This window comes from Staphylococcus ureilyticus (genome assembly GCF_002902235.1).
GTDB classification, from domain to species: Bacteria; Bacillota; Bacilli; order Staphylococcales; family Staphylococcaceae; genus Staphylococcus; species Staphylococcus ureilyticus.
In genome coordinates this window covers 1-50,503 of record NZ_PPRL01000015.1, presented here as the reverse complement: position 1 = coordinate 50,503, position 50,503 = coordinate 1, and the positions used below count along the sequence as shown (strand labels likewise).

Below are 50,503 nucleotides of genomic sequence, written 5' to 3'. Positions count from 1 at the left end.
GTGCATAGCCATAGTGTTTTTAGCACTTCTGATTTTTAATTTATTTTATTTTTATAACAACCTTGTTATATTGGATTATCGCCTTTGCTATAACTTTTTCAAATTTTTCTGAAATTTTTTGCTTTTTTTATTCTTGATTGTATTTTAAAACAGTCCGAAACATAAATCCTAGAAAAATAGCACACAGATGATTTAATTTATACATCTGCGTGCTTCTTTGTTATTCAATACTTGTGGCATATTGTTGGTTCGTTTGCTTAGGGCACAGATTTAATCTGTAGTCTTCAGCCTGTTCTGATACCTTCAGCGTCTCACCAAAAACACAATATATTTATATGTAATTTTACATTAAATTATTTTTAAAAATAAGCCCTATATCAACCCAAGTAGTGAATCAATGAGATAACCATAATTAAAATAATATAGAAAAAGGCAATTTCTATATTGTTTCAATAGAAATTGCCCTTTTTTCACTTGTCCAAGAACTTTATGTCCCAGCGTCTCATTCATTTCTTTTTGTAAATATAAATAAAACTAAACGCGGGCAAACAAAACATACTCTATTTGATTAAGTCATATATTTTATAAAGCAAAGGTCTGATTGGTTTAATAAAATCTCCAATGTACTCTTCTACATATGCATTAAAACCTGCTTTGAACTTTTGTACACCAGCATCTTCAGCATTTTCACTGAAATCTCCAGTTATGCCATAAAAGTTATAACGCTGGATATTGCGCGCCTTCGCAAACTTGATCATTTCCCATTGTAATCTATAGGCACCCATATATGTATTGTATTTAGGGTTAGAGCCGCTTGAAAGATAATAAACTTCATAGTCGTTGTAAATATAAAGCGCTGCTGCTAAATCCAATATAGTACCATCAGTTTTGATTAATGCTTCTGTTTCAGTTATTTTCCTTTTTTGTGCTTTTATTTGTTGTAATCCTTGATCATATTTATTTTTACTTTTTTTCGAGTTAGGATTGTTTTCTAAGCTTTCTTTCGTATTTTCTAGGTCCTTGTTCAATTTTTCTAATTGCTTATTTTGCTTTACTAATAATTCTGACAAATCGATATATGCTAATTTTAACATGCTATTATCATGATAAATATTTTGCATTTCTTCAAAATATTGCTGATCTCTAAACTTAAATCCATGTTTTTCTTCAGCCATTTTAAATAATTTAAAAAATCTACTTGTCTCCTCAATAGGCAGTGTACGTACGCGCACGTCCATTTCGTATGTTTTATTAATATTTCTGCGCGTTTGGTAATCCATTTCTTTAAGTAAGTCATCTTCTGTTTTATCTTTTAAATCCAAAACTGATAACCAACGAATTTGACTTATTTGAGAATATCCTACCGTATATCCTTGATGTTTATAACCTATATCTTCCATAGTCTTGATAAGTGGTTTATTGTTATAGCTTTCTAATATTTCGCCTTGCGCATTTCTTATATTTTCTAATATGTATGGATCGGTTAAAACATATAAGCACCGATGCTTTTTCAAATACTTCGTTAAACTTTTATAGAAAAATCTTACTAACTGATAATCAGAAAAGTCTAAAACAGGACCACGATGTGTATAAAAATATTTAAAAAATTTGAAGGAACGTGCTTCTGTTAAAAGACATGCTGCTATGACGTTATCTTCATTATCTTTAACACCTACAATATGCACATCATTTTTATGTTGGTTTCTGTAACGAAAATGGTTAGCACTTTGGGTATAATGTGCCGCATGGTTATGAATAAAGTTTTCAAATTCATCAATGTTTAAGTGAGTGAAATACATTGTAAACCTACTTTCTATTTGAATTTATAATGCATTGAACAATATATATCATAAAAAAAGCCAAGCACTTGAAAGGCTTGGTAAATGATTTAACGGAGGGAGAAGGATTCGAACCAACGCAAGCAAGATGCTTCTAATTAATATTAACTATTAATTTCCCTTAAGCCAGACTTGGGTATCCCTCCAAAATTTTATTCCTTTAATTATATTGTACTACTTCTTTATAATAATTAAAAGTATTGTCCGAAACATATTAAACATTTTTTCTCATTGTAGATACATATCTATAAAGTACAATCTTTTCAAAACAACGTAAAAAAGAACAAGTAACGCCTCTTACGTTACTTGTTCCATCTTTAATATCATACATTATCATTTTCAATAAGTGTTATCAGTTTTTCTAAAAAATGAATTGTATTATTTGTTTTAGTGTTAAAATGATCCGACATAAAATTTAATAGCCCTTCATTTTCAGTAGTTACCTGAATCTTATACTTTATCTCTTTTGATTGTATCAACATTTGTTTGTAATCTTGAACTTTGCTTTCTAAGATATTAATTACTTTTTGCTTATCTACGAATTTGAGATAAGCAATACCAACATACATTTCACTAATTTCTTTAGCGTTCTCGAATAACTTATATATCAATTTAGGCAAAGTTTGTTTACCTTTTTCAGTAATTTGAAATACTTGTTTATCTGGACGATTTTCTTCTTTAATTGTCTCCACTATTTCTACAAGGCCTTTTTTGGATAATGCTTCAAAATTATAATAAAGCTTACTTTCTGTTAGTCCGCTCATTTTATCAAAAGGTATAGGTTCTGATAGCTGTTTTTTTAATAAATAAGGGTAACTGTTTTTTTCCATTAATTTCCCTAATATAAATATTTGGATAGACATTATTAAAGGCTCCTTTTTTCTTAATACCTTTATTTTAACAGAACTAAAGAAGGTGTTAATAGTTTGCAAGCGTTTCGTTAGTATTTTTATAATTCTCAAAAACGATATCGGATTCTTTTTTATAAAGAACAGTAACGATAACTATATTAACGAACATAGCAACGACACCTACAGCTGCCATAGATAAAATATAAGGTGTTTGTGGTATGCTTCCAAAAATGTTTGCAAAGTGACCCTGAACTGAATAATACATTGGGGAAATATGACTCATCCAGTTATAAACTGTAGGCATCATATCACGACTCATTGTTGCCCCATTAGCAATTGTTTGTATGAGTAAAATAGGAATATTTAAAATCATACCTGCCTGTCCTATTAAGAATACGACGATTGCTGTAAAATTAAAGGAAACCCAATAATTCAATACTAATTGACCAAAAATACTTAAGAATTTATCAGCTTCTAAATCATTGACTAAATAAGCAATACCTAAAGAAATTACAGAAGAAGCTAATCCAATGATTAGAGCTGTTAGTTGCACATAGATAAACAACTTAGTTTTACTAGCTCTGTGTCTGTTTTCTTTAAATGCACTAACTAATTGCATCGCTCCAATCATTGCGCCTACATATCCAGCTAAAGTTAAAAACATAGGTAACATTTTAAAATTCATGCTTGATGGCATTTTATTTATATGATTAATGTCACCAGAATAAGAAGCGTTGATTTGCTTAATTAAACCGTCCATTTGTTCATCAGGTATTTTTGCTTGTTTTAATACACCTTCAGTTGTTTGATTAGAAAATTGCTTGCTAAGCTGACTATTAATTTCACTTCCAATTGAATCCATAGATTGGCTAATCATTGTTGGAGAAGCATCATTTACTTTAAAATCTAGCCCTGCTGTACCCTTTTCAGATTTTAAATTACTTGAAAAATCTCGAGGTATATGAATTACAAGATTCAATTCATTATGCTCCAACTGATTATTTGCTTTCGAATTAGAAATATCTTTTTTTATATGGTCGAACGGTAAACTGTTGTTCAATTGTTTTGATATTTGGTTACCATAATCTCCGTTGTCATCGTTAACGATTACAATAGGTAATTTATCAATATTACCTGGCATCGCTTTGTAACCAGGTAAAAAGATGGCCAACATCACTAATCCATAAAAAATCCCCATAAATATTGCGCCAATTGTCCCTTTTGATTTTAAAAAATCACTGAATTTCATCTTAATTATCCTTTCTAACACGCATATATAGTTTTATAAAAGTACTTTTAACAAAGTACTTTGTTTATACTACTCTCTTGAATTAAATAGGTCAATAATATAAACCTAAAGTTTTCATTATTTTTACAAAGCGTTATAAGGCGGCAACTTAATGACTGTTTTTATACATACAATTTATGCTCATATGGTTTTATGAATTGGGGAATTTTACTTAGTTGGCAGCATGTCTTTGTATTTTTAATATATTTGAAAAATATTTGCGCAACATAAAATAAAAAACCCCCGACTAAACTATTAGTCGAGGTTATTATTTAAAAAATATGAAAAGTCTCCAGTTAAATAAAATGAGCTATCTGTTTTATGATTTATTTTTTAATTTATATAAAATGTGTAAAACGCGTTACACTATACTGAAAAACTCAATCTTGGAATGAATGTTTCGTAGTGAATTTGGTCCATTGGCACTTCTAATTTTTGTAATTCTTGAATCATAGCTTTTAAGAATGAATTACCACCACATACATAAACTTCTGTTTCACCATCAAGGTATTGTTTTAATTGTTCAGCGTCTATAAATCCGTCTTGATTACGGAAATGTTTATCAAATTGTGCTACTGAAGATTGTGCTGTGATTGCTTCTAAATTTTCTTCGAATGCTACGTTTTGAGCATCTGATGTTGATTGAAGGAATGTTGAAGTTAAATCAGCATCAACCGCTTCTTTATACATTGAAACAAGAGGTGTCACGCCTACACCAGAGCCTATGAATAATTGTTTATGATCTTTGTTTGCCAATCCAAATCCACCGACTGGCGCAGATAAAAATAGAGTATCTCCCACTTTGACTTCATCATGTAGTACTGTAGATACTTCACCTTCATGTTCTTCCGTAACGTCTCTACGTACACCGAATGTTAAGAAATCTTTGTCACCATCTACAATGGAATAATGTCTTTTAGCTCTGTATGGCAATTTATCACTAGATATATCTACTGTAATATATTGTCCAGGTACAAATTGACTTAAATCAATGTCGTCTGATGTTACTGTGAAAGATTTAATGATTTCGGTTTCATCAGTAATATTGGTTACAGTAAATGGTTTAAAGCCATCCCAAGCCATTTTACTGTACACTTCTTTTTCTAAGCCAATAAATGCATCAGCAATTTCTCCATATGCTTTAATCCAAGTTTGGATAATAGGATCATCTTCTTTTAACCCAGTCACTTGTTGAATTGCCCAAATCAAATTTTCACCAACGATTGGATAATGCTCAGCTTTTACTTGTAAAGCACAATGTTTGTAAACCACAGGCATAATTGCGGGAACAATTGGTGATAAGTCATCTATATTTTCTGCCGCCGCTAATACTGCCATCGCTAATGCAGAAGATTGTAATCCTCTTTTTTGATTGGTCTGGTTAAACATATGCTTCAATTCAGGATGTTGCTCGAATAATCTTTTATAGAAAGTTGATGTTATTGTCTGTCCTTTATCTTTCAATAATGGTACCGTTTCTCTTATTGTTTTTATTTCTTCTTGATTTAACATAAACCCCTCCTAGTTATTCCTTCACTTCCATTATTGAACTACAGTATTTTGTTTACAAGTAAATGTGTTTAATTTCACATAAATTTCACATTCGATATTCATTAATTTGTAACTATTTTTTGATTAATGATTTTTAAAAAAGATAATATATTGAAAAATATCGCTCATTTTTATTCACTATATAATCTAAAATAAAATATATTATATTGATAATTCATTTTTGCAAACTTAAAAACCACATGCATCTGGTGGTATATCAGTTCGCATGTGGTTTTAGGTTTGTTATTTACTATTATTTACTTAATTCAAACGATGGGTAAAATTTCTTGTTTTAATTATATTTCTCGTTCAATTGGTGTATTAATCTTCTGAACTCAGTTTCAGATTTAAATTCAAAAGTGATGTAACCTTTTTTATTTTTGTTAGATATCGTTACAGCTGAACCATATTGTTCTTTTAGCTGTCGCTCTTGTTGTTGTATAAACTTAGGTTTTTTAGTTGTATGCGGCTTATCTTTAATAGATTTTTTATTTTCAGTGTTTTCATTTACATATTGTTCTAATGTACGTACACTCCAAGACTCCCGGTAGGCTTGCTTAGCTATGCTTTTCATCTTTTGCTTATCTTTTATCGCTAATAGCGTGCGTCCATGTGCGCCTGATAGTTTGTTATCTTTGACCATTTGAGTAATGTCCTTAGGCAATTGTAGTAAACGCAACATGTTGGCAATATATGGTCTAGATTTACTTAATCGCTGTGCCACTTCTTGCTGTGTTAGCGCTAACTCATCCATTAATTTACGATAACTTTCTGCTTCCTCAATCGCATTTAAGTCTTCGCGTTGTAAATTTTCAATCACAGCGAGTTCCATCATATCTTCATCAGATAGCACTTTAACGATGGCGGGTATTGTCGTTGATCCTGCTAGTTTTGATGCTCGAAAACGTCGCTCACCTACTACAATGTTATAACCAGATATTGTTTTTCGTAACACGATAGGCTGTAAAATACCATGTAGTTTTATCGACTCAGCCAAATCTTCCAAACGTTCTTGATCAAATGATTTCCTAGGTTGATAAGGATTAGGTTTAATGCTATTGAGTGCTATTTCTTTTACGTGCGCATTGTGATCTACTTTGAGTCGTTCATCTATAGCATCATTCATTGTTTACACCTACTTTCTTAAATAAAAATGACCTTTTTAGTTAAACATAGTATATCATCACTACAGCAATGAAAAATATCATTTTAAATTATCGGTTAAATCAAAATTTTCAGATAAGTTATTGACAAAAGTTATTTTAATGTGTAATCTAAGTGATAACAAATTTGAAATAGCAACACACAGTAATAAGGAAAGTAGAACTTACACTGCTGACACAGAGAGTCTTCACTTGCTGAAAGGAGACACAGAAAGAAAGTTTGAAAATGGCCTTTGAGTGTTGATGCCAATATGAGGTGTCAACGGGATCGCCCGTTATAGCGATACAGTATTAACATTTTGCTTAATGGCGTACTGGATTATTCCAAGCGTTGTATATGTCGTTAATACTCATTTCACTTTCAGTGGCAGTGAGTTTTTTTATTTGATCATATTACGGTAGCGCACGTTCAGTACAAGTAATGAATGCAATTTGGCGTACTGGATAAGGTTACTTTAGTGATAAAGTAACAAACAAAGGTGGTACCGCGAGCTAAGCTTTCGTCCTTTACATCCGATTGATTCGGGTTTAAAGGACGGAAGCTTTTTTTATTTTTAAAGGAGGTTATCTGTATTATGAAAAATACTGAGTTATCACAAATCGCACTGACACAAGATGCAACAGGAGCGATTGCAAATCCAATTTATTTATCAACAGCATATCAGCACCCTCATTTAGGAACATCGACGGGTTTTGATTATACAAGAACTAAAAACCCAACACGTTCAGCTTTTGAAGAATCATTTGCTAAGTTAGAACGTGGTACTGCTTCATTTGCTACTGCAAGTGGCATGGCAGCCATACAATTAATATGTAATTTATTTAAAGCTGGCGATGAAATACTCGTTTCATTCGACCTTTATGGTGGCACATTTAGACTATTTGATTTTTATGAGCAACAATACGGTGTACATTTCAAATATGTTGATTTCTTAAACTATGAAACTGTTAAAGAAAGCATTACAGAAAATACTAAAGCGCTATTTATAGAAACGATTTCAAATCCACAAATGCAAGAAGTAGACGTTGACCCATACTATATTTTAAGCAAAAAACATCGCTTACTAACGATTATAGACAACACTTTTTTAACACCATATCTCTCAACACCACTTGAAGATGGCGCAGATATTGTACTACATTCTGCTACGAAATACATAGGTGGGCATAATGATGTACTTGCTGGTGTCGTGACGGTTAAAGATGAAAATTTAGCTGAAAAATTAGGTGAATTTCATAACATGATTGGTGCAACTTTATCACCTTTTGATAGCTACTTACTACAACGTGGTTTAAAAACATTACATTTAAGAATGGACCGTTCAGAATATAATGCTCAATTATTAGCCAAACGATGTTGTAACTTAACAGGCATTGACCAGGTCTTATATTGCGGTCGAACGGGAATGATGAGTCTACGCTTAAATAAAAATTATAAAGCCGATAAATTTTTAGAAAACTTAAAAGTATGTATTTTTGCAGAAAGCTTAGGTGGAACAGAAACTTTTATCACATTTCCTTATACACAAACACACGTTGACATGCCAGATGAAGAAAAAGAAAAGCGAGGCATTGATGAACATTTACTGAGATTATCCATCGGCGTTGAAGATTACGCAGACATTGAACAAGACATTATACAAGCATTAGAAAAATCTAAAGAAAGTGTGATTATATGAGTTTATCTAAAGAAACAGAAGTAATATTTGATGCACAAAGAGGTGTTGATTACGATTCAGCTAATCCACCATTATATGCATCTTCGACATTTCATCAAAAAGTTTTAGGTGGTGACGCCAAATATGATTATGCGCGAAGTGGCAACCCTAATCGTGCTTTGTTAGAAGAAAAATTAGCAGCACTTGAAGGGGGCGATTACGCATTTGCTTATGCATCAGGTATTGCAGCCATTTCAGCTGTACTACTCACATTAAATGCAGGTGATCATGTCATTCTCCCAGATGATGTCTATGGTGGTACTTTTAGATTAACAGAACAAATTTTGACACGCTTTAATATTCAATTTACCACGGTAGACACAACACAGTTACAAGAAATTGAAGAAGCGATTCAATCAAATACAAAACTGGTTTATATTGAAACACCATCTAATCCATTATTTAAAATCACTGATATTAAAGGCGTCTCTCGTATCACACAACAACACGAACTATTACTCGCTGTTGACAATACATTTATGACACCACTTGGTCAGTCACCTTTAGTTTTAGGTGCAGATATCGTCGTACATAGTGCTACAAAATTCTTGGGTGGTCATAGTGATATCATTGCTGGCGCTGCTATCACAAATAATAAAGCAGTAGCAGACGCACTTTATCTATTGCAAAACGGTACAGGAACTGCATTGTCTGCACATGATTGCTGGACGTTAGCACAGCATTTAAAAACGTTGTCTGTACGTTTCAATCAATCTGTTGAGAATGCACAAAAAGTTTATGATTTCTTAACGCAGCGCGAAGAAATTGCAGAAGTCTATTACCCAGGAAATGACAAGTTACATTTATCTCAAGCAAAACATGGTGGTGCTGTTTTAGGCTTAAGACTTAAAGATGAATCAAAAGCGCAAGCTTTTGTAGATGCGCTCACGCTACCACTTGTATCTGTCAGTTTAGGTGGCGTTGAGACGATTTTATCCCACCCTGCTACTATGTCTCATGCTGCTGTACCAAAAGAAGTTCGTGAAGCACGCAATATTACATTTGGATTATTTAGATTAAGTGTAGGCTTAGAAAATGCTGACGAATTAATTGCTGATTTAAACTACGCACTGAAGGAGGCCTTCAATGAGTCAACTCATCAACAAACTGAAACAGAACATTTTAGTCGCTGATGGTGCAATGGGAACCATTCTATATTCTGATGGTTTAGATACTTGTCCAGAAGCATATAATTTAACCCATCCTGACAAAATAGAACGGATTCATCGCTCCTACATTGAATCTGGTGCAGATATTATTCAGACCAATACTTATGGTGCAAATTTTGAAAAATTAAAAGTATTTGGTTTAGAACACAAGGTTAAAGAAATACACAAAGCCGCAGTACAAATTGCCAAAAGAGCAGCTAATGATGAAACATTTATATTAGGTACTGTAGGTGGATTCAGAGGTGTAAAACAGGAAGATTTAGGTTTAGAAGCCATTCAATATCATACCGAGATCCAAGTAGATACTTTAGTTGAAGAAGGCGTCGACGGTTTACTTTTCGAAACCTATTATGATTTAGAAGAGCTGACCAACATTATTACAGCTACAAAACGCAAACATCATATTCCTATTATTGCTCAATTAACAGCATTAAACACAAATTACTTGAGAGATGGGACGGAAATTAATACAGCTTTACAACGCGTTGTCGACAGTGGTGCTGATATCGTTGGACTCAATTGTCACCATGGTCCTCACCACATGCAACAATCATTTTCACATATTGAATTACCTGACAATGCCTATTTATCTTGCTATCCCAATGCAAGTTTATTAGATATTGAAAATAGTCGATTTAAATACAGTGATAATGCCGAATACTTCGGTAAAGTGGCAGAGCAGTTGATCAAAGAAGGCGTTAGGATTATCGGGGGGTGTTGCGGGACTACACCAGAACATATTCAATACATTAAGTCCTCTGTAGCCAATCTCAAACCGGCATCCAGTAAAAATGTAATACCTATTAAAAAATATAATAGTCCTTCACATAACAATGTACAACAACAAAACTTAACAACGAAAGTCAAAGCACGTCCCACTATTATAGTAGAATTGGATACGCCAAAACACTTAGATACAGAAACATTTTTCAGAAATATCAAAAAACTTGATGATGCTCATATTGATGCGGTGACCCTAGCAGATAACTCTTTAGCTACTGTGCGTATCAGTAATGTCGCAGCAGCAAGTATCATCAAACAACAATATAATATTGAACCGCTCGTTCACATCACGTGTCGCGATCGTAACCTCATTGGACTACAATCACATTTATTAGGCCTATCCTTACTGAATGTAAATGAAATACTAGCCATTACAGGGGATCCATCAAAAATTGGTCATTTACCCGGCGCAACTAATGTTTACGATGTGAACTCCAAAGGTTTAACAGAAATTGCATTACGCTTTAACGAAGGTATTAACACAGATGGTGATGCGCTGAAGACGAAAACGAACTTCAACATCGCAGGTGCTTTTGATCCAAATGTTCGAAAACTCGAAGGGTCAGTCAAACGTGCTGAGAAAAAGATAGAGAGTGGCACACACTACTTTATCACACAGCCAGTCTATAGCACCGAAAAAATCGAAGAAATATATGAAGCAACCAAACATTTAGACGTACCATTCTTTATTGGCATTATGCCAGTCACTAGCTATAATAACGCACTATTTTTACACAACGAAGTGCCTGGAATTAAACTATCCGAAGACATTTTAGAACAATTTGAAGCTGTTAAAGACGATAAAGAAAAAACGAAAGCATTAAGCCTTAAACTTTCTAAGGAACTTATAGATACCGTCCATAAATATTTTAACGGCTTATATTTAATTACACCGTTCCAGAAAGTCGATTACACTTTAGCACTCGCATCATATTCACAATCAATTACTTCAAGTAAACAGGAGGCAATATTATGACAATTCAAACATCAAATTTAGGTTTCCCAAGATTAGGCAGAAAAAGAGAGTGGAAAAAAGCAATAGAAAGTTACTGGGCTAATAAAATAGATGCCCCTACATTAAATCAACAATTAACAGACTTGCATAAAGAGAATTTATTACTACAAAAGAACTATAATCTAACGAGTGTCCCTGTCGGAGATTTCTCTCTTTATGACCATATTCTTGATACATCATTATTATTCAATATTATTCCAGAACGTTTCCAAGGCAGAGCATTAGACAACGATTTATTGTTCGACATTGCCAGAGGTAATAAAGAACATATTGCAAGTGCATTGATCAAATGGTTCAACACAAATTATCATTATATTGTACCTGAATGGGACAACGTAGAGCCAAAATTAAATGACAATGTATTATTAGAGCGCTTCAAATATGCACAATCCATTAATGTGAATGCGCACCCAGTAATCGTGGGTCCCATAACATTCGTAAAACTTTCTAAGGGCGGTTCGCAATCATTTGAAGAAAAAGTAAATATTTTACTACCTTTATATAAAGAAGTTTTACAATCTTTAGTAGATGCAGGCGCAGAGTACATTCAAATTGATGAACCAGTACTTGTGGAAGATGATAGTGCATCATTTGAAAATATTACACGTACTGCTTATAACTATTTTGCCGAAGCAGGGTTAAGTAATCACCTTGTGATTCAAACTTATTTTGAACGTGTCAACTTAAAATTCCTCAACAGCTTACCTGTAAAAGGATTAGGTTTAGATTTTGTACATGATAACGGCTATAACTTAAAACAAATTAAAAATGGCGAACTAGACAAAAACAAAACACTTTATGCAGGTATTATAGATGGTCGTAATGTGTGGGCAGCAGACATTGAAGCTAAAAAATCATTAATCGACACACTACAAAGTGCTACAAATAACCTTGTCATTCAACCATCTTCTTCATTGTTACATGTACCAGTATCATTAGATGATGAAACATTAGACGAATCCATCGCAGAAGGTTTGAGTTTTGCCACTGAAAAATTAGATGAATTGGATGCTTTAAGACGATTATTTAATGACAATGACAGTCAGAAATTTGATGAATTGAAAGCACGTTATGAGCGCTTCCAAAATCAATCATTTAAAAATCTAGAGTATGATTTCGACAGTGTGCGTACTACGCGTCAGTCACCTTTTAAAGTGCGTAAAAAAGCACAAGATGCACGTCTCAACTTACCTGATTTACCAACGACAACGATTGGATCATTCCCACAATCGCAAGAAGTAAGAAAATTCCGTGCAGATTGGAAAAATAATCGAATTACAGATGAAGATTATAAAACATTCTTAAAAAATGAAATTGCGCGCTGGATTAAAATCCAAGAAGATATCGGATTAGATGTCTTAGTCCATGGTGAATTTGAACGAAATGATATGGTAGAGTTCTTCGGCGAAAAATTACAAGGCTTCTTAGTGACGAAGTATGGATGGGTGCAATCATACGGTTCACGTGCGGTAAAACCACCTATCATTTATGGTGATGTAAAATGGACAGAGCCTTTAACAGTTAAAGAGACACTTTATGCACAAAGTTTAACGGATAAACCAGTAAAAGGTATGCTTACAGGTCCAGTGACTATCTTGAATTGGTCATTTGAACGTGTAGACTTGCCACGCGAAACCGTACAAGACCAAATTGCATTAGCGATTAATGAAGAAGTTTTAGCTTTAGAAAAAGCTGGTATCCAAATTATTCAAGTTGATGAACCTGCATTGAGAGAAGGTTTACCATTACGTTCAGAATACCATGAAGATTACCTTAATAAAGCTGTGCATTCATTTAAATTAGCTACATCATCTGTTGCCGATGAGACGCAAATTCATACACATATGTGCTATTCTCAATTTGGACAAATCATTCATGCTATTTATGATTTAGATGCAGATGTTATTTCAATAGAAACATCTCGTAGCCATGGCGACTTAATTAAAGATTTTGAAGATATTACTTATGACTTAGGTATTGGATTAGGGGTATATGATATCCATAGTCCACGTATCCCTACTGAAGCAGAAATCACAGAAGCAATTAACCGGGCGCTACAAGAAATTGATCGTTCTTTATTCTGGGTTAATCCAGATTGTGGTTTAAAAACACGTAAAGAAGATGAAGTGAGAGAATCATTGACTGTGCTTGTAAATTCAGTAGACAAATTACGTAAATCAACAAACCCTGCAACAGTTTAATCATTAATGACGAAGGTGATATCAATGACATATCCACTATGGGAACAGTTAGAACAATTAAAAACTGCAACATGGGTAGACTTAACCCATACTTTTGATGAAACAATTCCGTGTTTTAGTGAATTTGAACGCGCAAAGGTTTCTACACTATTTAATGTTGCCGACGATGGTTTCTATGTCCAAAATTGGAATATTGTGACTCAGTATGGGACGCACATAGATGCCCCGATACATTTTGTCGAAAAAACGCGCTATCTTCATGAAATTGATCTAAAAGAACTCGTATTACCATTAGTTATTTTAGACTTTTCACAAGAAGTGGCAGCTGATGCTGACTTTATTTTAACGCGTGATCATATTAAACAATGGGAAACTGAACATGGTTCAATCGAACCTGGCACATTTGTTGCGTTTCGCAGTGATTGGTCCAAACGTTGGCCAGATATTGAACATTTTGAAAATAAAGATGCAGAAGGACAACTACACTTACCTGGTTGGGGCTTGGATGCCTTACAATATTTACTTGAAGATAGACAAGTCCAATCTATCGGTCATGAAACGTTTGATACAGATGCTTCAGTAGATGTTGTCAAAAATGGTGATATTGTCGGTGAACGTTACGTATTAGGTCAAGATACCTACCAACTTGAGTTACTAACAAATTTAGATCAACTGCCTACACGAGGCGCCATTATTTATGCTATCAGTCCAAAACCAAACAAAGCACCTGGATTTCCAGTACGTGCCTTTGCTATCAAACCTTAAAACCATAAGCGAAACGGTCCATTTCGCTTCAATAATATGAAACTTATAAAACCTAGCCATTATCATATATAAGAAATTGAGCACTTCTTATATTCATATATCTCTTTTATAAATAGACAATAAATTCTAAAATATGATTATGTTGATACGTAACTATTTGAAATAACGCTACACAAACAATTATCATTAACTGTTTATAGACACCAACATATTACCAACTTAACTGGGGCGGGAATTTGATATCAAATACAATTTTTGATTTCTATCCCGTCCCACTTTTATGGAATAAATACATAGGTCATAAGTTGGATTTTTAATAGATGATAATCTCTATCATTTAAAAAATTAAAATCAATGTTATACTTCAATTAAATTCTATTATATAAATAGCGTGTTATTGTGCATGCTTTACTATAAATTTTTAATACAATACGAGGTGACCTTTTTGGAATTAAATAAATCAAATTCCCCTTTTGATGAAAATCAATTGGAACTTATACAACAACTTATGCCAACACTGTCATCAAATCAACAGTCTTGGTTAAGTGGCTATTTGCTTAATGCTTCTACAGATGAAGGTGACCCATCGCAATATACCGATCATCCTGAAACATCTGAACACGCAAACGCAACAGCTGAATTAACATCGTCCATTGACAAAACTAATTCAGAAGTACCAACAGAAGATACGACGCATTCGACAATATCTACGGATGAGCCTATAGAAGTAAACATTTTATTTGGAACAGAAACAGGCAATGCTGAAGAAATTGCTGATGAATTTGAAACAAAATTAAAAGAACATGATTTTACAGTTCATACTTGGGAAATGGATGATTTTCCTCAAGAGGATTTATCAAAAGTTAACCATGTGTTTATCATTACTTCAACGCATGGTGTAGGAGAACCTCCGATTAATGCGTTGGATTTTTATGACTACCTGCATAGTGACGAGGCACCTGATTTAAGTCATTTAAACTTCTCAGTGCTCGCATTAGGTGACCAAGACTATCCTGATTTCTGTCAAGCAGGCAAAGATTTCGATAAAATCTTAGGTGATTTAGGTGGTCATCGATTAGCTGATCGCGTTGAATGTGATTTTGATTTTGAAGAAGTATCTGAGCAATGGATTATTGACATGCTTGAACTTTTGTCTCAAATGTCTCCTGGTAGTTCAAATAATGAACCTAAAGATGAAGATGTCGTTGTCGAAGAACCACAAGCAACTTATTCAAAAACACATCCATTTTATGCTGAAATCATCAAAAATAGTGTGTTAACTGAACCAACTGCTACCCGTGAAGTCAGACATCTTGAATTATCTATAGAAGGGTATGGCGAAGCCTACGAACCTGGAGACAGCTTAGTAATTATCCCTCAAAACAACCCAGAACTTGTAGAAGAAGTAATCCAAACATTGGATTGGGATGGCACAACAACAATAGACATAGACAATAGCGGTAATAGTACCACTATACAGGATGCACTTACGAACGAATTTGAAATTGCTAAATTAACACCATCTATATTAAATAATGCAGCTGCGTTATTTGGAAATCCTATGCTAAATGCAAATGTTCAAAACAACGAATGGGTACAAGATTATATTTATGGCAGAGATTTCATTGATTTAATTAAAGATTTTACACCTGTCGCGCTGTCACCTGATATGTTAAAAGACTTATTGAGAAAATTGCCGCCAAGAGAATACTCTATTGCTAGCAGTAATCAAGTAAATCCACATACCGTCCATATCACTGTACGCGTAGTTAAATATGACGCACATCATCGTGAACGTCATGGCGTATGTTCTGTACAACTCGCAGATCGTACACAATTAGGTGATAAATTACCTGTTTACCTTAAAAAGAATCCTAATTTTAAATTCCCTTACGATGAACAAACACCAGTCATTATGATTGGTGCAGGTACTGGCATTGCGCCTTACAGAGCTTATCTCCAACAAAGAGCGCATTTAGGACTGAAAGGTAACCAATGGCTCATATTTGGAAATCAAAATATTGATGCAGATTTCCTATATCGCAATGATTTAGAGTCATGGCTTGACCAAGGCGTGCTTAGTAAACTAGATTTAGCATTTTCAAGAGATACAGAAAATAAAATCTATGTTCAACACCGAATTGAAGAAAATGGGGAAGATTTTTATCAATGGTTAACAAATGGTGCAACCATTTATCTTTGCGGTGACAAAGAAGAGATGGCAAAAGGAGTACACCAATCTTTTGTCAATGTACTCATTCAGCATGGTAACTTTAATCAATCACAAGCAGAAGATTATTTAACAGAACTAATTAAAAATCAAAGATATCAACGCGATGTTTATTAATAGTTGAGCCAATCACTGCATCATCATTACATTGATATGAATCCTACAACCACCTCAGCGATTATTTTTCAGATAATCGCACGGAGGTGGTTTTTTTATACTAAATTGCTGTTAAAAATGCCGTTTAGAATAATATTACAACCACTTACCTATTTTGTATGGTAATCAAATCATTTATTTGTTTTACTTATCAATAAGAAGGAGGCGAACTGAGCATGGATGTGAAGGTAATATATAATCAGCATTTAGACAACAATCAAGTAATCATTGAAGTCAATGAACACACTGAGCACGTGAATGACATTGTAAACTATATTAACAAATTAGCCAAAACGAAGTTATTTCCCGGAAAATATAAAGGGGAAACACACTTTATAAAACAAGAAGATATTATTTCCTTTCGCATAGAAAATAAAATTCTTACTATGATTACCGCAGACAAACAATTTACAATGAATCAGCGACTATACGAAATCAAATCTCAAATCAACACCTATTTTCTACAAATCTCTAAATCTGAAATAATAAATATTAATTATATTGATTATTTGAAACTCAATAAAAATGGCACAATTGAAATTCGTTTTACTAATAATGATTTCACTTATTCATCAAGAAGGTATTTACCATTAATCAAGGAGGCTTTAAAATTATGAAACGCTTATTACACGGCGCAATCACAGGTATTGCTATTGGAGTTATCATTTCTTTATTTTTTTCAGTTGTTTTTTCACATACTTCATTTCATCCAGTCTCCCCTGTCTCAACAATGGGTCATTTATACTTTCAATATTTAAGCGAATTACAAACAATGTTTATCGCAGTTATCATCTGGGCATTAATTGGTATTACATTCAGTTTTGGAGCACTCATATTTTCAAGTTCTAGAAAATCATTATTATTTAAAACATCTGTGCACTTCACCCTAATGTTCGTTATCATGCTCCCTTTAGCAATACTAGCGGGATGGTTTCCACTTAATGTTTCAGCTTTAGTATCTTTTATCATTATCTATACAATTGTCTATTTTATCATTTGGTCAATAGAAGCGAAACGTAATCAAAACGATATCAATGAAATTAACGCTATGCTTTCAAAAAGAAAGGGTGAAAAACATGAATAAAGGGAGATACACTGTAATACCCAATGCCTCAGTCACAGTTTTTCTAATAGGACTTCATATAAATAAATGGTATAAAATTCATAAATGGTTACCTGTACTCTTAGCTATGCCACCTATGCTCAGAGAATTATCAAAAGATAAAACGCTGGGATGTTTATCTTTTGAAATGCTATTTAAATATCGTGGTGTGATGATTGTTCAATATTGGGAATCCAATGAAAAATTACTTTCTTATTCAAAAATGCCGGTACATTTAAAAGCATGGCGACGTTTTATGAAAGAACTTAAGCAAAATGATGCTGTAGGTTTTTATCATGAGACTTATAATGTCGATGCGAATCAATATGAAAATATTTATATTAACATGCCCGATTTTGGTCTAGGAAAAGCACGTAATAACGAAAAAGTAACCAAAGCTACACACACAGCAAAGCAACGCTTACGCTCATAAACCTGACCTATCAATGCTCATCCTGCCTTATCACTTTATATGCGATGAACATATACTAAAATAGTTTTCAGCATAGAAAAGCTCCCTTCAAGTTTCATTTTTTAAATGTCACTTTGAAGGGAGCATATGCATTGTCTATACTCATTCCTAACAGAATATAGTTATTTCAGTGTTTTATTACTTTACTAGCTAATTACTAAACTATTATCTTACATATTCAAAGATACCGGCAGCACCCATACCTACACCGATACACATCGTTACCATACCATATTGTGTATCCGAGCGTTTTTTCATTTCTGAAAGTAATCTGCCGACCAACATCGCACCCGTAGCACCCAATGGATGACCTAAGGCAATTGCTCCGCCGTTAACATTCGTCTTTTGAGCATCTAAACCTGTCTCTCTCATTGAAGCGATTGTTTGAGATGCAAATGCTTCATTCAACTCTACTAAATCAATATCATCTACATTCAAGTTTGCCTGTTTTAACACTTCAGGAATTGCATAAGCAGGTCCAATACCCATCAATTTAGGATCTACACCAACTGCTTTAAAACCTACGAATCTCGCAATTGGTTCTACGCCTAATTCCTTTACCTTTTCACCTGACATTACTACTACAAAGCCTGAACCGTCAGTTAAGGGTGCCGAGGAGCCTGCAGTCACTGTGCCGTCCGCCTTAAAAACAGTGGGTAATTTAGATAATGCTTCTTGATTCGTATCTGGTCTAATCAATTCATCATCTTTAAATACTGCCTGCGATACGACCGGACCATTTTCATCATAATCCACTTTATTCACTTCAATCGGAATAATTTCATCTTCAAATTTACCTTCTGCTTGTGCTTTAGCAGCACGGGCATGACTTTGTACTGCATAAGCATCTTGATCTTCTCTAGAAACCTTGTAAGTGTCAGCCACCATTTCTGCAGTTAACCCCATTGGATAAGATACACCAGAATCTTCGTCTTGTAGTATCGGGTTATTGGTTGGCTCATTGCCCCCCATCGGTACCGCACTCATAAGTTCAATACCTCCAGCAACAAGAATGTCTGCTTGGTCCGCTATAATTTGATTTGCTGCATGTGCAATTGTTTGTAAGCCTGAAGAACAATAACGATTGACTGTTTGACCAGGTACTTCATTTGGCATCCCTGCTAATAAGGCGATTGTTCTAGCAATATTTTGTCCTTGCAAGCCTTCTGGAAATGAATTCCCCACAATGACATCTTCAACCATACTAGGTTCAAATGAACCTCCAACTCTTTCTAAAACACCTTTCAATACTTTTGCAGCTACTTCATCAGGTCTTTCATGAGTCATTGCACCATTTTTTGCTTTACCAGCTGCTGAACGTCCATAAGCTACTATATACGCGTCTCGCATTTAGTTTCACCCTTTCCTCTATAATGTTCGATTATTAGTTGCGTAGCGGTTTTCCTTTTTCTAACATGTGAGAAATTCTATCGTATGTTTTTTTATTTTGAAGTAATTCTAAAAATCTTTCTTTTTCTAGTTTTTGTAAATATCTTTGATTTACATAGGTGTTACGTGGAACATCTCCACCACTTAGTACTTCTGCAATCTTCAATGTTATTTCATAATCGTAATCACTAATAAAGTGACCCACACGCTGTGCATCTAATTGACCTTCCGCTAAAGCTTTAAAGTCTCGACCTAAAGCGATATATTGAGTTTTTGGAAGTGGTACATAATTCGCTTCAGATTCATAGCGCGCACGTTTCAATGCAATTTCAATACGTCTTTCGGTATTTAAAATAACTGTATCTGTTTCTTTTAAATAGCCATATCTTTTTGCTTCATAAGCGTTTGTAGATACTTTAGCAAAGCCAATTTGCATTAAAATATTGGTAATAGACGCTTGTTTATCATCTTTTTTATGATTTGTACGCATAATACGATCTGTTAGTTCTGCTAGTCCGCCACCTGCTGGCAATAAACCTACACCTGTTTCTACAAGGCCAATGTAAGACTCACTCGCCGCTACAACAATTGGTGAATGTAATACAAGTTCACAACCACCGCCTAATGCACGTCCTTGAACAGCTGTTACAACAGGTTTCAACGCATGTTTTAGTCTCGCAAATACATGGTGTAATTGTTCGACCGCTTCACCTACTTCAGAAACCACTTTCCCGTCTTCATGTGCTTTCTTCATTTGATATAAATTAGCACCTACACTAAAGTTGTTACCACCTGCGTAAATCACCATGCTCGTGAAGTCTTCATTTTCAAGCTTATCAATTGCTTCTAATAAGTCAGATAAAAAGCTATTTGAAATGACATTATTTTTACTTTGTAATTTTAATAATAATTGATCTTTATTTGCTATAGATAAATTAGAATCGGATCTATCCCACAATTCTGAATCGATATAAGCTGTTACAGGTGTCACGCGTTCAATAGATTCATCTTCAGCATAAAACGGTTCGTTGCGTTGCTCAATCCAATCTGGTAACTGACCTAATTCTTCTTTCATTCGAGATTTAACACGTTCATATCCCATTAAATCCCATAATTGGAATGGTCCTAATTTCCAGTTGAATCCCCAAACTAATGCGCGGTCAATATCTTTAAAATCTTCCGCAGCTTTTGGTACATTCAATGCTGAATAATAGAAATTATTTCTCAATGTTTCCCATAAGAATACACCTGCATCATCTTGTGCATTAAAGATAACATCTAAATTTGAGGCAAGGTCTTTACTAAAATGACCTAAAATTTCTAGTTGTGGCTGTTTTGGCTCAACGTAGTCATTTTGCTGTTCATCATAAACATAACGTTGTTTTTTTACTTTTTTATAAAACCCTTGTTTTGTTTTATTTCCGAGTGCACCATTTTCGGCTAATTTTTCAGAAAGTGTTACATCTTTGAAGAATGGTTGCTCTTCTGGAATTTTTTGCAATCCTTTGATTACAGCCATAGCAATATCTAATCCTACTAAATCAGACAGCCCATATGTGCCCATTTTAGGTCGACCAATACTGCGACCAGTTAATGCATCAACATCAGTAATAGAGAAACCTTGCTGTTCTGCGCGATACATAATATCATTCATTGTTTGTGTGCCAACTCTATTGGCAACAAAACCAGGTACATCATTTGCTACAATTACCCCTTTACCTAATACATCTTCTGCAAAGGTTTGTACCCGTTCAACAACCGCTGAATGTGTTTGTTTATTGGGGATAATTTCCACTAATTTCATGATTCTAGGTGGATTGAAGAAGTGCATACCGAAAAATCTTTCTTTATCACTATCATCAAATACCTCTGCAATTGCTTCAATTGGAATACCTGAAGTATTTGTTGCAAACACTGCATCATTATTCGCTACTTTTTTAACTTGATCCCAAATTTGATGCTTTATGTCCACTTCTTCTTTAACCGCCTCAATATATATATCTGCATCATCATCTTGTAAATCTTCATTGAAATTACCATATGATAAGTTTGAGGCAAATGATAAATCAAACAGTTGTGGACGTTTAGGATTTGTAATTGCTTCATAAGCCTTTTTCGAGATTTTGTTAGGATCATTTTCATCAATGACAATATCCAATAATTTAACTTTTAAGCCTGCATTTACAAGTAGTGCAGCAATTTGACTACCCATTGTTCCTGCACCTAGCACTGTTGCTTTTCTTATCGTCATACTAAACCCTCCAATTTTTTCATTAACATCTTACACATAAATCTTTATATAAATGCGGAATCTCCTGTAATTGCTCTACCGATAACTAATGCATTGACTTCGTGTGTACCTTCGTATGTGTATATTGCTTCTGCATCTGCAAAGAAACGAGCGATATCATATTCTCCAGCTAATATACCGTTACCACCATGAACACCACGACCCATGGCTACAGTCTCTCTCAATCTTAATGAATTCATCATCTTAGCTGTTGAAGTCGCTACTTCATCATATTCACCGTTAGCTTGCATACGTGCGAGCTGTGCACATGTAGCCATGGCTTGTGCTAAGTTTCCTTGCATCATTGCCAATTTTTCTTGAATAAGTTGGAATTTACTAATTTCTTTACCGAATTGTTTACGTTTTGTTACGTAATCTGTCGTTGCTTTCAATGCGCCAGCCATTGCACCTGTCGCCATATAAGCCACACCTGCACGTGTTGAATATAAAACTTTCGCGATATCTTTAAAGCTATTGATATTTTGTAAACGCTGTTCTTCTTTGACGACAACATTTTTCAAACGAATTTTTGCATTAGGTACGATTCTTAGTGCAATTTTATGTTCTAACAGTTCAATTTCTACGCCTTCTTGACTTGGCTCAATTATAAATCCTTTCGGTTTGCCAGTTTCAACATCTACGGCATAGACTGGCATGACATCTGAAACATTTGCTCCACCAATCCATTTCTTTTCTCCGTTAATAATCCATTCATCGCCTTGACGTTTTGCAGTTGTTTCTAACCCTCCTGCGACATCAGAGCCATGTTCTGGTTCTGTCAGCGCAAAACAAGTACGTAATTCATGTGATTGTAACTTTGGTAGATAATAGGCCTGTTGTTCTTTACTACCGCCAAACCAAAATGAATTATGTCCTAATCCTTGATGCACACCTAACAATGTTGCTAAAGATACATCAAATCTTGCAATCGTATATGACATGAAAAACTGGAACATTTGACTCGGTGTACGGGCGCCTTCACGACCTTCAAACAGCAATGGATTATTAAAATAGTTAAGTTTTCCTAACTCGTCAAAATAACCTTCTGGCTCAGTGGCATTTAACCAATGTTCATTCACAGAATCACGATATTTTTCTTCTAACATATCATTCAATTGTTTTAATAATTTCACTTCGCCTTCCGTTAAATCTTTTCCAATACTTAAAATATCTTCTGGGTACAATGCTTTTAGTGTTTCTTCTTTTGTTGGCATAATTAAAACCTCCATTTTTTGATAGCGCTTACATTTATAGTAAAAAAATTTTGTGCTTTTCAGCATTTTATTTTAATTCAAATCATCAACACCTTTGGCTTCTTGTTGAGCTTTCTCATTCATGTATTTCTGAAGTTCTAATTTGTCTGCTTTTGATGTAGAGTTCAATGGCATGTGTGTCAATTTCAAATATAATCTCGGTATTTTATAACCAGCAATATTTTCACGCATATGCGCATCTAATTTTGCTTCAAAATCCGGATCATCTTCGGTAAGCACAACTGCTGCAGCAACTGATTCACCATATTTAGGACTATCATATCCAACGACAACCCCTTGAGCTACGAGTGGGTGTTCTGCTAATACCGTTTCCACTTCGGAAGGTAGGACATTCTCACCACCAGTAATAATCATTTCTTTACGACGATCAACGATATAGACATCACCATCTTCGTCTACTTTTGCTAAATCGCCTGTTAAGAAATATTCGCCATGAAATGTTTTTGCAGTTTCTTCAGGTTTGTTCCAATAACCAGGTGTTATATTATTACCACGAACGCCAAGTTCACCGATTTCACCAACTTCTACCTCTTCAAAGTTATCATCGAATATGCATATATCCATAAACATGACTGGTTTACCAATACTGCCTGGTTTCTGCGCACCATTTTCCGGTGTATTGACCATTACGAGCGGTGCTTCAGTTAAGCCATAACCGTTAATAATTGAATAGCCTAAACTATTAAATTTCTTTTGCACCATTGGTAAAGGTGATGAACCACCTTGAATTAAGAAATCGATACTTTCAAAGTTTTTTAAGTCGAAATTTTCTGCTACCAACATGGCATAATACATCGTTGGAATCTGAATTAAATAATTTGGTTTGTACTGAGCCATTAAATCATTTAGCGCTTCACCATTAAAATAACGCTGTAATATCAGAGTGCCTCCAGCCATTAATAAAGGCAGCGTCAAATCGTTAAATCCTAAGACATGGAACATTGGTGTGGAAATAATTGTGGTATATGTCGAATTAATTTTATAAGTCAGTGCAATATTGATTGGATTATTTACAAAAGAATCGTATGAAAACATAACTCCTTTAGGTAATCCCGTTGTACCGCTTGTATACATTAACGATGCTAAATCGTTTCCTTCCACATTAACAGTATTGAAAGGACGGTGTTGCGAAGGATCTACTATATCATCATATGCTTTTGAGTCAATATCCATGTGCAGTAAGTCGTCTGCAATACCTTCTAAACTTGAGACATGCTTCTCAGCGTAAAAAATGAGTTTGACATTTGAATCTGCAATCACACTTTTTATTTCCTGTGTTTTCAAACGCCAGTTAATTGGTAAGTATACAGCCCCCAATTTAAATGAAGCGAACATCAAATCTAATAATGCTACGTCATTAGGTGTGAATATACCGACGACATCGCCACGTTTTACACCTTGATCTTGTAAATGATTAGCTAAATTTTCTGCACGAATATTTAAATCTTGATAAGTCCATTCTGTGCCTTTGAATGGGTCAATCACTGCGGCTTTTTCATCGTCAAATGTCGCTCTTGTTTTAATCCAGTCGTAGTTCATATTTTTCTCCCCCTTAGTTTAAATACGATAATCCGACTTTATTGCATCAGACAATCCTCCCCACTTATCTTGATAAATATCGCTATTTATTTCTTTCAAATGCGTTGCAATGAGCGGCTTGAATTCCATATTTGCTAGAATATCTCGCTCTAAATCAAGACCAGGAGCTATTTCAATGAGCATTAATCCCTGTTGTGTGAGTTCAAATACAGCCCTTTCGGTGACAAAGTAAATCTCTTGTTCAAGCAAAAACGCATTTTCAACATTGAAATCAATATTATCAATTTCATTGATAAATTTTGGTATGTGACCTTCTTGTTCTACATTGACCTTGCGCTGTTCATAACTTAGTTGACCCCCGACAACTAACGAACCGGAAAAGACAATTGTTTTTACCGTTTGACTTATGTCGATAAACCCACCACAGCCATTCATTTTATTGCCAAATTTTGAGACATTTACATTACCCATGGAATCTACTTGAGCAAAGCTTAGAAAGGCTATATCAACGCCTCCGTTATAAATGAAATCCCAAGTCATATCGTGTCTCATACGTGCACTTAAGTTATAGTTCATACCAAAATTTTTTCCGCTGCTAATCAAACCACCAAATACGCCTGTATCTATATTGGGCTGTACTAAATTGTTAACCCCTTCTTCAGTTAAAACATTAGATAACTCATTATTTATGCCAAAACCAATACTGATGACATCACCTTGAAGTAAAAATTGAGCAGCACGTCTCAAAATTACTTTTCGAGTGTTCAATTCTATATATGGTTCTCGCATCTCTGTAATTTGATAATGTCCTGAAAGTGCCGGATCATAGTACGTTTGAATCACTTGTCTATGATATTTTGGATCACGGTTCACTACAATATAATCTACTAATTTGCCAGGTATAAACACTTCATTTGGATTGAAACGACCACTTTGAATCACTTCTTTCACTTGAACAATAACCTTTCCATTATTTTTATGCGTAGCTGCTGCTAAACTAAAACCTTCTCCTAAGTGTGTCTCATGCTTCATATAAATATTACCTGCTTCATCAGCATATGTACCTCTTAGTAAAGCTACATCAATTTCTGGAAACTGATATTTCAAGTAAGTGTTATCATTGATATTTATTAAAGAAACCAAATCCTCAGTCGTACATGTATTGACTTTTCCACCAGAATAACGTGGATCCACATTTGTATTTAAACCAATTTTAGTAATCGGCCCTGGAAAAGCTTCCGTACTTCCTCGATAATGTGTGGTTATAACACCTTGAGGAAGGAAATAAGCCTCTATTTCATTGTTCTGCATTGCTTGAATCGTTGCTGGTGAACCAGTAATAATACTCGTGATTAATCGTTTAACCATACCCCTTGAAACGAATGAATCTAAATCATAACTGTCACCTCTATAGTCACTAATATCATTAGCAAGCATGAACGTTAAATTATTAAGTGATTGATCCTCATCATATTGTTCGACTAACGTTTTAAGTATCTCAGCTGGTAAATTTGCTGTAGATAAGGCTGCCAGAGCTATAACATCACCTTCTTTTACGATGTCTTTCAAATCTGAAAATGGAATAATTTTCATACAGTTTCTCCTATCTATGTTTAATCCAACTAATAAAATATTGAGTGATAAATATCTCCTTTCTTCATGTATGTAAGCCCTTACATGTAATATACCATTATTTTTGAAATTTATGCAAAAATTTTAAATTTTACGATTATAGTGAATTGTGAAAATATACACAACATCTGCTATGACGGTTTTGGAAGTGTGTGAAGGAAAATATGAAAATCATTGAAAGAGAACCAGGCAGACAAAATGTTTTATCAAAAAAAGGATATATCCGAGGACGATAAAAAATCTGGGACATCATTGCTTTGTCCCAGACGTATTCATTACATTTTCTGTTGTAAGGTACTATAAAAAAAGAAACAGTCATTTGTATTTCACTTGCTGCTACCACCCGCGCTGTACTTTTATCTATTCATTCTCCAACAATTTAAATTTTTCTTCTAATGTTTGAAGCCCTTGATCTATAATCTTTTTTTGTTCAATTAAATTTTTTTGATGTTCCAAAAATATATTTTTCCGCTTCGTTTTTGTGTCACTGCCTTGATGATATAACTCCGCAATTTCTTTTAATTTTGATATAGGCATATGTGTCTGGCGCATACATTTTATAAATTCAATCCAATATAAGTCTTCTTCTGAAAAATCTCTATAACCATTCTTATTTCTCTGAACAAATGGAAAAAGTCCTGCTTTATCATAATATCGAATGGTATGTTCACTGATGCCTAAGTTATCGGCAACTTGTTTGACTTGCATAATTTACCTCCTAAAAAAAGGTGACTTTATAAAGTCACCTTTTTGTCTATTTCATAAGTTGAACCAGTAAATCTTCATAGTCATTATCAATGATAGCTTCAAATCCAAATGTTGATGTCATATCGTTCTTTAATGACTCCACACTGTTATAACCAATGTGTTCAGGATCATCTATATTTAAACCAATCCCTTTAATATCATTATGGAATAAATTATTTTGATGCGATAGCTCAATAATCTCTTCAGCTAATGATTTAACGTAATTATGACTTGGCACAGATACACTCTTTTCATCTATTACCTTGGCTTCTGTAATAATTTTGATATCTGTTTCTTTCCCTTTAAATATTGCTAAAAAGTAATTCATATCAAAATGACCTCCTTATGATTAAAAAGTAAACTAGCGTGTCGTATAACCGCCGTTAGCAAATAATGTTTGTCCGTTGATCCACCATCCATCTAAAGTTAAGAAAGTAATAATTGGCGCGATGTCTTCTATTTTTGTAAGTTGGTTATGAAGCGCTTGGGATTTATGGAATGCTACAGCATCATCGCCTTCTTGTGGATAGAAGAATGGCGTATCCATTGGCCCTGGAGCGACAGCGTTTACTGAAATCCCTCTATCCATAAATTCTGAGGATGCTGCGCGTGTATAATGCTCAACAGGCGCTTTGCCACCAGCATAAGTTGAATAAAAACCGGTGTAAGCAGCAAGCAATGCAGTGGCTAAAGTGATGATTTTACCATGATCATTCATAGATTTTTCAGCATATTTAATAAAGAAATAAGCTGACTTTGCGTTGATGTCCGCCATGCTATCGAATTCTTCTTCAGTCGTTTCTGAAATAGGTTTTTTAAGCACTTTTCCAACAGTATTTATTGCAATATCAACTTTTCCAAATGTCTCTTCAGCATGTTGAAATAAAGCTTGGACATTATTAACGTTTGTCAAATCACCAGAAAATAATGTACCTTCCCCGCCTAAATTTTCAACTTTTGTAAGTGTCGCTTTTGCATCATCTAAAGAATTTTCATCATGGTGATGGATTACTAATTTGGCTCCTTCTTTAGCGTAAGTAGTACTTAATAAACCACCAAGGTTCTTAGCACCACCAGCAATAACTACAACTTTGTCCTGTAGACTATTAAATTTACCCATATTATATAACCTCCTTTGAATATAATTCAATCGTAAACCTTAGAGCGCGATATCAAGCAAGTGATTGCTGAAAAATGCTAATATTTTTAGTGGCGTCTTTGTTTCATGAGAATGTGCTGTATGTGAAGAAAAATGATGATATTACTTTGTTCTGTAGGCTTTTATATCGTTATTTGCTGACAACCTTCATTTCCTTACTTTTTTAGTTGCGCGTTAACTTTTTTACTGTGTAGTAGATTATTAATAAAAAATAATAACCATAATATTAGAAAAATAATCACAAATATAGTAATTGATGAAACCACTGTGGAAACCTCCATCGGTAACCAATGATTAAGATAAGCTACAACAATAAATGAAATAACACTACCACTTAAATGAATGAATAATTGCAGTAATAAAGGTATACTTTCTACTACATAAATACTAGATAATAAGCCACAAACAGCTCCAAAGAAATATATTCCTAATACATCACCAAAACCAATGCTCATGTGATTAGCTGCGAGAAAGATAATCGTGATGCTACTGCTAAATCCGACACCTTGTAACATTTCTTTTAAGGTTCTTTTCATTATAATCCTCTCCTTATATGTTATATGCCTAATGCTTTATTTAAATTTTTGACGTATCTTCGAGATATAGATACTTTCTTGCCATTCGTAAGTGTAGCTATTAGATTACCTGAGAAGGACGGATTAACTTTCTTTATAAAATGAACATTAATAATTGATGATTTAGATATTTTTATAAAGAAAGCGCCGGCCAACTTATGTTGTAATGTACTTAAAGTCATACGTGTTGTAAGTTCTTTTTCTGTTGTCGTAATTGTGATTTCTTTATCAAATATTTCAGCGAACATGATATCTGATTTACTGATCATGAATATACCTTCTGATGTTTTAATCCCTAGTTTATCTAAATTTGAAAATGTGAAATTATTAATGTGTTCTAATAAACTTTCACCTGTTTTTCTATCAAAAGTATTGATGTTTACTTCTGTTATAGTGCGAACTTCGTCTACTTTCAGATGAACTCGTACGTCACTTTCCATAGTACCGCCCACTCTTTTTACTTATACTATATAATTCTCTGCTATTTTGTCAGTACTTTTATCGTAAGAGGTCACCAATATAACGTAACCGGTTGAAAACATAATTATAAAATTCAAACTCTTTTTCTAATTCCATTCATAGTTTTCTTTTTAATAATATCAATAATAGTTATGTCTATTGCAGAACACATAATTTTGTATTCTTACCCATCAAAATGTAATAATCCACTTATAAAACAATAGCTGTGTTTAATTCACAAAAACCCCCCACTACTGAAAATAGTAAGGGGGGTTTGGAATGTGTCTTATTCGACTAATTTTATTCATCATTACGTAGAGGAATCCATACATAAACAATGCGACATAACACCTAATGATTAACTAAAAACTATTTTATATGCGTACAAGCAGTAAAAAAAGGATAAGTCAAAGTTTAATATAAAGGCTAAAAAGCGTCATAACCTCTATATAAAGAGATAATAAAGTTGATAAATCAATTAAAATTCTTTTAAAATAATAGTTACAAGTAAAATTGCTAAACAAACTCATGTAAATTGTTCTACAACTTGTAGAGAATTTAAAAATCAGGAGGAATGAAATGGTTAAATCCGTGCAGGTTTATCATTATGACTCATTCAGTATAGAAGCCAATAAAGGGAACCCTGCTGGCGTTGTATTGGATACAGAAAATTTAACAGATTGGGAAATGCAAGAAATTGCATCAAAAATTGGCTTTAATGAAACTGCATTTCCTGTTAAATCTGATAAGGCAGACCTTAGAATACGTTTCTTCACGCCAGGCCATGAAATGGACCTTTGTGGTCATGCAACAATTGCCACGATTTATGCTTTAAAAGAAAAACAATTACTAAAAAATAAAAACGAAATTACAATTGAAACTAAAGCAGGCATTTTAGCTATCGGAATGAATGTATCTCATAATGACCAAATATATATCACTATGCAACATGCCACACCACAATTTGAGACATTCAATGGCTCTAATAAAGATTTAGCTCATGCACTAAGTATCGAAGAAGAAGATATCGTCGATAATTTACCAGTTTTATATGGAAGTACAGGCGTTTGGACACTTCTGGTTCCAGTGACAAGTCTAGCTGTTTGTCAGAAAATGAAACCCAACAATGACCAATTCCCTTCTATATTAAGCGAAAAGCCTAACGTGTCTATTCATCCATTTTGTTTTGAAACATATCATCCAGATGCTAATATGCATGCACGTCATTTTTCTTCACCTTTCTCTGGAACAACAGAGGATCCAGTTACTGGAACAGCTTCTGGAGTTATGGGGGCTTACTTTGTTAAATACATACATAACAATTCAGACCATCCACTCAATCTTATCGTTGAACAAGGTCAAGAAATTGGTAAAAACGGTAAGGTGAAGGTTAGCGTTACTTTTAATGACAATGAATTGGATATAAAAATAACTGGAACAGCCGTTAGCGTTAAAACATTTATTGTTCATTTAACTGATTCTTAATTGAAATCAACTTAATAAATATATGTAATTGACTTAGTGATAGCTATAAAGTTCGCATTATAAATAATGTAAAATAAGCATCAACAACTGTAACTAATCGTTTAAGTAGTTAAAAAGTTTAAACCGTTCGCTGATTAAACATGTATATCAAATTCATAATAACGGCAATATAAAAGGACCAATCCATGAGTATCTTACGGATTAGTCCTTATTTTAAATATGAGATTTATAGCGCGGTATCATTTATTAATGAATTTCAATATATGCTTAAGCCTTTACATTTTTAGGAATGATGATTTGAGTCAAAATCACACCTATAATCATAATCAATAAACCTGTTAAAAATGAAGTCGTCGCAGCTACACTAGCACTATGGTTGACTTGCACTGCTGCAAAAATAGTTGTGTTAAGCGCAATGCCTAGCGCACCACCTAGTGTCGCACACATTTTGTAGATACCTGAAGCTAAACCAACTTTTTCATCAGGAATTGTTAAAATTGCAACTGTAATTCCTGGTGTAGCACATAAGCCATTTCCTATAGCACAAATGACAAATCCAAACACGACAATGCCTACATACCAATCTGTTGGTAATACAGTTAAACTGATAAACATAATTCCTATTGCTGGAAATAGTGGTCCTACCAATAACAGTGGCTTGCCTCCAAAACGTAAGGATAATTTTTCTCCTAAACGGATCATCACAACTGCCATAATGACATAAGGAACAGTCACAAGTCCTGCTTGAAAGGCATTTAATCCTAATTCTGTCTGCGCATACATATTAAATACTGTCGTCGTACCTATGCCAGAATTGAGTACAACATTGATCATTGAAGAACCAACAAAACCACGGTTTCGGAACAATGAAAAATCAATGAACGGTGCATGTTTTTGCCTTTCAAAGAATATAAAAATAACTGTAGAAATTATAAAAATCACAAAACATGTAATTGAAAAGGTACTGAACCAACCTTGTTCAAACCCTTGTGTGGCAAACAATGTAATACTTCCTATTAAAACTGCAAATAAAAACATTCCAATATAGTCAAATGGTCTTGTGTCAATTTTTTCTTTTTCTACTTCTTCTGTTCCCCACAATAACCAAAATGCAATAATTGAAATAATGATAGAGATGATAAAGTTAGATTGCCAATTGACATATGTCGCTATCAATCCCCCAACCATCGATGCTAAACCGATACCACCAACGCTACCGATCATCAAGTAGCTAAATGCTCTACGCATTTCTTTACCTTTAAATTGCTCATTAATCACGCCTACGGTAGAAGGAAGTAAAATAGCTGCCGAAAGTCCTTGCAACATACGTCCTACCAATAAGAACGCCGTCACACTAGACACAATAATAAGTAATGAACCTAAAATACTAAAAATGATACCAATATAAGTCATTTTTAGTTTTCCAATTTTATCAGAAACGTCACCTGCACCGACCATAAAAATACCAGTAGCAAATGACGCTAAACTGACAGATAAGTTAACAACACCTGGTGTTGTTTGATAGGTATGTTGAACCTGTGTAGATATATTAATAAACGATTGGGCAAAAAGCCAATACGTTAACACACTTAACACAATAGCTAAAATCAATTTGTTGTTTGATTGTTGCTTTGTACTCACGATGCATGAACCTCCTCATCTAAATATTGCATATAAAAATACGCACTAGATAGATATTATCATACAAAGTACAATTTATTTTATGAATTCTTACTATTTTTCCAATTCATATAAAAATCTACTTTTATTTAAATCCTAAAAGTAAGTTTAAAGTTTGTACAACGCCATCTTCATTATTATTAATTGCAATTAAATTTGCCTCTTTTTTTAATTCAGGATAAGCATTATCCATAGCGACTTTATATTTCGCCGCTTTAAATAAATCTAAATCATTATACCCATCACCAAATGCAATAGTTTCTGAAGGTGTAATTTGAAGTAAATTCTGAATTCGATTAATTGTAGTTCCTTTATTCACGCCCAAGTCTGCAATGTCAATCCATGATTCATCTGAAGCTACGATATAAACATCTTTTTCAAAATGTTTTAGACGGTCGGCAGTCTCTTTACAGTGAGCACTTGCGTCATGAACAGTAATTTTCAATAAATCATCTTCAATATCGTTATAATCTTTAATATAGTGCACATGTTGATAAGAACCATGCACGTGCCTTTTTTCTGATTCAGAAATATTGTCTAACACGTATGCACCGGTTTTCGAACAAGCCAAAATGGTTTGTGTATCATCAATTGCTCTTATCGTATCAATAATTTCTTTTGCTTTTTGATTTTCTATCACTGCATTGTAAATAAAATCCCCATTGTATTTAATTCGTGTTGCACTGTCGCCTACAATAAATGTATTCGTTGCGAGATCACCTACAATAGTTTCTACACGCTCACATTGCTTACCAGTACAAAAGACAAAGCGAATATCTTGATTTGCACAATTTTCTTTTAACAATTGAAAAGTCTCGTAATTAAATTGGCTATCATCAGTTAAAAATGTGCCATCCATGTCCACGACAATCAGTTTAATATTCATAAAAACGACCCCTTTATTTGGCATTTAACTTATTGTATCTACTTATCATTATAATTAGCAATTTTTCTAATCCGTATTGAGTCATGACGTCGCAGTTATTTGCTTTTTCTGAAATTGTTTTGGGGTGAGCTTGTATTTTTCTTTAAAAACTTTAATAAAATAACTCGTTGTTGAAAAACCACATGCCATTGCAATATCAGTAATCGTATATGATTGTTTACTACGCAACATTCTTACGCTGTGTTCTAATCGTAAATTCACCAAGTATTGCATAGGGGTCTGATTTACATAAAATTTGAAACATCTAACCGTTTCAGATTTACTCATATGAATCTCATCACTTAACATTTGTAATGAAATTTTCTTGTGAAAATGATTTTGCAAATATGTTATCAGCCTTTTAATACGATAATCAAAGTAGTATCGCTTTTGTTCATTTACTACTGCAAAATGCAGTAATAACCATTTTATTGCTTTATAATATTTGGCAGTAATATCTAGTTCAAAGTATGAGTTTTGTTTTTCATAAATTTGACCAGCTGAGTTAATAATCTCTAAGAGTTCTCTTTGTTGTTTGTCATCTTGGGATAAGTATATATAGGGAACATAATGTGCTTTATTTATAATTTCTGATACATAATTAAATTCTAAATAATTGATAGTTTCTGGTATCTCAATATTCCAACAATAATACTCTGTTTGTGAAAATTCACTTGTTAACTCATGCACAACATTTGAATTGATAAAAAGCCCGTCTCCCTTTTTAATATTAAATGTGTCGTCACCAATTGAAACATCGAGTGTTCCATTAACCACATACATAAATTGTAATGCGTGGTGCCAATGTATAGGAATATAGCCAAAAATCGTGCGATTTAAATGTGTATGTAAAATAATATGTTTCCATTGTTTATCAGGAAATTGTATTAATTCTTCTCTTGTATTTTCTACGATAATTTCTTGATACATAAATGAGACACCTCAATATTTTGCTATTTTAAGCTTATTTTTATATATTATATCGCTTATTTTATCGGTATAGTATAAATATATTAATATTTTACAGGTGATGATATGGTAAATAAAACAAAATTTAGAATCATAGGTATTTTATTAGCTATTGTAGGGGCTTCATTTTGGGGGCTCGGTGGTACGGTATCAGATTTTCTTTTTCAACAAAGGGACATTGATGTCAATTGGTATGTAACTGCGAGGTTATTAATCAGTGGCTTCGTCTTATTAATGATTTACAAAATAATAAATAGAAAATCTTCATTATTCGATATATTTAAAAATAAGCATAGCTTATTTCAACTTATCATTTTCTCAATTCTTGGTATGTTACTCGTTCAATATGCTTACATGGCGTCTATCAATTTTGGTAATGCCGCAGTCGCTACTTTACTGCAATACATAGCCCCAGTATATATCATTATTTGGTATGTGATTAGACGTAAAGAACGCTTTAAACCTTTTGATTTGGTTGCGATTATCCTCACATTATCAGGTACATTTTTACTACTAACCAACGGATCTTTTAGTAAGCTTGTGGTATCTACACCAAGCGTAATTTGGGGGATTATATCTGGCTTAGCACTTGCTTTCTATACACTTTACGCAACACAATTATTAACTCGGTTTCCATCTATTTTAGTTGTCGGCTGGGCCATGTTAATTTCAGGCATTGTCATGAATTTCAAAGCACCTATATGGCAATTTGACCGGTCTCATTTAACAGGATCGACTGCACTTTATTTAACTTTTGGTATTATTGCTGGAACCGCTATAGCATTCTTTTTCTTTATTGAAAGTTTAAATTACTTATCGGCAAAAGAAACAACGCTTTTCGGCACAATTGAACCTGTTATGGCCATATTAGCAAGTGCCTTTTGGCTTAATGTTACGTTTCGTAGTTTTCAATTAATTGGCATTCTACTGATTATCGTACTCATTTTGGCTTTATCATTAAAAAAACAACATAGCATAGAATAATTTATATAAAGCAAAAATTTAATATGTACTTGTAACACTATTGATCTTAGCAATAAAAAGGTTATCGCTAGCGAAGATAAATAATTTCTATAGCAAACATTATTAATTTAATTTTAAAATGTTTTGAACAATATTGATGGGGTTTATATTTATGATATTAATATAATAGTAAAGGGGGATAATTAATGAAAAAATCAAACATTTTACTTACGTCATTATTAGCAAGTTCAATAGCAGTGACGGGAATCCACGGCACAGCTAATGCTGAGGAAAATGGTGCTAAAACTGTTACAGGGGAAACGCTGCCAAATAGTACTGACCCAGACGGTGATGGATGGGCAAACATGGACTTTGATATCTCTGCTCTACCACAAACATATCAAGATGAAATAACACAACTTACTCAGCAAAAAGATTCTGGCAAGTTATCTCAAGTCAATTATAATGAAAAAGTTGCAAGTATCTTTGAACAAGCAAAAGAAGAACAACAAGCACATCAAACTACGCAAGGTAATAGACCATATGGCGGTGTAAAACCTGATGGTATGTCTAACGAAGACTATCAACAATTAGAAAATAACGTACCAAAACGAACAGAAGTTTCACCAGAAGCATACGAACAAGCTATAGAAAATGAAACACAAAAAATTGCCAATAAAAATAATCAATCAATTAATACACCACAAGGAGTCGTTACACCAAACGCTCAAGATAACCAAATGGAACAACCACAAAATTTACCAGATACTGGACAACAAAATAATGCTGAAATTTTAAGTATCAGTGCTGGTTTATTAGCATTAACTGCTGGACTTAGTCTACTAATGTTTAAAAATCGTTTTGTTAATAAATCTAAATAATGATATACATATCACTACTCAATAGAATTGAGTAGTGATATTTTAAAACTTAATTAAAACTCATATCAATTCCCTCTAATTAAAACCATATTATATTAAGGTTTAGCCTGAAATTTTAACATGCTTCCTACTTTTTATTTTAAGACAAACTATAAAAAAGAGTAGAAACGGAATTAACAATGTCGATTAATTCCAAATTTCTACTCAATCAGGACTAACAAATACTATAATAATCAATGCATAGATTTTGTCTAAACCATTAAACTTTTTATTAATGTTTAAACCGTAATATGTTTAATTTTTGATGTTTTTAAGATTCTTTAAAATATACAATACATAATAAATAATGCCGACACAGAACCAAATTAATGTATAGATTTTAGCCTGACCACTTAATCCCCAGAACACAATAAATACACAAATAAAAATAATCACTGGCATCACTGGATAAAAAGGTAATTTAAATGCCGGTTGTGGTAGATCATGACCTTCTCTTTTACGCAATGAAAAAATACCTACTGTCACAAACATAAAAGCTACAAGCGCACCCGCTGAAATTAATTGTGCTAAAAAACCAAACGGAAATACAGAACCAATAATAATTGCAACAATCGATAGTACGATTAACGCACGATTCGGCAAATTCTTATTATCTAATTTTCCTAACCAAGACGGTAAGATGCCATCCCTGCCAAATGAATAAAGTAAGCGAGAACCCGCCATCATCATACCAATTAAAGCAGTAAACATACCAATCACTGAGACTGCCTGCACTATAACCGCAACGGTACTATGACCACTCATACGCAAAGCCCAACCTACTGGTTCAGCATTATTTTTATATTGCGCATAGTTAAACATTCCCACTAATACAAGTGAAACGATTATAAACAAAGTAACCGCAATCAGTAAAGAGCCCAAAATCCCTCGTGGCATTGTTTTTTGTGGATTAATCGCTTCACCAGAGTTTGAAGCGATAGAATCAAAACCGATATAAGCAACAAAAATGACAGAGCTACCTGCATATATTCCCTGCCAGCCACCAAATGCACCTGCTGCAGTTTCACGGTACTCTGGAATAAAAGGGATGTAATGACCAATATCAATCACTGATAAACCTACGATAATAAATAAGAAAATAGCCAATACTTTGAGAATCACGAGTGCATTTTGAACACGGGCCGCTTCTGACGTTCCTCTATATAGTAATACCGCAGTAATAATGACTACAATAGCTGCTAATAAATCAACGATACCTCCGTCTGTACCGAGAGAGTTAGATAATGACTGAGGTAGTGATATATGAAAAGGCTCTAATAAACCTCTCAAATTAGCTGAAAATCCTGATGCCACAAATGCAACCGCAATTAAATATTCAGCAATTAATGCCCAACCTACAATCCATCCAAAAAATTCTCCAAATAATATGCTAATCCAAGTATATGCTGATCCAGCAAAAGGCATGACAGATGCCATTTCTGCGTAAACAAATGCTACCAATGCTGCCACAATAGCTGCTACTAGAAAGGATAAACTGACTGAAGGACCCGTGTGATCTGCAGCTACAACACCAGGCAACGTAAAAATAGCAGTAGAAACAATTGTACCGACACCTAAAGCTAAAAAGTCTCTTATTCTTAATGTACGCTCTAAATGAGCATCTTTATTTTGAAATTTAGCAATATCTTCCTTTTTGAAAATTTGTTTTAAAAGATTCATCAATTTTCTCCTTGTTAATAATGTACAAACACGTATTACAGTATAGTGATTTTTAATTGTAATGTACATATCCTTTTAAAAAAGAATCTTTTACAAATGCATGATTATTTTAAATATTTCTTATCTGAATAAACACATTTTAGTAATTTCAAAACCTATATAAACATACTTTTTTCATATATTTATCATACAACAATCTCTTATATGGTACGTATATAATTTGAAAGATATGACCTTATTTTTGTCTTAATCTCCTTATTACAATCAATTTATTTTGCATAAAATGATGACAATACTTGCTTTAAATCTAATTTTGCATCATTTAAAATGTCATTTTCAGGTAATATCGCAGTTCCTTGAGCTCTAACTACATAAAATTCTTCAAACCCCATAATATCTTCAAACATCGCTTTCAAATAATGATAAGAAAAATCTAATAATTTATAACGATCATCATTTGTATAAATTGAACCACTTGCTTGTAAGTATAACGCTTTATAATTATCTGTCATTAAACCTACAGATCCACTTTCAGTATATTTGAACGTTTCACGTGCAATCATAATATTATCTATATAATCTTTAAGTCGTGACGTAATATTAAAATTGTGTAATGGTGAAATAATGACAATTCTTTTATACGCTTTAAATTGTTGTAATAACTCTGATGTTTTGGTTGAAATCAGTTCTTCTACTTCGGATAATTTTTCTCCTTCACGTTGCTTGTGCCATACATTCAGTAATTGATTTTTTTCAATACGAGGCAACTGAATGTCATATAAATTCAAAACTTCTGGTTGTTCATTTGGATACAATTGTCCATATGCTTCAAGAAACATTTCTTTTAATTTAAAAGAAAAGCTATCTTCTTTTTTAAAATCAGGATGTGCATTAATCATTAAAGTTTTCATATACATTCTCCTTAAAAATTTGTTAACCTAAGTATATATTTCAATGGTGTCTAAATAAGTCACCTTTAAAGGAGAAAATATGAAAAAATCCGAACGATTAAATCAAGAGCTTATCTTTTTAAGTAACAAACATGCTTTTCATTTAATTGATTTAATGAGAGAATTTAATATTTCAAAAAGAACAGCGTTAAGAGATGTACAAGAATTAGAAAACATGGGACTTAGTATATATGTAGAAAACGGGCGCTATGGCGGATATAAAATCATTTCACAGAATTTGTTAACACCCATATATTTTAATAATGATGAAGTATTAGCAATCTTTTTTGCACTTAAAGCTTTAGATTTATTATCTACAACACCCTTTCAAAAATCTTATACACAAATCAGTGAAAAATTATTAGCTACAATACCAACGGAACAGCAACATAAGATCTTGAAAACATTAGATTTTGTTACTTATCATAATGTACCACCTGTCAGTCATGTAAAATATTTATCTAGTATTTTAAAATCTATCATCTATGAACAAACCGTTCACATCCGTTATACACAATACAAAAAAGTTGATACAGAATTACAGATTTATGAGTTGTTTTATAGAAACGGCATATGGTTCTGTAGCGCATATGATATAAAAAATGACAAATGGGGCACATTTCGATGTGATTATATCGAACAATTAACAATCAATCTTTCGAGAAAAAATAACTATACAAAAGAACAACTTGCTGAATTTCAAAAACAATATGAAAGCACCTATCATAATGTCACATTTAAATGTCAGCTCACACCATTTGGAGTAGAGCAATATTCCAAAAACAACTATCCCAATATGAACTTAGAATATATAAAAGGTACACCTTATATTACTGGTGGTTATAATATTGAAGAACTGGATTATATGGTGAATTATTTAATTGCTTTAGGTGAAAATGTCCATATCATATATCCTAAGCAACTAAAAGAAGCTTATTTAAATAAATTGAACAATATCATCGACAAATACGAGTAATATATCTGTGTTGCATGGCTTTTTATAGCTGTATACCTTATGGTTGATTGTATTATCGTGGTTGGCCTAATTTAATTTGAATATTATTTCACTTCTGCAGCACTTAATTTAGCGTACCCTAAGTCTTACCTATGTTTAAATATTAAAAAGACTATTGATACAACTGTAAATAGTTATATCAATAGTCTTGGTTATCTTCTTATTTATTAAATCTTGGTTTAAATACAATATTTATGATTTCATTCGGTTTAACACTTCTTGCTGAATTGTCTTTAACGCCTCACTATACGCTTTATTCGTACTTTCTTGCGCATTTATAATTAATAAATCAATCAGTTCAGCATTATTTTTTTCACTTACTTCATGTTCAAATTGATGTAAGTGTTCTTCAGATGTTTTCGCATTTTGCTTTTCAATTTGATAATATTGGTCAGCTCCCAAACCACCTTCTTCAATCATGACAGAAATCCCACTTGAGCGCGTTTCATTTAAACGTTTTACTTTTATGCGTTTATTATCACGGATAACCATTTGAATCCCTCCTATCTCAATATGTAATTCAATTTTTAAACACACATATATTTTCATATAACGATTTATGATTCATATCCGAAACTCAAAAGCATTGAACACCAGTTAATTTCCCAAACATCTTTTGACTGAGTTATTTCATCTCATACTTAGTATATTTATTGTTTAATTTAAGTGTAATATTACATCGTAATGATAGCAACTTCTTTGCTCAATGATTTGTCTTTTTATTTTTTAAAATCAAAAAAAACAAAGTAATATATGTTACAGGCAATAATGCTTAACAAAACATTCACAGAATTATATTAAAATTTACTTCTATTATATTTGACATAATAGTATAATTGATAATGATTATTATTATCTCATTATAAGAAAGAGTGAGTTTTATGTTAAGCATAAAAAGTGGAGACTTAAAAAAGAGTTACAAAATCAAAGAAATGAACATTAAAAATCAACACATGCGTCATCGGTTAAATGCACTTGGTTTAGTGAATGGTACGAAGTTAAAAATTAAACAAAAGTGCTTGTTCAAGGGTCCTTGTATATTAGAAGTGAATGGTCAATGCTTAAGTATTCGTGGCTGTGATGCATGTCAGATCGAATTAGAGGAAGCCAATGACTAACAATTATTGTATTTTAGGGAACCCTAACGTTGGAAAAACATCATTATTTAACGCATTGACTGGCACATACGAATATGTAGGAAACTGGAGTGGTGTAACTGTAGAGAAAAAGGTAGGTCGTCTCAAACAACATATTGGAGACCTCGTTGATTTACCAGGTATTTATGAATTATCACCTATATCAAAAGACGAAATGGTTGTTACTGATTATTTATTGAATAGTCAATTTTCTGGCATGATTAATATTATAGATGCCAGCCAACTCAAACGTAATTTGCAGCTTACAGTTCAACTAATGGAATTAGGTGCACCTTTAATTATTGGATTAAATATGGTTGATGTTGCTACAAAACGTGGTATTCGTATCAACCAGCAAGCACTTATGAAAAAATTAAAATTGCCACTACTACCTATAATAGCAAGAAATGGAAAAGGCACACATCAATTATTAGATTCTTTGAAAGACAATGGCTTATCCAAAAATAGACCATTAAAATTAAATTATGGGAAGCACATTGAAGCTACAATATCACAAATTGAATCACATTTAACATCTAGCACGTCTATTGATAAACAATTGGCACGTTTTATCTCAATACAATTTTTATTAGAAAATCCAAAAATTCATGACTTTTTAGATGACGCTGTTTTGAAAGAAATAACATTATTGCGTCAAAATTTATCAGAAGAATTAGATAATTCTATACGAGATGAAATACAAGCAACACGCAATACATATATAGACAATATTTTAAAAGATACAGTTGAATATCCTGATGAAGAACGACAATATTTCACTCATCGTATAGATCGTATTTTAACAAATAAATATTTAGGTATCCCAATCTTTTTAATCATTATGTGGCTTATTTTCCACGTCACATTCACTTGGATTGGAACACCTATATCCGATGCATTAGATGAATTTTTAGGCGGTACCTTTACAGATACAGTATCCAACCTGATGGATAAGTTAGGCCTCGTTCCATTTTTACAAGATTTGATCAATGACGGTATTATTGCTGGTGTGGGTGCAGTACTTGTATTTGTGCCACAAATACTGGTGCTTTTCTTCTTCATTTCTCTGTTAGAAGACTCTGGTTATATGTCTCGTATTGCAATATTAATGGATCGTATTATGGAATACTTTGGTCTTAGTGGTAAATCTTTTATACCAATGATTATTGGATTTGGTTGTAACGTGCCAAGTATTATGGCGGCGCGTAGCATTGAAAGTGAAAAAGAAAGACTTACAACGATTTTGATTGCACCATTTATGTCTTGTTCAGCGAGATTACCCGTTTACGCACTGTTTGTAGGTGTGTTTTTTGAATCTCATCAGGCGCTCATCGTCTTAAGTTTATACGTACTTGGTATCGTCGTCGCTTTATTAACAAGTGTATTACTAACGAAAACAGTATTAAAAAATGATGATTCTGTATTTATTGTCGAATTACCTACTTACCGATTACCTTCAGTCAAAACACTGTGGAGAAGTACATGGGAAAAAGCTAAGGGTTTTGTTAAAAAAGCAGGAACATTTATCTTTGCTGGTTCAGTAATTATTTGGCTATTGAATTATACCGGTCCCGGTGGTTTCAATGTCGATGTTAATGATAGCTTTTTACATTCAATTGGAAGTTTCTTTGCTGTATTAGTTGCGCCATTAGGTTTTGGTTCATGGCAGGCGGGTGCTACGTTAATACCTGGATTCTTAGCAAAAGAAGTTATCGTTAGCTCGATGGCAATTATCTATGCATCAGACGAAGCTGGTCTTGTAAATATTATACAAAGTCATTTCACACCATTATCAGCATATTCGTTTATGATTTTCATCTTGCTATATATTCCTTGTTTATCTACGGTCGCGACCATTCGTAAAGAAACATATTCTCTTAAATGGACTATATTGGCTGTAGCATATCCATTAATCACTGCATATTTACTTTCATTTGTCTTTTATCAAATTGGATTATTATTTTATTAAGGATGTGATTTAATGACGATTATTATCAATGTAATTATCTTTCTAGCTATTATTAGTTATGTTGTTTTTACATTATTCAACTTTTTCAAGAAAGCCAAAGCAGGTAAATGTAATTCTTGTGGCTCTAAACGTGGATGTAGTACAGGAAAGAAAACATTATGACGATCAATCAATTTTGATAGATTCATTTATTTTTGTAAAAATGACAGCATGCTAAAATCTTTTTATACTGTTCGATTCACATCACAAAGATAAAATAAAAAAGTTCTACGTTTTAAAATAGCTATAAAGATGAGTATTTAATATTTTTGTATAAAGCCTAAACGTCAACACCTATTATATGAATAGGTGTTGACGTTTGTTTTGTTGTTATACAATTAGTTACTCATTTTGAACGATTGTTTTGCTGAGTCGCAATTTTGCATTTTAATGTAATCCTGGAAAATGATATGAGCGAGAGATTACAGGCTCGAGTCATATCCCAAGGCAAGCATGCACGAACAAAATCAAAACATTTTTCATACAAAAAGGACTAATTCGTTTGAAAAACGAATTAGTCCTCTATTTTGAGATTGAAATTTATGTTCCAGTTATTTCTTATATTTAATAATTACTCTGATTTATTGCCGCTTCTATTTTCTGCAATTTTCGTATATTCTTCTAATCTATGTTTGTTTGGTGATAGTGTTAAACCTAAGAATTTACGTTCTTTATTCGCATCTTTATAGAAGCTGACCATCATACAAAGAATGATGATAGAGAATGGTAAGGCGGTCATGATTGCCATGTTTTGTAGAGCATTTAATCCATTATCTCCACCTGAGAATAATAAGATAAATGCAATCAATGCTTGCGCAATACCCCAAACCACTTTAATCATAGCTGATGGGTTTAATGAACCAAATGTTGTTTGCATTCCTAATACGAATGTCGCTGAATCGGCTGACGTAATAAAGAATGTTGCTATTAATAGCAATGTCACAATGGACAGCACAAAGCCTAACGGTACTTCATTAAACACACCAAATAATGCAGTTTCTGGAGGCATATCAAATATTTTTGGATTATCTTTCGCAGTTTCGATACCTAGAACACCGAATGCTGCAAACCAAACTAGACTTACAAGTACCGGTGCTAACATAACTCCAGATACGAACTCTCTAATTGAGCGTCCTTTAGATACACGTGCAATAAATATACCAACAAATGGACTCCAACTAATCCACCAAGCTAATTGGAAGAACGTCCACGATTTCATCCATTCATTTTTCTGTGGATCTAATGGTGCCGTATCAAACATGTTAAATAATAACGTATTTAAATACTCACCTGTTGAACTTGTTAGCATATTTAAAATAAGAACAGTTGGTCCTACAATAAAAATAAACAATAAGATTATGCCAGCTAAACCAATATTAGCGTTACTTAAATATTGGATACCACGGCTTAAACCTGACCAAGCACTCGCTAAGAATAAGATTGTAACAATCACAATAATAATACCTTGTGTCACAATATTATTCGGAATATCAAATAGGTAGTTTAGACCACCTGCGATTTGCATAGCGCCTAAACCTAGTGATACTGCAACACCACCAATTGTGGCAAAAACAGATACTACGTCAATAACAGTACCAAGCGGACCGTCTACTTTATTTCCGAAAATTGGACGTAATGTTTTTGAAATTAATGCAGGTTCATTTTTTCTAAATTGGAAGTAAGCTAACGCTAATGCTACAACACCATATACTGCCCATGCATGGAAGCCCCATTGCATAAATGCGCCTCTTAAAGCTTCTTTATAAGCATGTGCTGACTGTGGCTCTCCAGATGGTGGTGATACAAAGTGACTGATTGGTTCAGCTGCTCCCCAGAATACTAAACCAATTCCCATACCAGCACTAAATAGCATCGCAAACCATGAAATTGTGTTAAATTCAGGTTTATCTTCAGGTTTTCCCAATTTCAATTTTCCGATTGGACTAAATATTAAGAAAACACAGAAGAATATCATGAGTGCTACAATAACCATATAATACCAACCAAAGTATTCAGTAATCCAACCAGTAATATTTGTCCCTATTTCATTAAACTGAGTTGGAAAGATTGCACCCAATAATACAACTATTGCGGTAATAATAATACTATAAGTAAAAACAGAAGACAGTTTCTTCCCATTAGCATTATGTTGTTTATTTTCCAAAATTAGTAACCTCCCTTATAATTGAACATTAGGCAGAATAACAGACTTTATATATTAAAACAACAGCAGCAAAGCTTGTTTTAATATAATAAAATGCGGTTAAAGCTGTCATCAAAGGGTTACAAAACTAAAACTAAAAGTTCAATATTTCTAAAAATATATTTATGAAAGATAAAATCATTTACTTTAAAATAAACTTGTGCATATTTTAATTTCAAAACAAAAGACTAGAAAATAATTTTAGCATTACAATCTAGTCTTAAAAATATGATGTTTTTGAGAAATTATAACGCGTGTTACTACATTAAAAGCATTTCAATACATAATTTTGATGTTATTTCACTATCAGTACTGGTACAGGACTTCTTTTAGCAACTTTATGCGTAACATCTCCAAGTACATGTTTGATATCGATACTCACGCGATGGTTACTCATTACTACTAAATCAAAATCACCTACATCCATATCCCCAAAACTAATTCTCTCAAGTATGGTATCTTTTACAGGTCCAAATTCGATAGCGACTTTATAATTAATACCTTGTGCTTTTAATTTTTCAAGAAATGGAGAAAGCTCTTCTTCTTTTTCTTTAATGATATCTTCTTTATGTTTATTTTCATAACGTACACTCGCTAATAGATCATTTTCAGTCATGACATTATGAACAACTACAGTGGAATCTTCGCCGACTAATTTTGCTAAGTTTTCAGGAATGTTATCGAAATCATTATCAAAAGAGTATGGTAGTAAAATATTTTTATACATAATCAATCACCTTTCTTAATTAAACTGATACAAAACAGCACATGCAATTTTGCTCGTTTAAATATATTTTTGGTGCCTTAATGCGTATTTTACTAATGAAATAACTAACGTATTGAGCCGCATTTTATATTGAAACAATGAAGTATCGATACCATAAAAATTTTTAGTGTACTCACTTATTATTTAATTACCACATTTTTATATAAATTATTCATTAAATAACCATTATTAACATAATATTTCAATTATTAATATTCTTCTTTTAATAATACCTATGGTTTATTGCTTATATGAACAACTAACCGTTACACGAATAATTTCTAAAATGATTTTCGTTTATAAAAATAGGCGCGACTATGAAGTCAATATCACTCAGTTGACCTCACACTCGCGCCATATATTGCTTATTTTTAATGTACTTGTTCTTGTCCTCGTTTATTCCAAGTTAAAATAAAACTTAACATCGCTAAAATACTAATAATGGTTAATAAAACAAAACCAAAATCCCATCCAAAATGTTGTACGACAAAACCTAAAACAATGTTTGCCATCACAGCTCCAAATAAGTAACCAAATAAGCCTGTTAGACCGGCAGCTGTTCCTGCTGCCTTTTTAGGTACATAATCTAAAGCTTGTAAACCAATTAACATCACTGGTCCATAGATTAAAAATCCTATTGCAATTAATGATAAATTATCTAACCATGCATGACCTGGTGGATTCAACCAATAAATCAATACAAAGATTGTAACGCCTAGCATAAAGAAGAAACCTGCTGGACCACGACGCCCTTTAAATACTTTATCGGAAATATAGCCACACAATAGTGTTCCTGGAATGCCAGCCCATTCATAAAGAAAATAAGCCCACCCTGATTCGTTTAAATTAAATTGTTTCTCTTCACTTAAATAAGTAGGTGCCCAATCTAGTACACCATAACGCACAAAATAGACAAAAATATTAGCAAAGGCAATCGCCCACACCCACTTGTTATTTAATACATATTTAAACAATATCTCTTTTGTTGTTAACTCTGTTTCAAGTGTTTCATGCGTCGTCGTTGAATAATCTTTGTTAAAACGTTCAATAGGTGGTAAGCCTTGTGATTGAGGAGTATCTCTGATCAAAAAATATGCAATAATTGCAATAACAATCGCCAATAATCCTGGATAAATAAAAACGCCTTCAAATCCTCTTAAATAACCAAAATTATAAAGCGCAGTCATAGAAATGCCCCATGTTGCAATCGGTGCCATTAGACCTCCTCCAACATTATGCGCTACGTTCCAAATAGACGTTTTACTACCACGCTCACTTACACTAAACCAATGTACGAGTACACGACCTGATGGCGGCCATCCCATACCTTGAAACCATCCATTTAGAAATAACATAATAAACATGATTGTAATACTAGAAGTAAAGAATGGTACGAATCCTAGCAATAAATTAACAATTGCTGTCAGTAACAAACCTAATGTTAAAAATACACGTGCATTACTGCGATCACTTACGGTGCCCATTACAAATTTACTAAAACCATAAGCGATTGAAATCGCTGAAAGTGCGATACCAAGTTCCCCTTTACTGAAACCATCTTCAATTAAAGAAGGCATCGCTAATGAAAAGTTTTTTCTCAACAAATAGTAACCTGCATAACCGATAAAAATACCTAAAAAAACCTGTAATCGTAATTTTTTATATGTATCATCTACCTTATCAGATGGTAAAGGATCCACATGCTTTGCCGGTTTTAAAAAACGAAACATACAATCACCCCTAAATTAGCAATCATTTTTCTTAATATTTTATTTACAAATTATTTACTTAATATTAATATTTCCCGGGTGGTAAAGCAATACTATTATTAAAATTTGAATATTATTCTATAAGAAATAATATTTGCTCATGCGTAGTGTATACGATTGAAAAAATCATATATTTAATAAATAAAACACCCCGTAGTTATAATAAATCTTTAACTACAAGGCGTTACGAAAAATAACTATTACAATACATCAAAAAAATACATACTTAATAGCACAAGTATTATAAACAACCCAACACAAAGTATAAAACTATACATAAAAGTTACGGTATTACGTAATTTACTACTATAGATATCATTAGGGTCTTTTCCATGCATAAAAGCAACTATCCTATCATACGTTTGTATTCTATACGATTTTTTTAATGATTCTACTTTAAATGATGAAATAATCATTGTCGCTAAAAGTATAGTTTCAGCTATAATCCATAATGGCGTCCAATAGTAGAGGGTTGGACCTGCTAAGATTGCGGATAATAACATAGGCCAAATCATTAAATGACTCCATAAATTAAATTTGCTATGTTTTAACTTTTGTTCCATAATCTCTATGTCTCCTTTAACTAAGTTATCTAAAGAAACTTGAAACAAAGAACTAAGCATTAACAAATTATGTATATCTGGATAACTTTTATCATTTTCCCAATTTGAAATTGTTTGTCGTGAAACATACAATTTTGCGGCTAAATCTTCTTGTGATAAATGATCGCGCTGTCTAAAAAATTGAATTTGATTACCTATGTTCATTTGCCAAGCTCCTTTAACTTGAGACTATAGTGTGTTTCTAATTTAGACTACCAAATTATATTGACATACGCACATTTAATTATGTAAAAACTTTTTGTCATGCTGCTATTACAGTATTTATTAGACATCCCTTAGTCTTACGTAAAACAAGAGTAAGACCGCAACTAAATTATGTTTTAATTACGTATCTTACTCTCATTATTGTCATTCATCTTTAACTCGCTTTTATCACTGATTTTAAAAATCAGCATCCATCATCGTTTTATACTTACGTCACAGTTTGTTGTTGTTGATACGGTATAGGATGATCTAGTTCAAATGAAGCACCTGCAGTAATTTTTTTATATTGATAAGTAAAGTAACCAATCCATAAAATTGTGAATACAAAGGCGAGAATATAACTTAAATTAAGATCCAAACCTAAACCTATCTTCTGACTTAAAATATAAGTGAAAATATTCCAAGTCATAAAGACTGCCGGAATTGCTGCCACCCAAAAATTCTTTTTCGCAATAAGTAAGTACATTGCACCTACCCATAAGGCGACGACAGCTGTAGTTTGATTTGCCCAAGAGAAATAGCGCCATAAAATAGTAAAATCTACCTGAGTCAAACCAAAGCTTACGATAAATAATGGTGCGGCTACAATCACTCGTTTTAACATACTACGCTGACCATAATTTAAATAATCAGCTATAATCATACGTGCACTACGGAAAGAAGTATCACCGCTGGTAATTGGTAAGATGATAACACCCAGTACTGCAATCGTTCCAAACACAGAACCTAATAATAGATGTGATGCTTCACTTACAACAAGTGCGGCTTCACCACGCGCTAAAACATCATTTAATCCACTATATCCATTAAATAAACTCATGCCTGCAGCAGCCCAAATCATAGCTATAATACCTTCAGCAATCATCATGCCGTAGAATATAAAGCGACCATTTTTCTCTTTGTTTGTCGTTCTCGAAATAATAGGCGTTTGTGTAGCATGAAAACCAGATAAAGCACCACAAGTAATTGTAAAAAATAGTAGTGGAAATATGGGAGCACCGTCTGGATGCATATTTTTCAAATTAATTTCAGGTATCGGTGCACCTGTTTGAATAAGACGGAAACCTATACCTACTGTGCTAATGAGTAATAATGCACCGAAAATTGGATAAATGCGTCCAATGATTTTGTCTATAGGTAAAATTGTAGACAAAATATAATAAACAAAAATCACAAAGATAATGATACCTAATGCAATGCGACCATCTAATAAATTATGTAGTAACAACGCTGGACTTGTCACAAAAACTGTACCAGTAAGCAATAATAATAAAATTGAGAAGATATTTACAAAGTGTTTCATGACCTGACCTAAAAATTTACCAGCAAGCTCCGGTAAGTGTGCCCCTTTGTTTCTAATTGAAATCATTCCAGTCAAATAATCATGCACTGCACCTGCAAAAATACATCCCACAACAATCCATATAAATGCTACAGGTCCATATAATGCCCCCATAATCGGTCCAAAAATCGGACCTACACCTGCAATGTTCAATAGCTGAATGAGTGAATTTGATGACGTCTTCATAGGTAAATAATCAACATTGTCACGTTGATTATATGCCGGCGTTGGCCTATCTTGTTTCGTTCCGAACATTTTATCAATATACTTCCCATAAGTGAAATAACCTATAACTAATAATATAATAGATACAATAAACGTTACCATTTTAAATCCCCCTTTAATATGTAAGCGTTTTCTTAATTTAATCACATATTTTATTATTCTACAATCCTACAAACGTTTTTTTATTTATTTATTTTTAATTTTTAGGGAATATAAAATAAATAATACTTTTAAAATAATCTTTGTATTTAAATGATAACTAATTCATAAATAT

General features: G+C 33.1%; 42 protein-coding genes, 1 tRNA gene and 1 other annotated feature. Of the genes, 16 read left to right on the top strand and 27 right to left on the bottom strand.

What is annotated here, in order from left to right:
* Positions 1-560 precede the first annotated feature (560 nt).
* The 6 genes from CD150_RS02305 to CD150_RS02285 form a co-directional block, all read right to left on the bottom strand.
* Positions 561-1,799, bottom strand: coding sequence for an aminoacyltransferase (locus CD150_RS02305; protein ID WP_073345338.1), 1,239 nt, complete (start codon positions 1,797-1,799; stop codon positions 561-563).
* A gap of 93 nt (positions 1,800-1,892) precedes the next feature.
* Positions 1,893-1,984 (bottom strand) — tRNA-OTHER (locus tag CD150_RS13340).
* A gap of 177 nt (positions 1,985-2,161) precedes the next feature.
* Positions 2,162-2,701, bottom strand: a complete 540-nt coding sequence (locus tag CD150_RS02300; protein ID WP_073345343.1) for a PadR family transcriptional regulator — start codon at positions 2,699-2,701, stop codon at positions 2,162-2,164.
* 55 nt (positions 2,702-2,756) lie between these two features.
* Positions 2,757-3,938 carry a YhgE/Pip domain-containing protein gene (locus CD150_RS02295; protein ID WP_103161314.1) on the bottom strand — a complete coding sequence of 394 codons (1,182 nt, stop codon included), beginning with the start codon at positions 3,936-3,938 and terminating at the stop codon, positions 2,757-2,759.
* 405 nt (positions 3,939-4,343) lie between these two features.
* Entirely contained in the window at positions 4,344-5,489 is a 1,146-nt protein-coding gene (locus CD150_RS02290) for a globin domain-containing protein (RefSeq protein ID WP_073345352.1), read from the bottom strand.
* Positions 5,490-5,820: 331 nt separating this feature from the next.
* Positions 5,821-6,654 carry a ParB/RepB/Spo0J family partition protein gene (locus CD150_RS02285; RefSeq protein ID WP_073345356.1) on the bottom strand — a complete coding sequence of 278 codons (834 nt, stop codon included), beginning with the start codon at positions 6,652-6,654 and terminating at the stop codon, positions 5,821-5,823.
* A gap of 173 nt (positions 6,655-6,827) precedes the next feature.
* Positions 6,828-7,202, top strand: a binding site (T-box leader).
* A gap of 64 nt (positions 7,203-7,266) precedes the next feature.
* Between CD150_RS02285 and CD150_RS02275 the strand changes: the two genes are divergently transcribed.
* The 9 genes from CD150_RS02275 to CD150_RS02235 all read left to right on the top strand — a co-directional run bounded on the left by CD150_RS02275 (position 7,267) and on the right by CD150_RS02235 (position 18,263).
* Positions 7,267-8,370, top strand: a complete 1,104-nt coding sequence (locus tag CD150_RS02275; protein WP_070038475.1) for a PLP-dependent transferase — start codon at positions 7,267-7,269, stop codon at positions 8,368-8,370.
* A complete protein-coding gene (gene metC / locus CD150_RS02270; RefSeq protein WP_073345364.1) occupies positions 8,367-9,542 on the top strand; it encodes a cystathionine beta-lyase MetC in 1,176 nt (391 codons plus the stop codon). Before CD150_RS02275 ends, metC begins: the two co-directional genes overlap by 4 nt.
* The gene (locus CD150_RS02265; RefSeq protein ID WP_073345368.1) at positions 9,496-11,337 is read left to right on the top strand and encodes a bifunctional homocysteine S-methyltransferase/methylenetetrahydrofolate reductase; all 1,842 of its coding nucleotides are present in this window, start codon (positions 9,496-9,498) and stop codon (positions 11,335-11,337) included. Before metC ends, CD150_RS02265 begins: the two co-directional genes overlap by 47 nt.
* Positions 11,331-13,577 (top strand): 5-methyltetrahydropteroyltriglutamate--homocysteine S-methyltransferase, encoded by a 2,247-nt coding sequence (metE, locus tag CD150_RS02260; RefSeq protein WP_103161313.1) that lies wholly within the window; start codon positions 11,331-11,333, stop codon positions 13,575-13,577. The genes CD150_RS02265 and metE overlap by 7 nt, the downstream gene beginning before the upstream one ends.
* 24 nt (positions 13,578-13,601) lie before the next feature.
* Positions 13,602-14,342: a cyclase family protein gene (locus tag CD150_RS02255; protein ID WP_073345375.1), complete on the top strand. Its 741-nt coding sequence runs from the start codon at positions 13,602-13,604 to the stop codon at positions 14,340-14,342.
* Between the two features lie 445 nt (positions 14,343-14,787).
* The gene (locus CD150_RS02250) at positions 14,788-16,689 is read left to right on the top strand and encodes a diflavin oxidoreductase (RefSeq protein WP_073345379.1); all 1,902 of its coding nucleotides are present in this window, start codon (positions 14,788-14,790) and stop codon (positions 16,687-16,689) included.
* A gap of 215 nt (positions 16,690-16,904) precedes the next feature.
* Positions 16,905-17,345, top strand: a complete 441-nt coding sequence (locus CD150_RS02245) for a LytTR family DNA-binding domain-containing protein (RefSeq protein WP_052722064.1) — start codon at positions 16,905-16,907, stop codon at positions 17,343-17,345.
* A complete protein-coding gene (locus CD150_RS02240) occupies positions 17,342-17,812 on the top strand; it encodes a DUF3021 domain-containing protein (protein WP_103161312.1) in 471 nt (156 codons plus the stop codon). Before CD150_RS02245 ends, CD150_RS02240 begins: the two co-directional genes overlap by 4 nt.
* Entirely contained in the window at positions 17,805-18,263 is a 459-nt protein-coding gene (locus tag CD150_RS02235) for a DUF4188 domain-containing protein (protein ID WP_073345387.1), read from the top strand. Before CD150_RS02240 ends, CD150_RS02235 begins: the two co-directional genes overlap by 8 nt.
* Before the next feature lie 204 nt (positions 18,264-18,467).
* Here the strand turns inward: CD150_RS02235 and CD150_RS02230 are convergent, their stop codons facing one another.
* The 10 genes from CD150_RS02230 to CD150_RS02185 all read right to left on the bottom strand — a co-directional run bounded on the left by CD150_RS02230 (position 18,468) and on the right by CD150_RS02185 (position 29,347).
* A complete protein-coding gene (locus CD150_RS02230) occupies positions 18,468-19,652 on the bottom strand; it encodes a thiolase family protein (RefSeq protein ID WP_073345391.1) in 1,185 nt (394 codons plus the stop codon).
* A 34-nt stretch (positions 19,653-19,686) separates the two neighbouring features.
* Positions 19,687-21,942 (bottom strand): 3-hydroxyacyl-CoA dehydrogenase/crotonase FadB, encoded by a 2,256-nt coding sequence (gene fadB, locus CD150_RS02225; RefSeq protein ID WP_073345397.1) that lies wholly within the window; start codon positions 21,940-21,942, stop codon positions 19,687-19,689.
* 44 nt (positions 21,943-21,986) lie between these two features.
* Positions 21,987-23,195, bottom strand: coding sequence for an acyl-CoA dehydrogenase FadE (fadE, locus tag CD150_RS02220; RefSeq protein WP_046207142.1), 1,209 nt, complete (start codon positions 23,193-23,195; stop codon positions 21,987-21,989).
* A 72-nt stretch (positions 23,196-23,267) separates the two neighbouring features.
* Positions 23,268-24,794: a long-chain-fatty-acid--CoA ligase FadD gene (fadD, locus tag CD150_RS02215; RefSeq protein WP_073345402.1), complete on the bottom strand. Its 1,527-nt coding sequence runs from the start codon at positions 24,792-24,794 to the stop codon at positions 23,268-23,270.
* A gap of 18 nt (positions 24,795-24,812) precedes the next feature.
* Positions 24,813-26,387 (bottom strand): fatty acid degradation protein FadX, encoded by a 1,575-nt coding sequence (gene fadX / locus CD150_RS02210; protein ID WP_073345406.1) that lies wholly within the window; start codon positions 26,385-26,387, stop codon positions 24,813-24,815.
* A 399-nt stretch (positions 26,388-26,786) separates the two neighbouring features.
* Positions 26,787-27,134 (bottom strand): MerR family transcriptional regulator, encoded by a 348-nt coding sequence (locus CD150_RS02205; RefSeq protein WP_046207145.1) that lies wholly within the window; start codon positions 27,132-27,134, stop codon positions 26,787-26,789.
* A gap of 46 nt (positions 27,135-27,180) precedes the next feature.
* Positions 27,181-27,501, bottom strand: a complete 321-nt coding sequence (locus CD150_RS02200; protein WP_073345411.1) for a hypothetical protein — start codon at positions 27,499-27,501, stop codon at positions 27,181-27,183.
* A gap of 33 nt (positions 27,502-27,534) precedes the next feature.
* Positions 27,535-28,293, bottom strand: coding sequence for an SDR family oxidoreductase (locus CD150_RS02195; protein WP_073345414.1), 759 nt, complete (start codon positions 28,291-28,293; stop codon positions 27,535-27,537).
* Between the two features lie 194 nt (positions 28,294-28,487).
* Entirely contained in the window at positions 28,488-28,868 is a 381-nt protein-coding gene (locus CD150_RS02190; RefSeq protein WP_103161311.1) for a DUF3021 domain-containing protein, read from the bottom strand.
* A 20-nt stretch (positions 28,869-28,888) separates the two neighbouring features.
* On the bottom strand, positions 28,889-29,347 hold the full coding sequence (locus tag CD150_RS02185) for a LytTR family DNA-binding domain-containing protein (protein ID WP_070657220.1): 459 nt from the start codon (positions 29,345-29,347) through the stop codon (positions 28,889-28,891).
* A gap of 598 nt (positions 29,348-29,945) precedes the next feature.
* Between CD150_RS02185 and CD150_RS02180 the strand changes: the two genes are divergently transcribed.
* The gene (locus tag CD150_RS02180) at positions 29,946-30,851 is read left to right on the top strand and encodes a PhzF family phenazine biosynthesis isomerase (protein ID WP_073345423.1); all 906 of its coding nucleotides are present in this window, start codon (positions 29,946-29,948) and stop codon (positions 30,849-30,851) included.
* Between the two features lie 267 nt (positions 30,852-31,118).
* On the opposite strand, the gene CD150_RS02175 is transcribed toward CD150_RS02180, so the two are convergent.
* From CD150_RS02175 to CD150_RS02165, 3 genes are all read right to left on the bottom strand, one after another.
* Complete coding sequence (locus tag CD150_RS02175) at positions 31,119-32,495, bottom strand: MFS transporter (RefSeq protein WP_397610380.1); 1,377 nt, start codon at positions 32,493-32,495, stop codon at positions 31,119-31,121.
* A gap of 121 nt (positions 32,496-32,616) precedes the next feature.
* Positions 32,617-33,417, bottom strand: a complete 801-nt coding sequence (locus CD150_RS02170) for a Cof-type HAD-IIB family hydrolase (RefSeq protein WP_073345427.1) — start codon at positions 33,415-33,417, stop codon at positions 32,617-32,619.
* 81 nt (positions 33,418-33,498) lie between these two features.
* Positions 33,499-34,386: an AraC family transcriptional regulator gene (locus CD150_RS02165; RefSeq protein ID WP_070657211.1), complete on the bottom strand. Its 888-nt coding sequence runs from the start codon at positions 34,384-34,386 to the stop codon at positions 33,499-33,501.
* A gap of 105 nt (positions 34,387-34,491) precedes the next feature.
* Between CD150_RS02165 and CD150_RS02160 the strand changes: the two genes are divergently transcribed.
* Both CD150_RS02160 and CD150_RS02155 read left to right on the top strand, forming a co-directional pair.
* On the top strand, positions 34,492-35,409 hold the full coding sequence (locus CD150_RS02160; protein WP_073345432.1) for a DMT family transporter: 918 nt from the start codon (positions 34,492-34,494) through the stop codon (positions 35,407-35,409).
* 185 nt (positions 35,410-35,594) lie between these two features.
* Positions 35,595-36,269, top strand: a complete 675-nt coding sequence (locus tag CD150_RS02155; protein WP_073345437.1) for an LPXTG cell wall anchor domain-containing protein — start codon at positions 35,595-35,597, stop codon at positions 36,267-36,269.
* A 294-nt stretch (positions 36,270-36,563) separates the two neighbouring features.
* Here the strand turns inward: CD150_RS02155 and CD150_RS02150 are convergent, their stop codons facing one another.
* Positions 36,564-37,988, bottom strand: coding sequence for an APC family permease (locus CD150_RS02150; protein WP_073345441.1), 1,425 nt, complete (start codon positions 37,986-37,988; stop codon positions 36,564-36,566).
* Positions 37,989-38,257: 269 nt separating this feature from the next.
* Positions 38,258-38,899 carry an FMN-dependent NADH-azoreductase gene (locus CD150_RS02145; RefSeq protein ID WP_073345446.1) on the bottom strand — a complete coding sequence of 214 codons (642 nt, stop codon included), beginning with the start codon at positions 38,897-38,899 and terminating at the stop codon, positions 38,258-38,260.
* Positions 38,900-38,978: 79 nt separating this feature from the next.
* Between CD150_RS02145 and CD150_RS02140 the strand changes: the two genes are divergently transcribed.
* The gene (locus CD150_RS02140) at positions 38,979-39,914 is read left to right on the top strand and encodes a helix-turn-helix transcriptional regulator (protein WP_073345451.1); all 936 of its coding nucleotides are present in this window, start codon (positions 38,979-38,981) and stop codon (positions 39,912-39,914) included.
* Positions 39,915-40,145: 231 nt separating this feature from the next.
* On the opposite strand, the gene CD150_RS02135 is transcribed toward CD150_RS02140, so the two are convergent.
* The gene (locus CD150_RS02135) at positions 40,146-40,445 is read right to left on the bottom strand and encodes a hypothetical protein (protein WP_046207159.1); all 300 of its coding nucleotides are present in this window, start codon (positions 40,443-40,445) and stop codon (positions 40,146-40,148) included.
* A gap of 389 nt (positions 40,446-40,834) precedes the next feature.
* Here CD150_RS02135 and CD150_RS02130 point away from each other — a divergent pair, with 389 nt between their 5' ends.
* From CD150_RS02130 to CD150_RS02120, 3 genes are read left to right on the top strand one after another with little or no spacing between them, the layout of a single operon-like run.
* On the top strand, positions 40,835-41,071 hold the full coding sequence (locus CD150_RS02130; protein WP_046207160.1) for a FeoA family protein: 237 nt from the start codon (positions 40,835-40,837) through the stop codon (positions 41,069-41,071).
* On the top strand, positions 41,064-43,058 hold the full coding sequence (feoB, locus tag CD150_RS02125; protein ID WP_073345456.1) for a ferrous iron transport protein B: 1,995 nt from the start codon (positions 41,064-41,066) through the stop codon (positions 43,056-43,058). Before CD150_RS02130 ends, feoB begins: the two co-directional genes overlap by 8 nt.
* Positions 43,059-43,070: 12 nt before the next feature.
* Positions 43,071-43,220 (top strand): FeoB-associated Cys-rich membrane protein, encoded by a 150-nt coding sequence (locus tag CD150_RS02120; RefSeq protein WP_073345459.1) that lies wholly within the window; start codon positions 43,071-43,073, stop codon positions 43,218-43,220.
* 448 nt (positions 43,221-43,668) lie between these two features.
* On the opposite strand, the gene CD150_RS02115 is transcribed toward CD150_RS02120, so the two are convergent.
* From CD150_RS02115 to CD150_RS02095, 5 genes are all read right to left on the bottom strand, one after another.
* On the bottom strand, positions 43,669-45,264 hold the full coding sequence (locus CD150_RS02115; protein ID WP_225792164.1) for a BCCT family transporter: 1,596 nt from the start codon (positions 45,262-45,264) through the stop codon (positions 43,669-43,671).
* A 331-nt stretch (positions 45,265-45,595) separates the two neighbouring features.
* On the bottom strand, positions 45,596-46,027 hold the full coding sequence (locus CD150_RS02110) for a universal stress protein (protein WP_064209818.1): 432 nt from the start codon (positions 46,025-46,027) through the stop codon (positions 45,596-45,598).
* A 410-nt stretch (positions 46,028-46,437) separates the two neighbouring features.
* Positions 46,438-47,796 (bottom strand): glycerol-3-phosphate transporter, encoded by a 1,359-nt coding sequence (gene glpT / locus CD150_RS02105; RefSeq protein WP_064209817.1) that lies wholly within the window; start codon positions 47,794-47,796, stop codon positions 46,438-46,440.
* A gap of 239 nt (positions 47,797-48,035) precedes the next feature.
* The gene (locus tag CD150_RS02100) at positions 48,036-48,602 is read right to left on the bottom strand and encodes a helix-turn-helix transcriptional regulator (protein ID WP_073345820.1); all 567 of its coding nucleotides are present in this window, start codon (positions 48,600-48,602) and stop codon (positions 48,036-48,038) included.
* A 268-nt stretch (positions 48,603-48,870) separates the two neighbouring features.
* Entirely contained in the window at positions 48,871-50,331 is a 1,461-nt protein-coding gene (locus CD150_RS02095) for a carbon starvation CstA family protein (RefSeq protein ID WP_103161310.1), read from the bottom strand.
* Positions 50,332-50,503: the final 172 nt, after the last annotated feature.

Excerpts from the sequence above, each read along its gene's own strand:
- CD150_RS02100 (WP_073345820.1), bottom strand. The coding sequence starts at position 48,602 with ATGAACATAGGTAATCAAATTCAATTTTTTAGACAGCGCGATCATTTA.
- CD150_RS02305 (WP_073345338.1), bottom strand. The coding sequence starts at position 1,799 with ATGTATTTCACTCACTTAAACATTGATGAATTTGAAAACTTTATTCAT.
- CD150_RS02190 (WP_103161311.1), bottom strand. The coding sequence starts at position 28,868 with ATGAAAAGAACCTTAAAAGAAATGTTACAAGGTGTCGGATTTAGCAGT.
- fadB (WP_073345397.1), bottom strand. The coding sequence starts at position 21,942 with ATGACGATAAGAAAAGCAACAGTGCTAGGTGCAGGAACAATGGGTAGT.
- CD150_RS02285 (WP_073345356.1), bottom strand. The coding sequence starts at position 6,654 with ATGAATGATGCTATAGATGAACGACTCAAAGTAGATCACAATGCGCAC.
- CD150_RS02265 (WP_073345368.1), top strand. The coding sequence starts at position 9,496 with ATGAGTCAACTCATCAACAAACTGAAACAGAACATTTTAGTCGCTGAT.
- CD150_RS02200 (WP_073345411.1), bottom strand. The coding sequence starts at position 27,501 with ATGAATTACTTTTTAGCAATATTTAAAGGGAAAGAAACAGATATCAAA.
- CD150_RS02140 (WP_073345451.1), top strand. The coding sequence starts at position 38,979 with ATGAAAAAATCCGAACGATTAAATCAAGAGCTTATCTTTTTAAGTAAC.
- CD150_RS02240 (WP_103161312.1), top strand. The coding sequence starts at position 17,342 with ATGAAACGCTTATTACACGGCGCAATCACAGGTATTGCTATTGGAGTT.
- CD150_RS02155 (WP_073345437.1), top strand. The coding sequence starts at position 35,595 with ATGAAAAAATCAAACATTTTACTTACGTCATTATTAGCAAGTTCAATA.
- feoB (WP_073345456.1), top strand. The coding sequence starts at position 41,064 with ATGACTAACAATTATTGTATTTTAGGGAACCCTAACGTTGGAAAAACA.
- CD150_RS02255 (WP_073345375.1), top strand. The coding sequence starts at position 13,602 with ATGACATATCCACTATGGGAACAGTTAGAACAATTAAAAACTGCAACA.
- CD150_RS02165 (WP_070657211.1), bottom strand. The coding sequence starts at position 34,386 with ATGTATCAAGAAATTATCGTAGAAAATACAAGAGAAGAATTAATACAA.
- fadD (WP_073345402.1), bottom strand. The coding sequence starts at position 24,794 with ATGAACTACGACTGGATTAAAACAAGAGCGACATTTGACGATGAAAAA.
- CD150_RS02145 (WP_073345446.1), bottom strand. The coding sequence starts at position 38,899 with ATGAAAACTTTAATGATTAATGCACATCCTGATTTTAAAAAAGAAGAT.
- CD150_RS02170 (WP_073345427.1), bottom strand. The coding sequence starts at position 33,417 with ATGAATATTAAACTGATTGTCGTGGACATGGATGGCACATTTTTAACT.
- fadE (WP_046207142.1), bottom strand. The coding sequence starts at position 23,195 with ATGCCAACAAAAGAAGAAACACTAAAAGCATTGTACCCAGAAGATATT.
- CD150_RS02245 (WP_052722064.1), top strand. The coding sequence starts at position 16,905 with ATGGATGTGAAGGTAATATATAATCAGCATTTAGACAACAATCAAGTA.
- CD150_RS02195 (WP_073345414.1), bottom strand. The coding sequence starts at position 28,293 with ATGGGTAAATTTAATAGTCTACAGGACAAAGTTGTAGTTATTGCTGGT.
- CD150_RS02275 (WP_070038475.1), top strand. The coding sequence starts at position 7,267 with ATGAAAAATACTGAGTTATCACAAATCGCACTGACACAAGATGCAACA.
- glpT (WP_064209817.1), bottom strand. The coding sequence starts at position 47,796 with ATGTTTCGTTTTTTAAAACCGGCAAAGCATGTGGATCCTTTACCATCT.
- CD150_RS02150 (WP_073345441.1), bottom strand. The coding sequence starts at position 37,988 with ATGAATCTTTTAAAACAAATTTTCAAAAAGGAAGATATTGCTAAATTT.
- CD150_RS02205 (WP_046207145.1), bottom strand. The coding sequence starts at position 27,134 with ATGCAAGTCAAACAAGTTGCCGATAACTTAGGCATCAGTGAACATACC.
- CD150_RS02135 (WP_046207159.1), bottom strand. The coding sequence starts at position 40,445 with ATGGTTATCCGTGATAATAAACGCATAAAAGTAAAACGTTTAAATGAA.
- CD150_RS02295 (WP_103161314.1), bottom strand. The coding sequence starts at position 3,938 with ATGAAATTCAGTGATTTTTTAAAATCAAAAGGGACAATTGGCGCAATA.
- CD150_RS02180 (WP_073345423.1), top strand. The coding sequence starts at position 29,946 with ATGGTTAAATCCGTGCAGGTTTATCATTATGACTCATTCAGTATAGAA.
- CD150_RS02110 (WP_064209818.1), bottom strand. The coding sequence starts at position 46,027 with ATGTATAAAAATATTTTACTACCATACTCTTTTGATAATGATTTCGAT.
- CD150_RS02300 (WP_073345343.1), bottom strand. The coding sequence starts at position 2,701 with ATGTCTATCCAAATATTTATATTAGGGAAATTAATGGAAAAAAACAGT.
- CD150_RS02185 (WP_070657220.1), bottom strand. The coding sequence starts at position 29,347 with ATGGAAAGTGACGTACGAGTTCATCTGAAAGTAGACGAAGTTCGCACT.
- CD150_RS02290 (WP_073345352.1), bottom strand. The coding sequence starts at position 5,489 with ATGTTAAATCAAGAAGAAATAAAAACAATAAGAGAAACGGTACCATTA.
- CD150_RS02130 (WP_046207160.1), top strand. The coding sequence starts at position 40,835 with ATGTTAAGCATAAAAAGTGGAGACTTAAAAAAGAGTTACAAAATCAAA.
- CD150_RS02160 (WP_073345432.1), top strand. The coding sequence starts at position 34,492 with ATGGTAAATAAAACAAAATTTAGAATCATAGGTATTTTATTAGCTATT.
- CD150_RS02230 (WP_073345391.1), bottom strand. The coding sequence starts at position 19,652 with ATGCGAGACGCGTATATAGTAGCTTATGGACGTTCAGCAGCTGGTAAA.
- fadX (WP_073345406.1), bottom strand. The coding sequence starts at position 26,387 with ATGAAAATTATTCCATTTTCAGATTTGAAAGACATCGTAAAAGAAGGT.
- CD150_RS02235 (WP_073345387.1), top strand. The coding sequence starts at position 17,805 with ATGAATAAAGGGAGATACACTGTAATACCCAATGCCTCAGTCACAGTT.
- metC (WP_073345364.1), top strand. The coding sequence starts at position 8,367 with ATGAGTTTATCTAAAGAAACAGAAGTAATATTTGATGCACAAAGAGGT.
- CD150_RS02095 (WP_103161310.1), bottom strand. The coding sequence starts at position 50,331 with ATGGTAACGTTTATTGTATCTATTATATTATTAGTTATAGGTTATTTC.
- CD150_RS02120 (WP_073345459.1), top strand. The coding sequence starts at position 43,071 with ATGACGATTATTATCAATGTAATTATCTTTCTAGCTATTATTAGTTAT.